General features: G+C 39.6%; 39 protein-coding genes, 2 tRNA genes, 3 rRNA genes and 6 pseudogenes. 32 read left to right on the top strand and 18 right to left on the bottom strand.

Annotated elements, in window-relative coordinates; genetic code table 11:
- The first annotated feature begins 823 nt into the window (after positions 1-823).
- Entirely contained in the window at positions 824-1,159 is a 336-nt protein-coding gene (locus F908_RS05865) for a hypothetical protein (RefSeq protein WP_155756597.1), read from the top strand.
- A gap of 73 nt (positions 1,160-1,232) precedes the next feature.
- On the opposite strand, the gene F908_RS05860 is transcribed toward F908_RS05865, so the two are convergent.
- A complete protein-coding gene (locus F908_RS05860) occupies positions 1,233-2,414 on the bottom strand; it encodes a PilT/PilU family type 4a pilus ATPase (RefSeq protein ID WP_005158869.1) in 1,182 nt (393 codons plus the stop codon).
- A gap of 441 nt (positions 2,415-2,855) precedes the next feature.
- Between F908_RS05860 and F908_RS05855 the strand changes: the two genes are divergently transcribed.
- Positions 2,856-3,554 (top strand): DsbC family protein, encoded by a 699-nt coding sequence (locus F908_RS05855; protein ID WP_005158861.1) that lies wholly within the window; start codon positions 2,856-2,858, stop codon positions 3,552-3,554.
- A 59-nt stretch (positions 3,555-3,613) separates the two neighbouring features.
- Here the strand turns inward: F908_RS05855 and F908_RS05850 are convergent, their stop codons facing one another.
- From F908_RS05850 to guaD, 3 genes are all read right to left on the bottom strand, one after another.
- Entirely contained in the window at positions 3,614-3,865 is a 252-nt protein-coding gene (locus tag F908_RS05850; RefSeq protein WP_004660536.1) for a GlsB/YeaQ/YmgE family stress response membrane protein, read from the bottom strand.
- A gap of 172 nt (positions 3,866-4,037) precedes the next feature.
- Positions 4,038-4,565 (bottom strand): hypoxanthine phosphoribosyltransferase, encoded by a 528-nt coding sequence (gene hpt, locus F908_RS05845; protein ID WP_005158858.1) that lies wholly within the window; start codon positions 4,563-4,565, stop codon positions 4,038-4,040.
- A 224-nt stretch (positions 4,566-4,789) separates the two neighbouring features.
- A complete protein-coding gene (gene guaD, locus F908_RS05840; protein WP_005158854.1) occupies positions 4,790-6,106 on the bottom strand; it encodes a guanine deaminase in 1,317 nt (438 codons plus the stop codon).
- A gap of 187 nt (positions 6,107-6,293) precedes the next feature.
- Between guaD and F908_RS05835 the strand changes: the two genes are divergently transcribed.
- Positions 6,294-6,767: a hypothetical protein gene (locus F908_RS05835; protein ID WP_005158853.1), complete on the top strand. Its 474-nt coding sequence runs from the start codon at positions 6,294-6,296 to the stop codon at positions 6,765-6,767.
- 233 nt (positions 6,768-7,000) lie between these two features.
- Here F908_RS05835 and F908_RS05830 read toward each other — a convergent pair whose 3' ends face one another.
- The 4 genes from F908_RS05830 to F908_RS05815 form a co-directional block, all read right to left on the bottom strand.
- Entirely contained in the window at positions 7,001-8,122 is a 1,122-nt protein-coding gene (locus F908_RS05830) for a glutathionylspermidine synthase family protein (protein ID WP_051064410.1), read from the bottom strand.
- A gap of 58 nt (positions 8,123-8,180) precedes the next feature.
- On the bottom strand, positions 8,181-8,570 hold the full coding sequence (locus F908_RS05825; RefSeq protein WP_005158849.1) for a hypothetical protein: 390 nt from the start codon (positions 8,568-8,570) through the stop codon (positions 8,181-8,183).
- Between the two features lie 192 nt (positions 8,571-8,762).
- Positions 8,763-9,719, bottom strand: a complete 957-nt coding sequence (locus F908_RS05820; protein ID WP_005158847.1) for a TerC family protein — start codon at positions 9,717-9,719, stop codon at positions 8,763-8,765.
- A gap of 288 nt (positions 9,720-10,007) precedes the next feature.
- A complete protein-coding gene (locus F908_RS05815; protein WP_005158846.1) occupies positions 10,008-10,940 on the bottom strand; it encodes a LysR family transcriptional regulator in 933 nt (310 codons plus the stop codon).
- Between the two features lie 106 nt (positions 10,941-11,046).
- On the opposite strand from F908_RS05815, the gene F908_RS05810 reads away from it, so the two are divergent.
- The 4 genes from F908_RS05810 to F908_RS05795 are packed head-to-tail and all read left to right on the top strand — an operon-like array spanning position 11,047 to position 14,869.
- Positions 11,047-12,276 carry an acyl-CoA dehydrogenase family protein gene (locus tag F908_RS05810; RefSeq protein WP_171063553.1) on the top strand — a complete coding sequence of 410 codons (1,230 nt, stop codon included), beginning with the start codon at positions 11,047-11,049 and terminating at the stop codon, positions 12,274-12,276.
- Between the two features lie 15 nt (positions 12,277-12,291).
- Positions 12,292-13,413 carry a phosphotransferase family protein gene (locus F908_RS05805; protein WP_005158839.1) on the top strand — a complete coding sequence of 374 codons (1,122 nt, stop codon included), beginning with the start codon at positions 12,292-12,294 and terminating at the stop codon, positions 13,411-13,413.
- Complete coding sequence (locus F908_RS05800; protein WP_005158837.1) at positions 13,410-14,108, top strand: histidine phosphatase family protein; 699 nt, start codon at positions 13,410-13,412, stop codon at positions 14,106-14,108. The genes F908_RS05805 and F908_RS05800 overlap by 4 nt, the downstream gene beginning before the upstream one ends.
- 17 nt (positions 14,109-14,125) lie before the next feature.
- Positions 14,126-14,869, top strand: a complete 744-nt coding sequence (locus F908_RS05795; protein WP_005158834.1) for an SDR family oxidoreductase — start codon at positions 14,126-14,128, stop codon at positions 14,867-14,869.
- Positions 14,870-15,129: 260 nt separating this feature from the next.
- Here F908_RS05795 and mpl read toward each other — a convergent pair whose 3' ends face one another.
- Positions 15,130-16,491, bottom strand: coding sequence for a UDP-N-acetylmuramate:L-alanyl-gamma-D-glutamyl-meso-diaminopimelate ligase (gene mpl, locus F908_RS05790; RefSeq protein ID WP_005158831.1), 1,362 nt, complete (start codon positions 16,489-16,491; stop codon positions 15,130-15,132).
- A gap of 265 nt (positions 16,492-16,756) precedes the next feature.
- On the opposite strand from mpl, the gene F908_RS05785 reads away from it, so the two are divergent.
- The 4 genes from F908_RS05785 to F908_RS05770 all read left to right on the top strand — a co-directional run bounded on the left by F908_RS05785 (position 16,757) and on the right by F908_RS05770 (position 20,766).
- Positions 16,757-17,056: a DMT family protein gene (locus tag F908_RS05785; protein ID WP_034602641.1), complete on the top strand. Its 300-nt coding sequence runs from the start codon at positions 16,757-16,759 to the stop codon at positions 17,054-17,056.
- Between the two features lie 136 nt (positions 17,057-17,192).
- Positions 17,193-17,705, top strand: coding sequence for a 5-(carboxyamino)imidazole ribonucleotide mutase (gene purE, locus F908_RS05780; protein WP_005158826.1), 513 nt, complete (start codon positions 17,193-17,195; stop codon positions 17,703-17,705).
- An 11-nt stretch (positions 17,706-17,716) separates the two neighbouring features.
- Positions 17,717-18,838 carry a 5-(carboxyamino)imidazole ribonucleotide synthase gene (locus tag F908_RS05775; protein WP_005158824.1) on the top strand — a complete coding sequence of 374 codons (1,122 nt, stop codon included), beginning with the start codon at positions 17,717-17,719 and terminating at the stop codon, positions 18,836-18,838.
- A gap of 635 nt (positions 18,839-19,473) precedes the next feature.
- The gene (locus F908_RS05770; RefSeq protein WP_005158822.1) at positions 19,474-20,766 is read left to right on the top strand and encodes a lytic murein transglycosylase; all 1,293 of its coding nucleotides are present in this window, start codon (positions 19,474-19,476) and stop codon (positions 20,764-20,766) included.
- A gap of 48 nt (positions 20,767-20,814) precedes the next feature.
- On the opposite strand, the gene F908_RS05765 is transcribed toward F908_RS05770, so the two are convergent.
- The 5 genes and pseudogenes from F908_RS05765 to F908_RS05745 all read right to left on the bottom strand — a co-directional run.
- A complete protein-coding gene (locus F908_RS05765; RefSeq protein ID WP_155756599.1) occupies positions 20,815-21,198 on the bottom strand; it encodes a hypothetical protein in 384 nt (127 codons plus the stop codon).
- A gap of 120 nt (positions 21,199-21,318) precedes the next feature.
- Positions 21,319-21,669, bottom strand: a pseudogene (locus F908_RS05760) (matrixin family metalloprotease); the annotation flags it as partial.
- Between the two features lie 21 nt (positions 21,670-21,690).
- Positions 21,691-22,050: pseudogene (locus tag F908_RS05755) on the bottom strand (matrixin family metalloprotease); the annotation flags it as partial.
- An 18-nt stretch (positions 22,051-22,068) separates the two neighbouring features.
- Entirely contained in the window at positions 22,069-23,097 is a 1,029-nt protein-coding gene (locus F908_RS05750; protein ID WP_081399852.1) for an IS701 family transposase, read from the bottom strand.
- 56 nt (positions 23,098-23,153) lie between these two features.
- Positions 23,154-23,705 (bottom strand): annotated as a pseudogene (locus tag F908_RS05745) (matrixin); the annotation flags it as partial.
- A 176-nt stretch (positions 23,706-23,881) separates the two neighbouring features.
- Between F908_RS05745 and F908_RS05740 the strand changes: the two are divergent.
- The gene (locus F908_RS05740; protein ID WP_005158809.1) at positions 23,882-24,760 is read left to right on the top strand and encodes an MBL fold metallo-hydrolase; all 879 of its coding nucleotides are present in this window, start codon (positions 23,882-23,884) and stop codon (positions 24,758-24,760) included.
- Positions 24,761-24,814: 54 nt separating this feature from the next.
- Here the strand turns inward: F908_RS05740 and dnaK are convergent, their stop codons facing one another.
- The 3 genes and pseudogenes from dnaK to F908_RS05725 all read right to left on the bottom strand — a co-directional run.
- Positions 24,815-26,758 carry a molecular chaperone DnaK gene (dnaK, locus tag F908_RS05735; protein WP_004949942.1) on the bottom strand — a complete coding sequence of 648 codons (1,944 nt, stop codon included), beginning with the start codon at positions 26,756-26,758 and terminating at the stop codon, positions 24,815-24,817.
- A gap of 151 nt (positions 26,759-26,909) precedes the next feature.
- Complete coding sequence (gene grpE, locus F908_RS05730; protein WP_005158808.1) at positions 26,910-27,455, bottom strand: nucleotide exchange factor GrpE; 546 nt, start codon at positions 27,453-27,455, stop codon at positions 26,910-26,912.
- Between the two features lie 159 nt (positions 27,456-27,614).
- Positions 27,615-27,869, bottom strand: a pseudogene (locus F908_RS05725) (LysR substrate-binding domain-containing protein); the annotation flags it as partial.
- Between the two features lie 317 nt (positions 27,870-28,186).
- Here F908_RS05725 and F908_RS05720 point away from each other — a divergent pair.
- From F908_RS05720 to hisC, 15 genes and pseudogenes are all read left to right on the top strand, one after another.
- On the top strand, positions 28,187-29,257 hold the full coding sequence (locus F908_RS05720; RefSeq protein ID WP_005158805.1) for an alpha/beta hydrolase: 1,071 nt from the start codon (positions 28,187-28,189) through the stop codon (positions 29,255-29,257).
- Between the two features lie 136 nt (positions 29,258-29,393).
- A complete protein-coding gene (locus tag F908_RS05715) occupies positions 29,394-29,948 on the top strand; it encodes a peptidylprolyl isomerase A (protein ID WP_005158803.1) in 555 nt (184 codons plus the stop codon).
- A gap of 601 nt (positions 29,949-30,549) precedes the next feature.
- Positions 30,550-32,086, top strand: a 16S ribosomal RNA gene (locus F908_RS05710).
- A gap of 59 nt (positions 32,087-32,145) precedes the next feature.
- A tRNA-Ile gene (locus F908_RS05705) sits at positions 32,146-32,222 on the top strand.
- Between the two features lie 70 nt (positions 32,223-32,292).
- Positions 32,293-32,368: transfer RNA gene (locus F908_RS05700), tRNA-Ala, on the top strand.
- Between the two features lie 405 nt (positions 32,369-32,773).
- Positions 32,774-35,665 (top strand): 23S ribosomal RNA (locus F908_RS05695).
- Between the two features lie 195 nt (positions 35,666-35,860).
- A 5S ribosomal RNA gene (gene rrf / locus F908_RS05690) occupies positions 35,861-35,975 on the top strand.
- Together the 16S, 23S and 5S rRNA genes with 2 tRNA genes alongside form the textbook arrangement of a ribosomal RNA operon.
- Positions 35,976-36,526: 551 nt before the next feature.
- Positions 36,527-37,975 (top strand): RNA polymerase factor sigma-54, encoded by a 1,449-nt coding sequence (locus F908_RS05685; protein ID WP_005158801.1) that lies wholly within the window; start codon positions 36,527-36,529, stop codon positions 37,973-37,975.
- A 166-nt stretch (positions 37,976-38,141) separates the two neighbouring features.
- Positions 38,142-38,483, top strand: coding sequence for a ribosome hibernation-promoting factor, HPF/YfiA family (gene hpf, locus F908_RS05680; protein WP_005158799.1), 342 nt, complete (start codon positions 38,142-38,144; stop codon positions 38,481-38,483).
- Between the two features lie 134 nt (positions 38,484-38,617).
- A complete protein-coding gene (gene ibaG, locus F908_RS05675; protein ID WP_004663844.1) occupies positions 38,618-38,869 on the top strand; it encodes a BolA family iron metabolism protein IbaG in 252 nt (83 codons plus the stop codon).
- 6 nt (positions 38,870-38,875) lie between these two features.
- Positions 38,876-40,135: a UDP-N-acetylglucosamine 1-carboxyvinyltransferase gene (gene murA, locus F908_RS05670; RefSeq protein WP_005158797.1), complete on the top strand. Its 1,260-nt coding sequence runs from the start codon at positions 38,876-38,878 to the stop codon at positions 40,133-40,135.
- On the top strand, positions 40,132-40,821 hold the full coding sequence (hisG, locus tag F908_RS05665) for an ATP phosphoribosyltransferase (RefSeq protein ID WP_005158795.1): 690 nt from the start codon (positions 40,132-40,134) through the stop codon (positions 40,819-40,821). The genes murA and hisG overlap by 4 nt, the downstream gene beginning before the upstream one ends.
- Positions 40,822-40,913: 92 nt before the next feature.
- Positions 40,914-41,042, top strand: a pseudogene (locus F908_RS15445) (DUF4272 domain-containing protein); the annotation flags it as partial.
- A gap of 131 nt (positions 41,043-41,173) precedes the next feature.
- Positions 41,174-42,463: a histidinol dehydrogenase gene (gene hisD / locus F908_RS05660; protein ID WP_005158794.1), complete on the top strand. Its 1,290-nt coding sequence runs from the start codon at positions 41,174-41,176 to the stop codon at positions 42,461-42,463.
- 64 nt (positions 42,464-42,527) lie between these two features.
- The gene (hisC, locus tag F908_RS05655; RefSeq protein ID WP_005158792.1) at positions 42,528-43,613 is read left to right on the top strand and encodes a histidinol-phosphate transaminase; all 1,086 of its coding nucleotides are present in this window, start codon (positions 42,528-42,530) and stop codon (positions 43,611-43,613) included.
- Positions 43,614-43,624: 11 nt separating this feature from the next.
- Here hisC and F908_RS05650 read toward each other — a convergent pair whose 3' ends face one another.
- A complete protein-coding gene (locus F908_RS05650) occupies positions 43,625-44,974 on the bottom strand; it encodes an anthranilate synthase component I family protein (protein WP_005158770.1) in 1,350 nt (449 codons plus the stop codon).
- Positions 44,975-45,492: 518 nt separating this feature from the next.
- Between F908_RS05650 and F908_RS05645 the strand changes: the two genes are divergently transcribed.
- The 5 genes and pseudogenes from F908_RS05645 to F908_RS16235 form a co-directional block, all read left to right on the top strand.
- The gene (locus F908_RS05645; protein WP_005158768.1) at positions 45,493-46,683 is read left to right on the top strand and encodes a putative pilus system protein FilA; all 1,191 of its coding nucleotides are present in this window, start codon (positions 45,493-45,495) and stop codon (positions 46,681-46,683) included.
- 353 nt (positions 46,684-47,036) lie between these two features.
- Entirely contained in the window at positions 47,037-47,870 is an 834-nt protein-coding gene (locus F908_RS05640; RefSeq protein ID WP_005158762.1) for a putative pilus system C39 family peptidase FilB, read from the top strand.
- Positions 47,871-47,915: 45 nt separating this feature from the next.
- Entirely contained in the window at positions 47,916-49,031 is a 1,116-nt protein-coding gene (locus tag F908_RS05635; protein WP_005158759.1) for a putative pilus system protein FilC, read from the top strand.
- Between the two features lie 12 nt (positions 49,032-49,043).
- Positions 49,044-50,708, top strand: a complete 1,665-nt coding sequence (locus tag F908_RS05630) for a putative pilus system OmpP1/FadL family transporter FilD (protein ID WP_171063550.1) — start codon at positions 49,044-49,046, stop codon at positions 50,706-50,708.
- A gap of 11 nt (positions 50,709-50,719) precedes the next feature.
- Positions 50,720-51,279 (top strand): annotated as a pseudogene (locus F908_RS16235) (flagellar protein FilE); the annotation flags it as partial.

Genomic DNA, 51,279 nt, shown 5'->3' with positions numbered 1-51,279 from the left:
AATTTGAGCGCATCTAAACAACCAAGCTACTTAATCAGCCACTTGGACGGCTAAGTTAATTTAGGATTACGTTATCGTTTCGGTAATCACCGAAACCCATGCAAGTGACTAGCTCAAAGATAGTTAGTGAGTATCTTTAAGCTACTCACAATGGATAAGATTCTAAATCTAATCCCACCTGAGCCACTAAATAGAGGAGCAGCTTTAAATACTCTATTCCGCTTCAATTAAATGATGGGAGCGAAAAAACACAGCAAACCGCTATACCGTCAGACAATAATCAATAAAACGCGCGCGCGCGCGAGGGAGAGAGTAAAACGTGGTTTTAATTCTTAAAATCCCAATAGAGTTATAGTGTGATTATTCGGGCGGTTTCTAAATAAAATAATTTTGAAATTTTCCCCTCCCCCCAGTGGTCAAGATAACCATACCTGAGCCGCCAATCATGACAGCGCAAAACAGCCTAGCGTTGACATAATTAGTCCCACATTAGTCTCAATAAAAATATGAGTTTTTTAAGTAATTGTTTTTATTTATTTTAATTGGTTAAATTACATTCTGTATTGGAAAGTAATTTTTTAAGAGTTTAAAATTTTATATAGGCATTAAGAATATCTTCTTAGTGCTTTTTTTGTAGAATTTATTGTGTATTTTATGCCAAATAAAGAATTAATTTTTTAGATTAATAAAAATTATTAATTCGTTTCATTATTTTGCTTATGCTTATATAGCTTTAATTTATCTTGTGAATATAAATTAATATATTTTAAAATTGGTAATGATAAAATGATTAAATTCTAAAATGAATATTAGGTTATATACCGTGAACTATTTTATTTTGACTGTGTTTTTTTGTATGTTTTCGACATTTATTTATGCGAAAACAGAGATTTATCAATGTAAAGAGAATGGATCTGTTATATTCCAATCCAAACCTTGCAAAGGTACAGGTCAGACTGTAGCTGATAAGGTTAAAGAACAACAACAAGCAAAAGAACGTAAACTTGCTGAAATTCAGGAAAAAGAAAAACTTTTACAAGAGAGATTAAAGCACCAGTCGAAAAAAGAAGTTGGTTTTAAAGCAACTATCATAAACTTTAAGAATAAAATGATTCGTTATTGGCATGCTTTAAAGAAGAAATTTTCAATTGATTCCTAAAATATTGAATATAAATCTTTAGATTTTAAAAAACAGCCTAAATAATTCCTATTATTTAGGCTGTTTTTTTTGTTTAAATGCCTTGCATTTCTTGCTCTTCAGAGTCTTCTTTCAGCATATTTAAAGAAGTTGCTGCACTAGCTGGAACTCCTTCTTGACGAGTACTTTTTAGCTTGATTTGTAAGCGTAACTCATTCAATGAGTCAGCATTACGTAACGCTTCATCATAACTAATTGCACCTTCGTTATATAAATCAAACAAGGCCTGATCAAAAGTTTGCATACCTAATTCACGAGACTTGGTCATAATTTCTTTAAGATTATGAAATTGACCTTTTAAGATATTTTCTGCAATTAATGGTGTATTCAGTAGAATCTCTACGGCTGCACGACGACCTTGACCATCTTGAGTACGGACCAAGCGTTGAGAAATAATCGCTTTCATATTAGATGAAAGATCCATCAGCAATTGATTACGGCGTTCATCTGGAAAGAAGTTCATGATCCGATCTAATGCTTGATTGGCGTTGTTGGCATGTAAAGTTCCTAAACATAAATGCCCAGTTTCAGCAAAAGCAATGGCATGTTCCATGGTTTCAGTATCACGGATTTCACCAATCAAAATCACATCAGGTGCCTGACGCAATGTATTTTTTAAGGCATGGTGCCAAGTATGGCAATCTACACCTACTTCTCGGTGGGTAATCATTGATTTTTTATGTTTATGAACATATTCGACTGGATCTTCGACCGTAATAATATGTCCTGCTGAGTTTTCATTACGATGGTCAATCATGGCTGCCAATGACGTAGATTTACCTGATCCCGTACTTCCAACTACCAATATTAGGCCACGTTTTTCCATCATGACATTTTTCAATGATTCTGGGAGTTTGAGCTTTTGGAAGGTGGGTATTTCTGACGTAATGGTTCGGATAACCATGCCGATTTGTAGTTGTTGCTTAAATACATTGACACGAAAGCGTGATACTTCTGGAATATTAATTGCGAAATTACATTCCCATTCATTTTCAAATTCTTGGCGTTGCTTTTCATTCATTAAGCTATATGCAAATAGCTTAGTTTTTTCTGGGGTTAAAGTTTGCTGACCTAAAGGACGCATTAAACCTTGGAGTTTAATACTCGGTGGAAAGTCTGCTGTAATGAATAAATCTGAGCCGCCATATTCAACCACTTTGGTCAACATATGAAACATAAACGTTTTGGCTTCTTCTAATAATTCCGCGTTATACATGGATGTACCTAAATTTTAAGACAAGACTAGATTGAGTCAGATGGTGTGAAGTTAAAACTAATCATGCAAAGGAAAACATATCCTTGTTTCTTTAAAATGAAGTTTCAAAAGTTCTGTAAGTCATTTCATGGCTTTTCATTCACGCTGAACGAGATTACAAAAGTTGCCTTGCTGATTGTGATTGGATTATTCCAAAAATAAACCCATCGATCTAGTTTGATTTTTATTTATTATATGAATATCAATACAATGTGAGAATTTTTGTCATTTTTTTACCAAAACGAGCTTTTTTATCTTTGATTTGAAACCACTTTAAAAAAAAGATGTTCCACGTGAAACATGACGATGATTGGTTGGCTTTTGGTTGTGACTGAGTAAGCTGTGCAATTTATGAGGATAAGCCTGATTAAAATAGCACTAATTTTGAGTTGAGTATGAGACATGTTGAAAAGAATCGCTTTATTTTCATTATTGAGTTGCACGTCTGCGATGATTTTTGCAAATGTAGAAACCTTAAAAAATAATTTAAATCAGCAATATCCCAATATTCATGTTAGCAATATTCAAGCAACAGAAATGACAGGACTATATAGTGCCAATTTAGACAATCAGATTATTTATTTGGATGAAAATGCCCAACATATGTTTATTGGTTCGATGGTTCGTTTAAAAGATCAAAAGAATCTGACCAAGGACTTGGTTCTAAAGCAAAATTCAATTGACTGGAAACAATTACCTTTAAAAGATGCAATAAAAACGGTAAAGGGCAATGGTAAACAGCAGCTCGCTATTTTTTCAGATCCGAATTGCCCCTATTGTAAGAAATTAGAAGCTGAACTGGATAAGCTCAATGATGTCACCATTTATACGTTTATCTACCCACTAAAAGCACAATCGATTGCGGTCTCAAAATCGATTTGGTGTGATCCTAACCAAGCTTATGCGTGGAAAAACTTATTGCAGAAGAATGTACAGCCTAAAGAAAAAACTTGTACTAATCCGATTGATCGCAATCTGGAATTAGGGAAAAAATTAGGTATAGAAGGAACGCCAACGCTGATATTCGGGAATGGTCTGAAAATGGTTGGTGGGCGGAGTGCTGAAGACATTCGGATGATTTGGAAAGAACTCGGTTTATAAATAAAAAATGCCCAATGCATTGTAATAAAATGATTTGGGCATTTTTAATTTATTTTGTTCTAACTTTTCTTGGTGACCAAGTTGTAGATGAACAAAATAATAATGGCACCAATGACCGATGCGATAAAGCCAGCCGCTGAGTTTTCACCATATAATCCAAGTAAGCGACCGCCATAGGTTGCTAATAATGAACCTGCAATCCCTAATAAGGTGGTAACAATAAATCCTGCTTTATCTTCACCAGGATGCAACGCACGGGCAATTAAACCTGCAAAAAAACCGACCACAATCGCTACAATGAGAGACCACATGACCTTTTCTCCTTGTTTTACCATAGTATTTGTTTGTTACTATCCTGCTCGATTTAGCCTAACTCTGTCTGTAGTGGATTACTGAGTTATGTCGTATTTTTGTGCAATCTTTATCGTGCTTTGATTAACAAGCTAGAATAAAAAAGGCGCTTTAAAGCGCCTTTATAATTGATCAAAGACCGATTTCACCGATAAAGGGTAAGTGACGATACTTTTGATCGAAATCTAAACCGTAACCGACAATAAAGCGATCTTCGACTTCAAAACCTAAGAATTTTACTTCTAAATCAATCTCACGGCGTGAAGGTTTGCTTACCAAAGTACAAAGTTCAATTGAGTTTGGATTACGTGTTTTGAGCATTTCAACCACTTTGCTTAAGGTATTCCCTGAATCAATAATATCCTCAACCACCAGCACATCTTTGCCGTGAATCTCACCATCCAGATCTTTCAGGATTTTGACATCACGGCTTGAAACTGTGCCACCGCCATAGCTTGAAACGGTCATAAAGTCGAGTTCATGCGGTTTTTCAATAGCACGGCACAAATCTGCCATAAAAATGACTGAACCACGCAGTAAACCAATCAATACCAGTTCCTTGTCACTTTGAGCATAGTGTGCATTGATTTTCTCACCGAGTTGTTTCACTTTGGCTTGAATCTCTTCACTGGAAATCATAATTCGCATTGCAATGGTCATCGGTAGATTCCTAAAAATTAAAAACGGGAAAATAAAAAAGGTGTTGACCTGCAACACCTCGAAATCTTGAGCTAATACGACAATTTTAAAACAAAATCAGATTTCATGCACCTTTTGATGGTGAAGAAAATGTTTCATTTTGAGCAGATGCACTGTCACGTTTCAATAGCACCGTACATCCAATAGCCAATAATAAAAATCCAAACCTTTGTTTGTTTAAAATTTTAGTTTTGACTATAGGCTTTTTGTCCATAGATATAGGTTGCCTCGACATTTCGATCATCCCCCATGGTAAATAATGCAAATAGACTATCTTCAAGTGATTTAGCACGAGACTGACGTAATTGTTGCAATGCTGTTGGCTTGAGATTTAACACCACAAAATCAGCTTCTTTACCCACATTGAAGTTACCTAGCTTGTCATCGAGATCTAAGGCTTTTGCACCGCCTAAGGTCGCATGATACAGCGATTCGTAAGCTGATAATTTGTCACCTTGCAACTGTTGTACTTTGTAAGCCTCATTGACTGTTTGTAATAAACTAAAAGAAGTCCCTGCCCCAATATCGGTTCCCAAACCGACTTTAACCTGTTGCTGCCATGTCTTTTTCAATGGGAATAAACCACTGCCTAAGAACAGATTTGAGGTTGGGCAGAACGCAATTGCAGAGTCAGTCTCATGCATACATTGCCATTCAGCATCTTCTAAATGAACGCAGTGAGCAAATACAGAACGCTGACCCGTTAAGCCATAATGATGATAGACATCTAAATAACCCTTTTGTGCTGGGAATAAATCTTTAACCCATGCAATTTCATCTTTATTTTCGCTTAGATGAGTATGTACATAAACATCAGGATGTTCAGCTTTGAGTTGTCCTGCTCTTTCAAGTTGTTCAGGTGTAGAGGTTGGAGCAAAGCGTGGTGTGATGGCATATAACGCACGACCTTGACCATGCCACTTCTCAATGAGTGCCTTAGAGTCGTCATAGCTGCTGTCTGCGCTATCACACAGGGCTTCAGGTGCATGACGATTCATCATGACTTTACCTGCAATGAGACGCATTTGATGCTGTTCTGCGGCTTCAAATAAAGCATCGACCGATTCAGGATGTACCGTACAAAAGACTAATGCTGTGGTGGTGCCATTTTTAAGCAGTTCATTCACAAAAAACTTGGCGATCTCGCTCGCATAAGCTTTGTCTTTAAACTGGATTTCAGTTGGGAACGTATAAGTGTTTAACCAGCTCAAAAGCTGTTCGCCGTAAGCACCGACCATTTCCGTTTGTGGAAAGTGAATATGCGTATCGATCATGCCTGGGATGATCAGTTGCTCTGGATAATGCTGAATTTCAATATTGATTGGTAGATGGTCTTGAGCGTCGTTCCACGTGCCAAACCAGCGAATTTTGCCTTGTTCCGTGATGAGGACACCATCTTCGAGATAACGGACTTGATCTGCAATTTGATTTGCTTGAGCAACAGTTTTTTGAATATCTAAGAAGCGACCACGAATAACAGTGATGGGAGTAGCCAAAGTCATAACAACCTACAATTTTACTTTTTTCGATTGATTGTACTCGATTTTGCTCGTTTTACTGGATTATTCGTCTAATTTAAGTATAGAAAGCCGAGCGAGGTATGAGTAATTGATTGGATCAATTCACTTTACTTTTCGGTGTAAATACGTAAATTGTCAGCAATAATTATACTTTTTGGAAAAAATAAAGATGTATTATTGGAATACCAAAGCTTTAGCGCATGAGTTGGCTGAAGATACTCTAAGTAAACAACATTATAAAAACTATTATCTCGCAGCGGCATTGGTGGTGAGTGCGGTGTACTATTACGGTATGTATTCGCCTTATTCTGATATTCGAGTGATTGGGATTGAAGCTGCATTGACCCTATTGATTATGCTGATTGGGATTCAACGGACTTATCAAGCCAATGGTGCTGATCAAGGTGTCCATTTCTTAAATCGGGTCACGGCGTTGTCCTTTCCTATTCTGATGCAAAATACGGTGTTTGGAATTGTTTTTGGGCTAGTTTTATTGGGAATTTATCAATATTTTGGTTTAGCGCAAACCGCATTTGAAATGTGGTACGAATGGTGTGTTTCGGCTTTTACCATTTTTCTGCAAATTTTATTTTTTACTCGTTTGGTGTCTTATATGAAACGGGTTGCAGCGCATAGAATTTAAGTCTGTATTTTATGATGATATAGCGTATGAGTGATTAGGATGAATATTGAATTACGCTTTACTTTTGATGGATCAAAAGTAGAAAAATCCTTTCTTTAGCTGATGGTACCTGCCTGATACCACAGCTAAACCAGCGACAGCCATGCGGCTGGGGAAGATAGAATATTATGAGATTTACCTTCAAAAAACAAAAAATGTAGATGATTTCTCTACATATAAATATTGTCCTTTCTCTATTCCACAAAATAATGCGCGGCAAAATGGGCATCATTGCCAATAATGTCGTAGCAGTCCTCACGAATCGACATGCCTGCACACTGATGTCCCACCATCCATAAACCCAGCGTGGGTAACTGACCAGCAAACAATGGAGTCTCTACCCATTTTTGTACCACATAGCCATATTTATCATAGTCATCAAAATAGAAACTACCAGAAGCAGCCCCTTGATCTTGACCATCTTGCAACACTCGAATATTCGCCCCTTCCCTTGCTAAGATCGGTTTTTTCACCCATTTGCCAGAGAATTTTTGCTGGGGCTCAAAATGATGGGTCTCAACTAAAAGTGGGTGATTTGGATAGCGTTTCCAAAGCTCCACTAAAATCGCTTTATTAGAGAGCAGCATTTTCCAACATGGTTCGATCCAATTCGATTGCGGACTCAGATATTGAGAGAATGATTCTTCCCAAATCCATTCCCAAGGATATAACTTGAATAGGTTTTGAATCGGTCGATTATTTAGATCAACAAAACATTGTCCATTCCAGCCAATATTTTCCATTGAGAGTTCAGAGACCTGTAGATGTGCTTGAAAAGCGGTATCCATTAAATATTCTAGATTGCCCCAATCCTCTCGCCCTGCCTCCTGACAGGCTGCGAAATGCACGTGACTTCCTCGCGGTAGAATGGTTCGCCAACGCTTAATCAAGTCCTCGTGAATACTGTTAAACTGATCTCGATTCGAAATCCCAGATACTTGTTCGATCCATAGCCATTGTGCTACTGATGCCTCTAACAGTCCTGTGGGAGTATCAGCATTGTATTCCAGCATTTTGATATTGCGCCCATCATAGGCAAAGTCAAAGCGTCCATAAAGCATCGGCGCATTTTGTCGCCAAGACTGCTCGATTTGTGCAATTGCAGCAACTGGAATCTGAAAATAATTAGGATAATTACCGCGTTGAATCAAATCACTTGTCACAGCTAAACACATTTGATGCAGTTCATTAGCTGCATCTTCAAGCTGCTCAATTTGCTTCAGTGTAAATTCGTAGGCAATTCCTTCTGACCAGTAAATTGAGCCATCCAGTGAGGGTAAATTAAAGTAGTCAAAACCAATCTTTTGGTGCTCCAGTTGCCAGTCTGTGCGGGGGTTAAGATTTTTCTTTTCATCTTGAGTTTCAGTCTTTTAATTAGCCGCCAAATGATGAGCTGCCACGACCGAAACCGCCACGAATAGGTGATGATACAGAAGAGCGTTTTGCAGTGGTTGAAATTGAAGGTTGTCCCACACTGAGATTGGTATGTGGTCTCAAGGTGTTGCCTTTAAAAGAGACTTCACGATTATGTTGATAATATTGTGGTCCTAAATAACGCCCAGAACCAAAACCACCATAATAGCGAACGCCAGCAGTAGAACTTCCGCTTCCTGAGCCATTTTCTTCTTCACAAGTTTCAGTATTCCAGTCTGTTGCACAATCATATTGATTGTTATAAACATCTTGTACTAGCGGTCCATCATTGTGGCTACATGCAGTGAGTAGCAATGGCACCACCACAAGATTAATTTTTTTAGAACGCATGAGACCCCACTCATTTTAATTTGCTTGATCGACATAAATATGTGAGCAAGTCTTGTTTATTATGTTTCTGATTAGGAAAGATAAAAGCTTTAAGCCGCCATATGATATTGATCTGTTTTTTTAATGTACAGTCTATTTTTATGATTTAACTGTTCAGGCACCTGAATTTATCAAATGCCTGAATTCAACTGATTAAGATTGCAACTGCTTTTTATTATGACGTAATGATAGATAAGCAGTGATACTGAGTACCAGTACGATAAAGCCCAATGAAATCCAGATTGGCATATGGAATACATCCAGCAATAACATCTTCGCACCAATAAACAATAAGATAATGCCTAAACCATAAGGCAAATAATGTAATTTAGATGCAGCGCCAGCAAGTAAGAAGAACATTGCACGTAAACCCAAAATCGCCATTAAGTTCGCTGTTAATACAATGAACGGGTCACTGGTTACAGCGAAAATCGCAGGAATTGAGTCGACCGCAAAGATAACGTCGGAACCTTCAACCAAAATCAGAACTAAAAATAATGGTGTTGCCCACAACAAACCATCACGGCGAACAAAGAATTTTTCACCCTCAAGCTGTGGCGTGATACGCATATGTTTGCGTAACCATTTTAAGGTTTTGATATCTTCGATATTGGTTTCTTCGTCTTGTCCTTTTAGGAATTTAAAACCTGTATAAACAAGGAACGCACCGAAAATATAAAGTACCCAAGAAAATTCTTGTACGAACCAAGCCCCAATAAAGATAAAAATGGTTCTTAAGACAATTGCGCCGAGTACGCCGTACAGCAGGATTTTACGTTGCAATGCAGGTGGAATTGCAAAAGCTGCGAAGATCATCAGCCAAACGAAGACATTATCAATTGCTAGTGATTTTTCCAGTAGATAACCTGCGAAGTATTCCATGGTTTTTTGATTCGCAAGGGTGAGTCCTACTGTTTGCTGTAGATAGAGCCACAAGCCCCCACCAAATAGCACTGCTACAGTGACCCAAGCAATACTCCAGTAAGCGGCTTGCTTGATTGGAACATCTTGGTTTTGTTTTTGTTTAAAGCCTAAAAAATCGACCAAAAGCATGACTGTGACAAGGCCGAAGAATACGACATACAGCCATAGATTACCGATAGTTTCCATCACAACTCCATATCTAGCAACTGGGCATAAAAAAACCTTGACCAGTTGCCAGATGAATAAATACATCTGTTTCAACATGATCAAGGTCTTGCCTACATCACAAATCGATTGCGATGCTCAGAGTCCGACTTTTTGCAAAGTGTAATGACGAAGCTCTGACACCTAAGTATTTTAACTACACTACCTAGGTTTGGAGGAGGCTACTCCCCTTGTCAAACGAATTCTGTATGGATGGTGACATCCAAATGTGTGTATAGAATTACACATTTTTAGCAAATGTGCAAATCTTCAGCAAATTAGGTCAGGATTAAAAATTTTCAAAATCTCTGTGCGTAAAAATTGATGTCGAGGATTGTGTTTTACGTGCTCATGCCAATACATACCCATATTGATTTTGGGTAATTCAATCGGAAGAGCATGAATCTGTAAATCTTTTGAATAGTGTAGATGTTTCAGAATACTTTGAGGGATAGTCAGTATTGCATTTGGGTGCTGCGCTAAGACCTGTAAAGCTGTCGAATAGTGCTGACAGCGTAGAAAAATTTGCCGAGACAATTGGTGCCGATTAAGATAAATATCTTCCAATAATAACCCCGTACGCCGTGATGACACACCAATATGCGGTGATGATAAATAGAGCGATAAATTCATTTTAGTTTGCTGTGTGCAGACCACAAAATAATCTTCAATCAGGTTTTCAAACTGTAAATGAGCTTGATACGGTTGTACTAAGTCAATCACAAAATCGATTTGTTGTGCTGACAAATCAGCCAACATATTTTTACGATCAAGTTTAGAACTAAAAAACTGGATATTGAGATTTTGCTTGGCAAAGTGATTGACCAATTGAGGAAAAATAATGGGTTCGATTTCATCATGAATCGCGATTTTTATACTTTGTAGCATGCTCGGCCTAAAATCTTGCTGAGGCATAGCGATTTTTTGAATACTCAATAAAGCCATTTGAATCGGCTGATAAATCTGCTCAGCATAAGGCGTAGGCAGCATTTTTTGCCCACTACGCACAAACAGCTCATCTTTAAGTTGTACACGTAAACGTTGTAAAGCATGACTGACAGCAGATTGGCTGATACACAACAATTGGGCAGCTTTAGAAATGCTCTTTTGTTCAAAAATCGCAATAAACAGCGGATATAAATTAATATCAATACGATGAAAGTGAGCCACTTCCAATGGGCTAGTATTATGAATTTGATTCATAGTTTTGAATAAAATAAAATCATTTCATTCATAATAAATTTTCGCTTATGGTGATGTAAAGCAGCGAATCAAGCTTCGCCAAATTTTTACTTTGAGGGAAATGATGATGTTTGGATTGTCTGAACGCGCACAGGATTTTATTGCACGAACCAAAGCCTTTATCCAACAAGAAATTGAACCGATCGAAAAGGTATTTTGGGATGACGTCCATCATCGCAATGTGGATGGTGACTGGACCAAGTGGCAGTGGCCTGAACAATTACAACAATTGAAAGATAAGGCTAAAGCGGCTGGCTTATGGAATATGTTTTTGCCCGATGCGGAATTGGGTGCTGGTTTATCGGTTCAGGAATATGCGCATATTGCCGAACTGACTGGACGTAGCTTACTTGCACCCACCGTATTTAACTGTAATGCACCTGATAGCGGCAATATGGAAGTGTTATGGCGCTATGGTAGCGAGGCACAAAAACAGCAATGGTTGCAACCTTTGCTTGCAGGAGAAATCCGTTCAGTGTTCTGTATGACTGAACCCGCCGTGGCTTCCAGTGATGCCACTAATATGCAAGCCACGGCAGTGATTGATGGTGATGAAATCGTCCTGAATGGGCGTAAATGGTGGTCATCGGGCTTGGGTGATCCCAATGCCAAAGTGATTATCTTCATGGCTTATACCCCTGACGAGAGCAAAGACCGTCATCATCAACATTCGATGGTCTTAGTACCGATTGAAACGCAAGGCGTGACGATTGAAAGAATGTTGCCTGTGTTTGGTGATTACGATGCGCCACATGGACATGGGCAAGTTAGTTTTGACAATGTGCGTGTGCCAGTGAGCAACTTTATTGGCGGCGCTGGGCAAGGTTTTGAAATCGCTCAAGGGCGTTTAGGGCCAGGGCGTATTCACCATTGTATGCGTTGTATTGGCGCAGCTGAAAAAGCCTTAGAGTTGATGATTGATCGTGGCATGTCCCGTAAAGCCTTTGGCAAAGAATTATTAAAGTTGGGTGGGAATTTAGAACGTGTGGCAGAAGCCCGCGTGCAAATCGACCAAGCCCGTTTATTAACGCTGTATGCGGCTTACAAGATGGACACTTTAGGTAATATGGCGGCACTCACCGAAATTTCTGCAATCAAAGTGGTTGCACCAACCGTATTGCAAAATGTGGTGGATATGGCGATTCAGATTCATGGCGGCGAAGGTGTGTCACGTGATACACCACTGACTGCATTCTTTAATCAAGCACGCAGTTTACGTTTAGCTGATGGACCAGACGAAGTACATAAGGGCATGATTGCTAAACTAGAACTCAAAAAACGTGGCTATGGTCGTTGATAAGGATATAAGAAAATGGCAGTGATTGATGTGGGTGGTCAGGTTCGGCATGGCGAAGAACTGGATATTTCCGCAGTGGAAACGTGGTTAAAAGACCAAGGTATAAATCTACAAGGACAGGCACAAGTCACCCAATATTCGGGTGGTGCATCGAATTGGACTTATCGCCTGCAATATGACAATGCAGATCTAATTTTACGCCGTCCACCGAAAGGCACCAAAGCCAAATCAGCACATGATATGGAACGTGAATACAATGTGCAGAAGCATCTTGCGCCGTTCTACCCTGTCCTGCCTGAAATGATGGCACTGTGTCAGGACGAGAGCGTAATTGGCTGTGACTTCTATGTGATGAAACGGATCGAGGGCATTATTCCACGCGCCAATTTACCGAAAGAATTACAGTTAGATGAGCAACAGGTACAGCAATTGTGCCTGAATGTTCTAGATAAATTGATCGAGCTGCATCAAGTGCCGTATCAAGGTACAGAATTGGAACAACTGGGCAAAGGTGAAGGTTATTGTCGCCGTCAAGTCGAAGGTTGGGATGCACGTTATAGCAAAGCACTCACACCGAATGTTCCTGATTTTGCTTTTGTGCGTGAGTGGTTGTTGGAACATATTCCTGCCGATGCTAAAACTTGCGTAATTCATAATGACTGGCGTTTTGATAATGTCATTTTAGATCCACAACAACCTACAAAAGTGATTGGTGTGCTGGATTGGGAAATGGCAACACTCGGTGATCCATTGATGGATTTGGGCAGCGCCCTTGCCTACTGGATTCAAGAGGATGATGATGCGCTGATGAAATCAAGCCGCCGTCAACCGACCAATTTAAAAGGTATGCTGACACGTCAACAGGTGGTGGATTACTATCTGGAAAAAACAGGTTTGCAACCAACGAATTGGGCCTTTTATGAAGTGTTTGGTTTGTTCCGTTTAGCCGTGATTGCGCAACAGATTTATTATCGTTATTACCATCAGCAAACTGATAATCCCGCCTTTAAGGATTTTTGGATTTTGATTCATGCCTTACATATTCGGGCCTTAAAACTGATTGCGCAAAACAATACTGAAGCACGTCCATTGATTCCTGAATATGCTGCAAAACTACAGGATATTTTAAAACAATGAGCACGATTTATTTGGTGCGGCATGGGCAAGCGTCGTTTGGTGCAGCGAGCTACGATCAGCTTTCAGCTAAAGGTGAACAACAGGCACAGGTTGTGGGTGATTTTTTTAAACAAACCCTAAAACAAACGCCTTTAGTGGTTGCAGGTTCAATGCAACGTCATCAGCAGACGGCGCAACTCGCTTTATCGCAAAGTTTCCATGATGCATCCATTCAAACCGAATCGGCGTGGAATGAGTTTGATCATCAGCATGTCTTTGCTCAATATGAACCGCGTTTTAATCAGCCTGAATTGCTCAAACAAGATGTCGATTTGCTTGCCAATCCACGTGCTTATCTCGCTAAAATTTTTGATGGTGCGATTGATCGTTGGATTGGAGCGCAATATGACCATGAATATCATGAAACATGGTTAGGCTTTCAATCACGTGTTGAGCAAGCACTGCAATCGCTTTGCGAAAGTATTGATATGACAAAGCATCGTCAAGCCGTCGTATTTAGTTCAGGCGGCGTGATTTCTGTGGCGGTAGGTAAAGTATTGGGGTTGAATGCAAAGCAGATCTTTGCGCTAAATTGGTCGATTGCCAATGCCAGTATTACCACACTACGTTGGACAGATGGACGTTTGCAATTACTGAGCTTTAATGAGCATCATTATTTAAAAACACGTGATGCTGAACTTTTAACATGGATTTAAAAATATAGGTGGCAGGCATGGCAAAGACCATTTTAATTACAGGGGCAAGCTCGGGTTTGGGCGCAGGCATGGCGCGTGAATTTGCGGCTAAAGGTTACAATTTGGCATTGTGTGCACGACGTTTAGAGCGTTTAGAAACACTAAAGCAAGAATTACAAAGCCAGTATTCAATTCAAGTGGGTATCAAGGTATTGGATGTCACCCATTACGATGATGTGTTTACGGTATTTAAAGCGTTTCAGCAAGATTTTGGGACAATTGACCGAATTATTGTCAATGCAGGTGTGGGCGAAGGTCGTCGTATTGGTAAGGGGCATTTTGATGTAAACCGCGCTACGGCTGAAACCAATTTTATTTCGGCATTGGCGCAATGTGAAGCAGCAGTAGAAATCTTTAGAGCGCAAAATAAAGGGCATTTGGTGGTAATTTCTTCGATGAGTGCAATGCGTGGTTTACCGAAGCATTTATCGACTTATGCCGCCAGTAAGGCAGCGGTGGCACATTTGGCTGAAGGGATTCGTGCTGAGTTACTGCATACCCCAATTAAGGTCTCGACGATTTTCCCTGGTTATATTCGAACTGAGTTGAATGAAGGTGCGAAGAAGTTACCATTTGAGGTGGATGAGAAAACGGGTTGTAAGGCTTTGGTTAAAGCAATTGAGAAAGCGCCTGTGAAGGCGTATGTGCCACAATGGCCGTGGTTGCCAATGGGGATTGCAATGAAGATTTTGCCGTTGAAATTGGTAAATAAATTGAGTTAATTGCCATTAAAATGAATCGGAGATATCTCGATTTGGCAAATTTGCACAGCCTCATATAGGCTGAATAGTCGAGTTGTTTGGGTATAGGCGTTTCCTTACTTTTCATGGGTGAGGAGTTTACTCCGCAAGGTAACAAAAATCCTTTGTTGAGCAGAGAGTACGTCCATGTAACCCCTGCTCAACGGGCGGCATCCATGCCGCCTGTCACGGTATTAAATACCGTGACAAGATTGAATTATGAAAGTGTGCTATAGGCTAGATTATGACAAAGCCGTAATCAACTTTTGGTGTAATCCACCAAAACCACCATTCGACATAATCACCACAGCATCGCCCTCACCTGCTTCATTCACCACACGGGTAATGATCTCATCCAGCGAATGGCTGACTTCGGCCTTGTTTGGCGAAGCGGCAATCACAGGTTGTAAATCCCAGTCCAAGCCTTCTGGTTGATACCAGATCACTTCATCGGCTAAACGTGCAGAATGTGCCAACCCATCTTTATGGCTACCCATACGCATGGTGTTAGAGCGTGGCTCAATGATCGCCCACAGTTTACGCTCACCTAAACGCTTACGTGCGCCGTCCAGCGTGGTTTCAATTGCGGTTGGATGATGGGCAAAGTCATCATAGACTTCGATGCCACGCACCGTTCCTAACAGCTCCATACGGCGTTTAACGCCACCGAAGTTGGATAAGGCTTCACACGCCTGTTCAATCGTTACACCGACATGCTGAGCTGCGGCAATCGTTGCTAAAGCATTGGCAACACTGTGTTGCCCTGTCATGTTCCATTTCACTTCACCAATCACTTGACCGTGTTCAAGCACGTTAAAATGACTGCCATCAGCACTGATCAGCTCCGCAGATAAAGCAGCTTGGTCATTTGGTTCAAGACTGGTACGAACCACAGGCGTCCAGCAGCCCTGTTCTAGCACTTCATCAATATTGGTTTCAGTAATCGGCGCAATAATACGACCTTCACTTGGAATGGTACGCACTAAATGGTGAAACTGTTTTTGAATGGCAGCGAGGTCATCAAAGATGTCGGCATGATCAAATTCAAGGTTATTTAAAATCGCAGTTTTTGGATGATAGTGAACGAACTTAGAACGCTTATCGAAGAAGGCAGAATCATACTCATCGGCTTCTACACAGAAATATTTTCCACCACCTAAACGTGCGCTTTCGCTAAAACCCAGTGGTACGCCACCAATCAAAAAGCCAGGGTTTAAACCTGCTTGATCAAGCACCCAAGCCAGCATGGTCGTGGTTGTGGTTTTGCCATGTGTCCCTGCGACACCGAGTACATGTTTGCCTTGCAAGACATGGTCTGCCAAAAACTGTGGGCCAGAAATATAAGGCAGGCCTTCATTTAACATGTATTCAATCGCATCAATACCACGTTTCATGGCATTGCCGACGATCACAAGATCAGGATGCGGTTGTAAATGGCTACGGTCATAGCCCTGCATCAATTCAATACCTGCATTTTCCAGTTGAGTCGACATGGGTGGATAAACATTGGCATCTGAACCTGTGACTTTATGTCCTAAATCTCGTGCCAATAGAGCCAAAGACCCCATAAATGTGCCACAAATACCCAAAATATGCAGATGCATAATGCGCCTTCTCCACTGCTTTACATACAGCACTAATCTCGTGTGTATGATTGTCGTTATCAATAAAAATCAATCGCAACGATAGCAAGGCTGACATTGAAAAGATAGTCAAAATTCGTTGTTGTTATTAACTTAAAATTGAGTGATTTTAACGTTATTCTGATGTATTCAAATGCAAATGATTCAGCCCTTATTTTTATAAAAGGACATCCGATTGAGCCCTACACTTTTAGCATTATGTTTGTTGATCATTTCTAACTGTTTTATGACGATGGCGTGGTATGGGCATCTGAAAATTTTACACAATGCGCCGCTTTGGCAAGCGATTTTGTTTAGTTGGTTGATTGCTCTATTGGAATATAGTTTTATGATTCCTGCAACTAAACTATTAAATCAACAGGGTTGGAGTTTAGGGGAAATGAAGATCACCCAAGAGGTGGTTACACTCGTGGTATTTGTTCCCTTTATGGTTTTTCTGTTTAAACAACCATTCAAGTTGGATTATGTCTGGGCTATGCTTTGTTTGATGGGATGTGTTTATTTTGTTTTTCGTAATCAAACTTAATTTTTCAAGAAAGTCGTTAATGCGTTCTGTGGTTGGGGATGTTTGAAAAAACCGCTATAATATTTGCCAATTTATTCCTTCGTGCTTGGCGTAAGTCGAGATACTTCTCTATTTTTATCATGTTTTGGAAAAGCCAATGAATGCGGTCGCAACAGATAGCCAACCTTTAGTCGGAATTATCATGGGTTCTCAATCAGATTGGGCAACACTTGAACATACCGCTAATATGCTCAAACAATTGGGTGTTCCTTTTGAAGCTGAGGTGGTTTCTGCGCACCGTACCCCAAATCGTTTATTTGAATATGCTGAAACAGCACGTGATCGTGGTATTCAGGTGATTATTGCAGGTGCGGGTGGCGCTGCACATTTACCGGGGATGTGTGCTGCTAAAACTGATTTGCCTGTGCTTGGTGTGCCTGTTAAATCTTCAATTTTAAATGGCGTTGACTCATTGCTTTCGATTGTACAAATGCCAGCGGGTATTGCGGTAGGTACTTTGGCTATTGGTCAGGCTGGTGCAACCAATGCGGCAATTCTTGCAGCGCAAATTCTAGGTTTAACCCGCCCAGATATTGCTAAAAATGTGGCTGATTTCCGCACAGCTCAAACCGAAAAAGTATCGAACAATAACATTCCTGGTCAAGTATAACGGGGCCAATCATGAATAAAACCATCGGTATTTTTGGTGGTGGACAGCTTGGGCGCATGATGGCGCAAGCAGCTTTACCACTCAATATTCAATGTAGCTTTTTCGAAGCCGAAACAGACTGCCCAGCAGCTATTTTAGGTCCTGTATTTTCAAGTAAAAATCCAGAAGCACTACAAGATTTCATCGCAAGTGCCGATGTATTCAGTCTTGAATTTGAAAATACGCCTGTTGCTGATGTAGATGTTTTGACCCAAACCAAAACACTGCACCCTCCTCGCCTTGCTTTGGCGACGGCACAAAATCGCTTGGCAGAAAAAAGTTTGTTTGACGAACTCGGTATTCCAGTTGCACCGTATCGTGCTGTGGATAGCTTAGAGAGCTTAAAGCAAGCCGTGGCTGAACTGGGATTACCTATCGTATTAAAAACCGTAACAGGTGGCTACGATGGTAAAGGTCAGTTCGTATTACGTTCTGAAGATCAAATTGATACAGCTTGGGCTGAATTAGGGCCTGCCAAAAGCTTGATTGCAGAAAGTTTTGTGAAATTTAGCCGTGAAGTATCCATTATTGCGGTACGTGGTCAAGATGGTGATGTCAAAACATGGGCACTCGCCGAAAACCATCATCACAATGGTATCCTCTCTCACTCAATCGTTCCTGCACCGAATAGTGTTGATTTACAGCCAGTTGCACAAGACTATATTACTCGGTTGTTGAATCATCTTAATTATGTGGGTGTACTTACACTTGAATTATTCGTGACTGAACAAGGGCTTTATGCCAATGAAATGGCGTGTCGTGTTCATAATTCAGGACATTGGTCGATTGAAGGTGCGATGTGCTCGCAGTTTGAAAATCATATCCGTGCAGTAGCAGGCTTGCCGCTAGGAGCAACCGATGTTGTGCGTCCAACAGTGATGATCAATATCATTGGTCAACACCCGAAATCAGAAGATGTTTTAGCGCTGAAAGGTGCGCATTTACATCTTTATAATAAGTCTGAGCGTGCTGGTCGTAAGCTTGGTCATATTACTTTGATGCCGAACAATAGTGATGAATTGACCGTGTTATGCCGCCAATTAGCTCAGATTTTACCTATTCCATTGGCATTAACAGCGGATATGAACCTCTAAACTTATCCACAATAGCCAAAAAAGCGATCTTCGGGTCGCTTTTTTATCGTCTATTATTTTAAATTTAAAGTTTTAAATTCAAAAAATGTGCGATACCATTTTTGGAGTGCTGTGGATAACTTTAAGCTGGGCTTTTGAATTTAAAATAGTGTGAAAAATTTGAATTTAAATTATGCTGGGTTGTTGAGTGTTGTGGTTTAAATTCAAAAATATGCATTTTTTAAATTTAAAACCAAAGGTGTTGCTGTGTTTTGAATTTAAATTCTGAGGCTGTGGGTATCTGCTTTTGATTTTAATTTTATGAAATGTAAGGAATAGTGTGTGGGTTTGAGCTGTTTTAGTAAATTGGAATGAATTTAAATGAAGTATCTATTTTTGAATTCAAAAAACATGGTCGATATGAAGTTATTTTTTAAATTCAAAAATACAGATAGTGATTGATGCTTGTTTTGAATTTAAATGAAGGGTGTGGGTAACTTTTAAATTTAAAACGATGGTGGAGTTATGAATTTAAAAATTAGGCTTTAAATTTAAAAGACAATAAATGAATTCAAAGTTACGTTTCCAAACGGAACATAGTGCGGCTGCGTGTTAAGGTGAACAGGAAATTTAAATTTAAAAACTTTGGTTAAGACATGAAACATCATTTTTCTCTATTTATAGGCACTGCCTTATTTGCTTTACTTAATCAAGCGCATGCAGAACTCATTATTAATGGTGCAACGGTGTCAGCGACAACGACAGCACCATCCAACAGTACCTATTCACCAAATACAAATTTCCAGTCGTGTATTGCGAACTTGCGTTCTCAGGCCATCGCATCTGGGGTATCTGGTGCGATTTATGATCGTTATACACAAAACCTAAAGCCTGATTATTCAGTCATTGATAAATTAAATTACCAGCCTGAATTTTCTACTGCAATTTGGGACTATTTATCAGGTTTGGTTGATGATGAGCGTGTCCAAGTGGGCAAACAAAAACTTGCTCAACATCGTGCTGTTTTAAATCGAGTTGAACAGGCTTATGGTGTACCAGCAGAAACTGTAGTGGCGGTGTGGGGTGTGGAAAGTAACTACGGCGATATTTCAGGTAAATATCCATTATTGCAGGCTTTGGGAACGCTCAGTTGCGAGGGTCGCCGCCAAAGTTATTTCCGTAGTGAATTTTTTGCGACGATGCGTGTTTTACAGCGTGGTGATTTAACACAAGATCAACTCTATGGCTCATGGGCAGGGGCTTTTGGTCATACCCAGTTTATGCCATCGACCTACGAGCGCTTAGCAGTAGATTTTGATGGTGATGGTCGCCGTGATCTGGTTTCAAGTACCACAGATGCTTTGGCTTCGACGGCCAATTTCCTAAAACGGGCAGGGTGGCAAACAGGTATGCCATGGGGCTTTGAAGTGACAATTCCACAAGGTATGTCAGTTGCAGGTGAAAGCCGCCGTAATAAAAGGTCGCTGAATAGCTGGGTTGCACAGGGTGTGACTCGTGCGGATGGTACAGCTTTAATTCAAGGTAATTTATCGGGTAGTACGCCTGCTGGATTGATTTCACCTGCGGGCGCAAATGGTCCAATATTTTTGGTCTTTAAAAACTTTGATGCAATTTATAGCTATAACGCTGCTGAAAGTTATGGTTTAGCGATCGCTCATTTATCTGATCGTTTACGAGGTGGTACAGCATTTTTAACGTCTTGGCCAACGGATGATGCAGGGACTTCTCGAGCAGAGCGTCGCGAAATTCAGCAGTTTTTGGTCAAGCGAGGTTATGATATTGGTGTGGTGGATGGACTGATTGGAGACAAAAGTCGTCAAGCCATTCGCCAAGAGCAAACGCGCTTAGGCTTGAATCCTACAGGCCGTGCGGGACAACAGATTTTACGTGCATTTAGGCAAGAGCAAGCAAAACAAATGATGCAATAAATATATTTAAATAAAATAAGGTCTGCTTAAACACAGACCTTATTTTATTTAGGGCCCAGCATCTAATTTTATGGCTTCTAAAATATCAAAAATTACCGCAGTGACATCTTGGCTTAAATCACGATCATTAAAAATCTCGTAAGCAGTAATGGTCACATCTGTATCGCTAGGTAGTTGTTTTTGTTCTTCTTCAATCAGGTGTTCAATTGGCAAGAGCGTTTGTTTAACTTCGAGATGTAGAACTTCATTATAAGCAAGATTCTCATCTTCAAACTCTAATTCATGTTCATTGAAATAGGGGATCAAAATAGAATGAAGATACGGACTAAGATCCTGAATATCTAAGATTTCAATATCACGAGTCTGTTCAATCGTACTGATGTGGTCATTCACTTCAATGAGGATATGATAATAACTCATGCTGATCTCCATTAAGACTAAGATGATGTTTTGACACCACAATAACATGAATAAATCAAAAGAATCGACTCATTGTTACGATCTTTTTAAAAACATCAGCTTATAGATTTCTCATATCCTTATAACAGAGACTTAACGAGAAAAGCCGAGTAGTTCCAGATCGACATCTGCGAGTTGAAAGTTCTTCGCATCTTGTTCTTTGATTCTTGGATACATCAGTGATTTTGGATCTTTGGTATGCTTTAAACCTAGTGCATGTCCAAACTCATGTGCCAGAGTGAGGCGTAAATCATCCAGTGATGAAAATTCATAAATAAAAATCTGTTTACCATTGAAATGCCCTTTGTGAAACAAACGTGGCTGAAATGTTTGATTAAATTGATGAGCTGATGCTACAAGTTGCTTATTATTTTGATTGAGTTTTTGAATATCTCGATTAAGTTGCTGAGTTTTTTGATTATGAACTTGAATCTCTTGTTGTAGGGCGAATTCAGCCATAAAAGGCTATCTTGTTAATAATAAATCACGGTCAGCCTGAGTGAGACGGAAATGGTCCATCTCTTGATCTTTCATAATAGGGTACATTAACGCTTGAGGGCTGTTTGCATGTTGTAAACCAAGGGCGTGTCCTAGTTCATGTGCTAGTGTTAATCGTAAATCGTTATCTGATTCAAACTCATAGATTAAAATTTGTTTTCCATTAAATAAGCCTTTATGAAATAAATGTGGTTGAAAGCGTTGTTTGTATTGTTTGACTGAAGCATCTAGTTGTTGATCCAGTGAATTAAGTTCATCTATTTTTTGATTTAATTGAGTAATTCTTTGATTGTATTGATTCACTTCTTGTTGCACTAACTCAATATTACTAGGACTTACGCACTATTATTTATAGATTCTCTGTGGTAGGAGATGATTTTTATCGAGAATAAAGTCATCAATGAAGTCTTTGATGATTGGTCTAAATAATTTCTTCTGCCAACGATATACATTTTCAAAGATCCGCTCAAACTGGTTCTTTTGTATCTCGACGTAGGCCATCAAGGCTGCAAAAATATGATTCAAAATCAGTTTAGATCGTCTTACTTGAAACTTTTCAATATGACAAACCTGTTTAATCACTCGGTGATATTGCTCTATTTTCCAATGACTTGAATGTAATTCATGAAAACCCTCAAAGGACAATAAATCATCTTCATCTTGATGCACAATATAAAACCTCTGCTGTTCTTTTAACTGAGTCTTAAATAATTGTACAAAGCCAAAATCTTTGAGCCAGACCACTTGACCCTGATGAAAATCTGGCAATAAACGCAGTTGAAACCATTGTCCTTTTTCTGGGGAAACCTTACGGTTACAGTCGATACCAAACATAAATCGAATACCATATTTTCTTATGGTTTTTAGATTTCCAGTCGATGAATACCAACTATCACCTGTAATAAATTGAATCTTTGCACCCCAACTAAGTACTTCACTTAACATATCCATAAAGTAATCATTCTTGGTTTTACCCTCAGATTTGTCATAAATTCGGAAATTAATTGGAATATTTTGACCATTCTGATCTGTCGCATACAGGGTAATGAGATTAATCCCCTTGACGGATCGGTGGTGTTTGCCTGACCAAAAATAGCTAACCAAGTCCATATGTTGACTATATGGTTTATCTAAAACAGTATCATCAATACTGACTATAAGTTTATTATTATCAATATGTTGAATTGCTTCTTGATATAGGTCGTGAGGTGTGTAGTCTTCACGCTCCAGAAAGCGATTTACACTATCATGCGAGATATTATAAGTCTCGGCAAGTTGTGTGCAGCTAATAGAGTTCGGTTCTGTCATGAGAAAGCCCATATAAATGGGTAATGTACAAGTTGCTGTAGAAGCATGTTTAGTTCGTCTGATCACAGATACTTTATAAACTATTTTAATACTTTTTTGAATCCGTCAATGCGTAAGTCCTAATTACTTTGTAGCTCTTGTTGTTTTTGCTGAAAATATGTCGAATTCCCAGATGAAGATTGGTTGTGTTGAGCAGAAAGCTGCTCTTGATTATATTGCTGAATTTGTTGATTGAGTTGTTGTTGTTTTAAATCTAAAAATTGCTTACTCCGCATAATTTCTTGTTCAATTTGGTCTAATTGCTGTTTTTTATCTTTCCATACCTGTTGATTCGCTTCGAGTTGAGTTATATGTTCTCTGCGTTGTTCACTTTCTTGTTGGCGTTCATCGTAAATGAGGTGAATCGCGAGCTTTGCATTCGGATCATGGATAAAATAATCCTTTCCCGTACCATCTTTCCAGATCTGCGTGGCTTGCTGGCTAATGGCCTCGACCTGCTCAACACTGAGTTTAAAACGAGGATCTACCTCAGCGATTCGATAACGCAGGCGAGTATCTATTGGATGAGTGATACGGTCAGCTAATGAATTGAATTTTAGTTGAGGATGTTTCTGAGTTTGATAACTTAACCCTAATAAGAAAATAATTAACCCTGAAAAAATTAAAAAGCGCATGATTGTATTTTCTATTCTTCTGAAAATGAAATGAATCAGTTTAAGAGAGACTTTTGATCTAAATAAATTGAACTATAACAAGAATAAGAGATATCTGGAAAATATATCAACATGTATCACATTCTGCTTTAATGCATATTCTGAAGGAATAAATAAAATAAACATTAAGGCACAATATGCTGAAATATTTACTGAAAGCGCCTGATACTGCATGGACAGCAGATTCTCCTGCTGAGGCAAACGTTAAAAATTTAAAAATCAAATATTTGGGGACGGCGGGATTCATTCTTTCTGATCAGCATCGTACAGTTGTGCTTGATCCTTTTATCAGTCGTCCAAACTTAACCCAAACGTTTACTCAGCCTTTATTGAGTGATCCTGAATTAGTCAGACAACATATACCAAATGCAGATGATGTATTGATTGGGCATGCTCATTACGATCATATTTTAGATGCACCTGAGGTTTGTAAGCAAACAGGAGCACGTTTAATTGGATCCAAAGCGACTTTAATGTATGGACGTTCAGCAGGGTTGTCTGAACAGCAGATGCTTGAAACAAAAGGGCGGGAAACCATTGACTGTGGAAAATGGCAAGTTGTGGGTTTGCCATCCATTCATGGCAAAGCCTTGTTTGGTCGCGTGCCTTTACCAGGGGATATGACCACACCTCCGCCTTATCCGCCGAAATTTCATCATTTACGCCATGGTCAGGTCTTCAACTGGTGGGTTCATACGGGCAAACTCAGTGTGGTGCATATTGATTCAGCTGACTTTATCGAGCAGGAATTGCAGGGGCGAGAGGCTGATATTGTGTGTCTATGTGCGATTGGACGTAAATATCGCCCCAACTATGTTAAGGATGTAGTGCGGCTACTCAAGCCAAAATATATTATTCCGTGTCATTGGGATACCATGGTGACAGCGATTGATAAAACGCCAGAATTATTACCTGGTGTAAATATTCCCGAATTTATTGATGAAATTAAGGCCTGTGGCGTGATTCCCTTGTTTATGCCGATTTTGGGTGAGTTGTATTTTGATCAAAATAAATAAAATAGAAAGTATAAAAAACCGCGCTTTCGCGCGGTCTTTTGTTAAAGAGATAAATTATTTTTTATCATCTTTCACTTCTGTGAACTCAGCATCTACAACGCCATCGTCGGCTTTTTGTTGTTGACCCGCATCACCACCTTGGAATGCATTTGGATCAAAACCTTCTGCGCCGCCAGCACCTTGTGCTTGTTCATAAGCACGTTGAGTGATCGGCATCAAGATGTTTTGTAAAGCTTCAGTTTTCGCTTTGATGTCTTCAACATCATTTTCTTTGGTTGCTGCTTCAAGCTCAGAAACCGCAGTCGCGATTGCAGTTTTTTCATCTTCAGTGACTTTGTCACCAAGATCTTTCACTGCTTTGTTCGAGCTAGACACTAAAGCATCCGCTTCGTTGCGTGCTTTTGCTAACTCTTCAAACTTACGGTCTTCTTCAGCATTCGCTTCAGCATCTTTAATCATTGCTTCGATTTCAGCATCAGACAAACCTGAGTTTGCTTTAATCTGGATTGATTGCTCTTTACCAGTGCTCTTATCTTTAGCTGATACTTTTAAGATACCGTCAGCGTTGATGTCGAACGATACTTCAATTTGCGGTACGCCACGTGGAGCAGGTGGGATATCGCCTAATTGGAAGTTACCCAACAATTTGTTTTGTTGAGCCATTTTACGTTCACCTTGGTAAACAGAAATATCTACAGCAGGCTGGTTGTCAGCAGCAGTAGAGAACACTTGTGATTTCTTCGCAGGAATCGTCGTGTTCTTCTCAATGATTGGTGTTAATACACCGCCCATTGTTTCGATACCTAAAGTTAATGGTGTTACGTCTAATAAAAGAACGTCAGTTTTGTCGCCAGACAATACTGCACCTTGAATCGCCGCACCAATCGCAACTGCTTCGTCAGGGTTCACGTCTTTACGTGGCTCTTTACCAAAGAATTCTTGTACTTTTTGTTGTACAAGTGGCATACGAGACTGACCACCAACTAAAATTACGTCAGAGATGTCTGAAGTCGAAAGACCAGCATCTTTAAGCGCGATTTTGCAAGGCTCGATTGTACGAGCAACTAAATCAGCAACTAAACCTTCAAGTTTTGCACGCGTTACATTGATCACCAAGTGTTTAGGACCAGTTGCATCAGCAGTGATGTATGGAAGGTTGATTTCAGTTGCATTTGATGAAGAAAGCTCGATTTTTGCTTTTTCAGCAGCTTCTTTCAAACGTTGTAACGCAAGTGGATCATTTTTCAAGTTCACACTTTGTTCTTTCTTAAATTCTTCAACCAAGAATTCAATTAAAGCGTTATCGAAGTCTTCACCACCAAGGAAAGTATCACCGTTAGTCGATAACACTTCAATTTGTTGATCGCCATCAAGGTCTGCGATTTCAATGATTGATACGTCAAAAGTACCACCACCTAAGTCGTAAACTGCAACTTTACGGTCGCCTTCTTTCTTGTCCATACCGAACGCAAGAGCCGCAGCAGTTGGTTCGTTAATGATACGTTTAACATCAAGACCTGCAATTTTACCCGCATCTTTGGTTGCTTGACGCTGTGCATCGTTAAAGTAAGCAGGAACAGTAATAACTGCTTCTGTTACTGTTTCACCTAAATAATCTTCTGCAGTTTTTTTCATCTTTTTCAAGATTTCAGCAGAGATTTGTTGAGGAGCTAATTTTTTATCGTTTACTTCAACCCAAGCATCACCATTGTCAGCTTTGATGATTTTGTAAGGCACAAGACCGATATCTTTTTGTACCGCTTGGTCTTCATAACGACGACCGATTAAACGCTTAATCGCGAATAATGTATTTTTCGGGTTGGTTACAGCCTGACGCTTAGCACTTTGACCCACTAAGATCTCGCCATCTTTATAAGCGATGATCGATGGAGTTGTACGTGCGCCTTCAGCGTTTTCGATTACTTTTACTTTATCGCCTTCAAGTACAGCAACACATGAGTTGGTAGTACCTAAGTCAATACCAATAATTTTTGCCATTTGGTGTGTTCCTCTAAAATTCTGTTGTAATGTTTTGCTTGTTATTCGATATGAGAGTCAATCGGTTTTTTTCAAGCATTTTTATGAAAAAAAATCAAAAAACTCTCAAATTATTGTGTTTTGAGCAAAATTTTAAATGCTCAATGTCAATCTATTGACCAACCATCACCATTGCTGGGCGGAGTAGGCGACCATTTAAGGTGTAACCTTTTTGCAATACGGTGCCGATTTGGTTCGCTTGAGCGTTTGGATCGATACCGACTGCTTGATGAAGGTCTGCGTTGAAACCATTTTGTGTATCTGCTTCAACCACACCAAATTTTTCCAGTGTGGTCAGTAGCGATTTCAAAGTCAGTTTTACACCTTCAAGTAAAGGTGTTTGTTCATCACCAGCGGCTTGAATCGCACGTTCAAGATTGTCGACTGAATCCAACAACTCTTTAGCAAATTTCTCAAGAACGGTATCTTTGTGTTTTTCAGATTCACGCTGGATACGTTCAACACTCTTTTGTGCTTCGTACACGGCATTTGCGGTACGGGCTTTTTCAAGTTTCAAGCTTTCTTCGAGTTTGGTGATTTGCGCTTGTAAATCTTCAACGCTAAGCTCGTTTGCTTGCTCTACACCTTCAGCTTGAGTTTGTTCAGTTTGTTGCTCATTTTGAATGTCTTGAGCTTGCTCATTTTGCTCATTAGCCATTGATGATCTCCGTTGAAAAAAGTTCTTAAACATGTACAGTCCTTTTGGCGTGAATGCTCATAGGGTTAAACCCGAACTGCCACATATTGGTCATTCATAGATAGGGATGAAGTATGGGCAAGGCGACAAAATTCAAGCGTTCAGGTTGATTTAAATCTTTTAATTTTGCTGATTTAAGTAAAAATTTAAGTTTTCGATGACAAAAGCAATAAATTCTTGTGTGATTTTCGGTAAATGTTGCCTTGATGCATAGACTAACCACAAGGTTAGGTCAGGTGCAGAAAAATCTGTAAATACCTGTTGCAAACGTTGTTGTGCAATATCCTGACGCACCAATAGCGTTGGTAACATGGCAATGCCTTCTGCTTTGAGACACATTTGATACAGCGCAATCACATTATTACTTTTAAACGTATTGATAAAGCATACCATTGCGTAGCAGGATCAAACCAAATGGCAATATTTCCGCGATGAAAAGCCTTTACAGATAGGTTTGTGCAACAAAGCCATTAGAAATATTAAAAAATCAGAAAATACCTCTTTTACCTGTGCTTGAGCTTGGCTATTGGCATGAAAGGCAAGCAGTGATTAGCAAAATGGTTAATGACTTTTTAAGATAAGCCATTTAGGTTACAGCATGATTTTGAATTCTTTATCTTGATCTAGGACTTTATAACAGCATATAGTCGATATGAACAAGAACTATGGACAGGGCGAAAAAGGGGAAGAACGTGTCAGCATTACCTCAAAAAATTCAAACGATTTTAGATAAAGGACAAGGTCCTGCTGCACGAGCGCTAGATAAGCTGCCTAAGATTGTACAAGAATCATTGGCGAAAGTTTTAGGCTACCCATATCAATATCCAGATTTGGATGCTTTTACAAAATGCTTAATAGCAGTTCAAATTAAACAAGGGCGTGTTGGTTTTATTGGAGATGATCCGATCGAATCTCGCCGTCAATTTGATACACAAATGTTAGCGATTTTAAATAAATCGACTTCTATACAATCGATAGAAGATATACGTCTGCCTTTACAGAGTGGCACTGTTTTCGCAAGGCATTATCATCCTGCACCTAATAAAAAATTACCGATGATCGTGTTCTATCACGGTGGTGGTTTCGTCGTTGGTGGTTTAGATACGCATGATGAAGCCTGTCGACTCATTGCGAAGTACGCAAAAGTACAAGTTCTGAGTATCGATTATCCGCTTGCACCAGAAGCATCTCCGCAGTTACTCATTAAATCTTGTGATGATGCATTAGCATGGGTGTATCAAAATCGTCGTCAGCTAAAAATTTATAAAAATCGTATCGCTGTTGCTGGAGATAGTGCAGGAGGAAATATTAGTACTGTAGTTGCACAGCATGCGGTTGGTAAATCATATGCACCACAAGCTCAGTTGTTGTTTTATCCTGTTGTAGATTTTAAAAGTAAACATCCTTCTTTTTATGCCTATGGTCAGGGTCTGGTGTTAACCAGTAAAGATGTAGATTACGTCACTAAATATTATTCAACACAGCATCAAGTTGCGTTAGATGATCCATTAATCTCACCTACGTATGGAAGTCTTAAAAAACTAGCTCCAGCATTTGTGGTAACAGCAGGGCATGATTTATTACATGATGAAGGTGAGATTTATAGCCATAAACTAAGACAAAGTGGTGTTAAAGTGTATTATGTAGATTATCCAGATCAAACGCATGGATTTATTAATCTCACACCGATTTCGAGTAAAGCTAAACGCAATACAATCGAAATCGCTAAAAACTTCAGAAAGTTTTGGGATAAACACAATTAAATTAATCAGCCTATGTTTCACGTGGAACATAGGTTTTTTTATTAGTAAATAACAAATAGAAATAGCAAAAATAAATTTGTAAAACTAATATTGAGAAGTACAACAAATCACTCGTTAAAATCAGAGAAAAGCAATCATGAAAAAGTTGTTGATGACAACCAGTCTATTATTAGTAAGCAGCCATTTATTTGCCAACACAATGGTTGATATGAAAACCAGTATGGGAAATATTGAAATTGAACTTTTTAACGATAAAGCACCTGTATCAGCAAAAAATTTTGAAAGCTATGTAAAAAGTAACTTTTATGCTGGAACTATTTTTCATCGAGTCATCCCAGGATTTATGATTCAAGGCGGGGGGATGGATGCCAATATGATTGAGAAGGTAACTAAAGCACCTATTAGTAATGAAGCAAGCAATGGCTTGAAAAATACGCGCGGTACATTGGCAATGGCTCGTACTAGTGATCCTAACTCTGCTACGAGTCAATTTTTTATTAACGTTGCTGACAACACTTTCCTAAATCGGTCACAAATGGATGCTGGTTATGCTGTATTTGGTAAGGTAACGAAAGGAATGAATATTGTTGATAAAATTGTTAGTGTTCCTACAGGTAACTATGGAATGCATCAAAATGTCCCTAAACAGCCGATTAAAATCATTAGTGTTCAGATAAAGAACAAGAAGTAAAAATTAAAGCAGAAATATTTTTAAATATTTCTGCTTTAATTCAATTTGATCATCAAAATTAGGTGAAATTACATCCATATTTTTAATTAAGTCATTAAATTACAGTTATTTATGTTGGTTAAATTCACTTTTAAGATAATTAATAAATTTTAAATTATATAAATCAGTAAATTAGGTAGGTTGAAGTTTAAAAAAAAAACAACCGAATTTTAAATTTTCTAAAAGTGCTTGCGTGTGTTTTGAAATGGTGTAGAATGCACATCCATCGGCGGTGATGCAGATAAAAACTTGTTGATAAACAAGGATTTGGCTAGATAGGTTAGGTTCTTGGGTTGATTAGTGAGTTTTAAAAATATCGAAATTACCTGTTGACTTTAATTTAGATTAGAGTAACATAGCCGACCTAGCTTGGTGATGACGAATCATCGAGAAGATCATTAAGAGAATAGAAGAACAACTTGTGTGGATTTTTACTGATTGATCAATCGAAAATATTTCATTGATTGAATGGTAGAAATTTCTCGAAGTTTATTTGAGCGAATTTTTAGTCAGAAAATTGATGAGCCAGATTTAGTACTTTTAGTAAAGTACAAATGATTTTAAACTGAAGAGTTTGATCATGGCTCAGATTGAACGCTGGCGGCAGGCTTAACACATGCAAGTCGAGCGGGGTGAGGTGCTTCGGTACTGATCCTAGCGGCGGACGGGTGAGTAATGCTTAGGAATCTGCCTATTAGTGGGGGACAACATTCCGAAAGGAATGCTAATACCGCATACGTCCTACGGGAGAAAGCAGGGGATCTTCGGACCTTGCGCTAATAGATGAGCCTAAGTCGGATTAGCTAGTTGGTGGGGTAAAGGCCTACCAAGGCGACGATCTGTAGCGGGTCTGAGAGGATGATCCGCCACACTGGGACTGAGACACGGCCCAGACTCCTACGGGAGGCAGCAGTGGGGAATATTGGACAATGGGCGGAAGCCTGATCCAGCCATGCCGCGTGTGTGAAGAAGGCCTTTTGGTTGTAAAGCACTTTAAGCGAGGAGGAGGCTACCTAGATTAATACTCTGGGATAGTGGACGTTACTCGCAGAATAAGCACCGGCTAACTCTGTGCCAGCAGCCGCGGTAATACAGAGGGTGCGAGCGTTAATCGGATTTACTGGGCGTAAAGCGTGCGTAGGCGGCTGATTAAGTCGGATGTGAAATCCCTGAGCTTAACTTAGGAATTGCATTCGATACTGGTCAGCTAGAGTATGGGAGAGGATGGTAGAATTCCAGGTGTAGCGGTGAAATGCGTAGAGATCTGGAGGAATACCGATGGCGAAGGCAGCCATCTGGCCTAATACTGACGCTGAGGTACGAAAGCATGGGGAGCAAACAGGATTAGATACCCTGGTAGTCCATGCCGTAAACGATGTCTACTAGCCGTTGGGGCCTTTGAGGCTTTAGTGGCGCAGCTAACGCGATAAGTAGACCGCCTGGGGAGTACGGTCGCAAGACTAAAACTCAAATGAATTGACGGGGGCCCGCACAAGCGGTGGAGCATGTGGTTTAATTCGATGCAACGCGAAGAACCTTACCTGGCCTTGACATACTAGAAACTTTCCAGAGATGGATTGGTGCCTTCGGGAATCTAGATACAGGTGCTGCATGGCTGTCGTCAGCTCGTGTCGTGAGATGTTGGGTTAAGTCCCGCAACGAGCGCAACCCTTTTCCTTACTTGCCAGCATTTCGGATGGGAACTTTAAGGATACTGCCAGTGACAAACTGGAGGAAGGCGGGGACGACGTCAAGTCATCATGGCCCTTACGGCCAGGGCTACACACGTGCTACAATGGTCGGTACAAAGGGTTGCTACCTAGCGATAGGATGCTAATCTCAAAAAGCCGATCGTAGTCCGGATTGGAGTCTGCAACTCGACTCCATGAAGTCGGAATCGCTAGTAATCGCGGATCAGAATGCCGCGGTGAATACGTTCCCGGGCCTTGTACACACCGCCCGTCACACCATGGGAGTTTGTTGCACCAGAAGTAGGTAGTCTAACCGCAAGGAGGACGCTTACCACGGTGTGGCCGATGACTGGGGTGAAGTCGTAACAAGGTAGCCGTAGGGGAACCTGCGGCTGGATCACCTCCTTAACGAAAGATTGACGATCGGTAAGAATCCACAACAAGTTGTTCTTCGAAGATGTATCTGAGGGTCTGTAGCTCAGTTGGTTAGAGCACACGCTTGATAAGCGTGGGGTCACAAGTTCAAGTCTTGTCAGACCCACCACTACTGACGAAGTGATGAATAATCACAAGCTGCTAGATAAAAAGATATGTCGTTCATTATGATTAAAGCTGGGGACTTAGCTTAGTTGGTAGAGCGCCTGCTTTGCACGCAGGAGGTCAGGAGTTCGACTCTCCTAGTCTCCACCACGAATTAAATGAAATATTTAATTCAAAGCTAAAGTAAATTATAGAAATTAATAAATGTCCAAATAAATCAAAAGAGATTTTGATTTGAGTTTATTAACTTCTGTGATTTATCACAGTTTACTACTCGCTGACGAGGCGGTAGTTAATCATTAACAGATTAGAATTTGAGTCTGAAATAAATTGTTCACTCATTCAATAACAAAGCAAGAGGAAGTAATTCTTTGAGCTGAGTTGTTAGAAATGAGAACTAGCAAAAACACTGAATCAAGCGTTTTGGTATATGAATTTAGATTGAAGCTGTACGGTGATTAAGTTCACGAAACAACAAGCTGTATGAGTAAATGAGAAATCATGAGCTCTGTTGCTACACCCACTTGTAGGTGTAACGACTGTTTGGGGTTGTATAGTCAAGTAATTAAGTGCATGTGGTGGATGCCTTGGCAGTCAGAGGCGATGAAAGACGTAATAGCCTGCGATAAGCTCCGGGGAGGCGGCAAATATCCTTTGATCCGGAGATTTCTGAATGGGGGAACCCACCCGCTATAAGGCGGGTATCATAAGCTGAATACATAGGCTTATGAAGCGAACGAGGGGAAGTGAAACATCTCAGTACCCTTAGGAAAAGAAATCAATTGAGATTCCCTTAGTAGCGGCGAGCGAACGGGGATCAGCCCATTAAGTTGTGTGTGTTCTAGTGGAACGCTCTGGGAAGTGCGAACGTAGAGGGTGATATTCCCGTACACGAAAGGGCACACATAATGATGACGAGTAGGGCGAGGCACGTGAAACCTTGTCTGAATATGGGGGGACCATCCTCCAAGGCTAAATACTCCTGACTGACCGATAGTGAACCAGTACCGTGAGGGAAAGGCGAAAAGAACCCCTGTGAGGGGAGTGAAATAGATCCTGAAACCGCATGCATACAAGCAGTGGGAGCCGACTTGTTCGGTGACTGCGTACCTTTTGTATAATGGGTCAGCGACTTACATTCAGTAGCAAGGTTAACCGTATAGGGGAGCCGTAGAGAAATCGAGTCTTAATAGGGCGTTTAGTTGCTGGGTGTAGACCCGAAACCAGGCGATCTATCCATGAGCAGGTTGAAGGTTGGGTAACACTAACTGGAGGACCGAACCCACTGTCGTTGAAAAGCCAGGGGATGACTTGTGGATAGGGGTGAAAGGCTAATCAAGCCTGGTGATAGCTGGTTCTCCCCGAAAGCTATTTAGGTAGCGCCTCGGACGAATACCATTGGGGGTAGAGCACTGTTTCGGCTAGGGGGTCATCCCGACTTACCAAACCGATGCAAACTCCGAATACCAATGAGTACTATCCGGGAGACAGACTGCGGGTGCTAACGTCCGTAGTCAAGAGGAAAACAATCCAGACCGCCAGCTAAGGCCCCAAAATCATAGTTAAGTGGGAAACGATGTGGGAAGGCATAGACAGCTAGGAGGTTGGCTTAGAAGCAGCCACCCTTTAAAGAAAGCGTAATAGCTCACTAGTCGAGTCGGCCTGCGCGGAAGATGTAACGGGGCTAAAACTATGTGCCGAAGCTGCGGATGTATATTTTATTTACGTGGTAGGGGAGCGTTCTGTAAGCCGATGAAGGTGTATTGAGAAGTATGCTGGAGGTATCAGAAGTGCGAATGCTGACGTGAGTAACGACAAAACGGGTGAAAAACCCGTTCGCTGAAAGACCAAGGGTTCCAGTCCAACGTTAATCGGGGCTGGGTGAGTCGACCCCTAAGGCGAGGCCGAGAGGCGTAGTCGATGGGAAATTGGTTAATATTCCAATACTTCTGTGTAATGCGATGAGAGGACGGAGAAGGTTAAGTCAGCCTGGCGTTGGTTGTCCAGGTGGAAGGTTGTAGGCATGTATCTTAGGCAAATCCGGGGTACTCTATGCTGAGAACTGATAGCAAGCTGTACTTGTACAGTGAAGTGGCTGATACCATGCTTCCAGGAAAAGTCTCTAAGCTTCAGTTACACAGGAATCGTACCCGAAACCGACACAGGTGGTCAGGTCGAGTAGACCAAAGCGCTTGAGAGAACTCTGCTGAAGGAACTAGGCAAAATGGTACCGTAACTTCGGGAGAAGGTACGCTGCTGACGGTGATGGGACTTGCTCCCTGAGCTATTGGCAGCCACAGAAACCAGGCCGCTGCAACTGTTTATTAAAAACATAGCACTCTGCAAACACGAAAGTGGACGTATAGGGTGTGATGCCTGCCCGGTGCTGGAAGGTTAATTGATGGGGTTAGCGTAAGCGAAGCTCTTGATCGAAGCCCCAGTAAACGGCGGCCGTAACTATAACGGTCCTAAGGTAGCGAAATTCCTTGTCGGGTAAGTTCCGACCTGCACGAATGGCATAATGATGGCGGCGCTGTCTCCAGCAGAGGCTCAGTGAAATCGAAATCGCTGTGAAGATGCAGTGTACCCGCGGCTAGACGGAAAGACCCCGTGAACCTTTACTGCAGCTTGACATTGAACTTTGACCTTACTTGTGTAGGATAGGTGGGAGGCTTTGAAGTTGGAACGCTAGTTCCAATGGAGCCGTCCTTGAAATACCACCCTGGTAATGTTGAGGTTCTAACTCTGCCCCGTAATCCGGGGCGAGGACCATGTCTGGTGGGTAGTTTGACTGGGGCGGTCTCCTCCTAAAGAGTAACGGAGGAGTACGAAGGTGCGCTCAGCGTGGTCGGAAATCACGCGTAGAGTATAAAGGCAAAAGCGCGCTTAACTGCGAGACCCACAAGTCGAGCAGGTACGAAAGTAGGTCTTAGTGATCCGGTGGTTCTGTATGGAAGGGCCATCGCTCAACGGATAAAAGGTACTCTGGGGATAACAGGCTGATACCGCCCAAGAGTTCATATCGACGGCGGTGTTTGGCACCTCGATGTCGGCTCATCTCATCCTGGGGCTGAAGCAGGTCCCAAGGGTATGGCTGTTCGCCATTTAAAGAGGTACGCGAGCTGGGTTTAGAACGTCGTGAGACAGTTCGGTCCCTATCTACCGTGGGCGCTGGAAATTTGAGAGGATCTGCTCCTAGTACGAGAGGACCAGAGTGGACGAACCTCTGGTGTACCGGTTGTGACGCCAGTCGCATCGCCGGGTAGCTATGTTCGGAAGGGATAACCGCTGAAAGCATCTAAGCGGGAAGCCTACCTCAAGATAAGATTTCCCTAGGAATTTATTCCTCTAAAGAGCCGTTCGAGACTAGGACGTTGATAGGTTGGGTGTGGAAGCACGGTGACGTGTGAAGCTGACCAATACTAATTGCTCGTGAGGCTTGACTATACAACACCCAAACAGTTGTTGTATTCAAGATAAATTCAATACATAACTTGATTTAGTGTGAAAACTAGTTAAAATGCTGAACACAAAGTTAGACTCAATATCTAATCCGTTAATAACTCTTTGGTTCGTAAGTAAGGCAGACATGAAGTGAAAACACAACATGATCAGTAAGACCCCAAAACACCACAACAGTTTGCTGGCGACAATAGCAAGAGTGAACCACCTGATCCCTTCCCGAACTCAGAAGTGAAACCTCTTAGCGCTGATGGTAGTGTGGCCTTTGCCATGTGAGAGTAAGTCATCGCCAGCTTTTAAATCTAAACACCCCTAACCTAACGGTTAGGGGTGTTTTTTATGCTATTGCTTCTATCTATTTGTGTTTCTTAATATTGAATAGCATTAAAAAAATACAGGGAAACAAAATCAAGAACCCAGTTTTGTTCGTGAATGGATATTGGATGATCCTGACGGTGGGCTATATGTAGCTTTTATTGCATCAGATAAAAAGGTCTGGACTACTTCTAGTCGTTATGCGCATTCATCTGCTTCAAGGAGTACGACTTGGTCTAGTTTTCTAGCAGAGGATTTAATTAAGCTTGTGCGAAGAACGATGGGACAGAACGTGCTTGAAGAAATGCTTGAGTGTCTTAAGCAGCAAAACATAAAATAATACTACGCTATTTGAATGTTTGTTAAATGAGAGGGATACAATCCCCATTTACAATAAATATTTGCACCTTTGTTATTTTTGAGCAGATTAATCAGTAGAAAAGAGCTTTGCTTATAGGCGTAAACATTGCTTTATGTTATAAATATTTTTATGGGCATGTTTTTTGCTTATTTAAAAAGGGAAGTCTTAGTATGAAATTATCTGTAGGGTTGAAAGTTGCGAATAGTTTATCGTTAACCCCTCAATTACAGCAGGCAATTCGCTTACTACAACTTTCTAGTTTGGAGTTGGAGCAAGAAATACAAATTCAATTAGATAGTAATCCGTTACTGGAAAAAATTGAAGAAAATAATACAACAGAAAGTTTATCTACTTCAGAGATCAGTGAGTCAGGAGATTTAACAACTGAACTTAATGCAGATCATTTACCAAATGACTTGCCTGTTGATACCGAATGGGATGATATTTATACACATCAATCAACTGCATTGGCGTCGCCAGAATATGAGGAACGAGAGGATAATCGTCAAGTTCAATTGAGTCTAAAAGAACATATCTTAGAGCAAGTGAATTTATTGCATTTTTCTACAGTAGATAAATTAATTGCCTATTGCATCGTTGATTCTTTAGATGATAAAGGGTTTTTAGATGCTGAATTAGATGATATTTTGCTTGCAGTTACTCGTTTATTACAGGAAATGGAGAGTGCTGATGAAGTTGAAGAAGATGAAATTATTGTTGTTTTAAAACATATTCAACGTTTAGATCCAATTGGAGTGGGTTCTCGAAATTTAGCAGAATGTTTAAAGATCCAATTAGAAGGCATAGATCAAAAAAAATCATACTTAGCTGAAGCAAAGTGTTTACTGAAGTATTATGAATTATTAATAGCAAATGATTTAAATAAACTATTAAAACAAACAGGTTTGTCTAAAGAGCAGTTGAAAGGTGCTGTTGATTTATTAAAAACATTAAAACCGTATCCAGGTTTAGAATTTAACCAACAAGAATCTGAATATCAAGTTCCTGATGTTGTGGTTTCCAAGAAAGATCAGCATTGGCAAGTGCAGCTTAATCCAGATGTTATGCCTAAATTAAGGATTAATTCTTTTTATTCAAATATGATTCGTCGTGCTGATCAGAGTGATGATAATGTTTATTTACGTAATCAAATGCTTGAGGCGAAAAATTTTATTAAAAGTATAGATGAACGGCATAAAACATTACTCAAAGTTTCAACTTGTATTGTGGAACATCAGCGAGCTTTTCTTGAACAAGGACCTGAGGCGATGAAGCCTTTAGTTCTCCGTGATGTTGCAGAGGAAGTTGAATTGCATGAGTCTACTGTCTCACGTGTAACAACCAATAAATATATGCTTACACCACGTGGTTTATTTGAATTGAAATACTTTTTTTCAAGCCATGTTGGAACAACGACAGGTGGTGAAGCATCTTCAACTGCGATTCGGGCAATGATTAAAAAATTAGTTTCGAATGAAAATCCGCGTAAGCCTTTGTCTGATAATGCAATTGCGGAAATGTTGAAAGATGAGGGGATTGAAGTAGCTCGACGTACAGTCGCAAAATATCGTGAATCGTTACATATTCCATCATCTTCAGAAAGAAAAGTCTTGATCTAAATTTCAAGGTGTGACTATTCTAGGGATTCATTATTACGGAATAATGAATCTTTTTAATAATCACTAAAGGAATCGCTAAAATGATTTAATGAATGTTGAATCTTAATATGCATTAAATTTGCTTAGGCGATTCTTTGTATCCTTAGAAAAGGTGAGGGATAGAATTATGCAAATAACGATTCGTGGACACCATTTAACTATTACGCCTGCTATTGAAGAAAATATAAAAATGAAATTTAGTCAAATGACTAAGCATCTAGATCAAGTGAATAGTATGCAAATCAAATTGGCTAAAGATCATCAAATTGATAGACGTTCTCATAAAGGGAGCTCAAATCATATTGCTGAGGCGATTATTCGCTTACCGGGGATTGAACTGTTTGCGCAGGCGACAGCAGATGATATGTATACTTCGATTAATAAATTAACAGAAAAACTAAAAAGACAGCTTGCAAAACATAGAAAAATACAGTGTTCTTATCAACATGAGCTGGCAATTTTAACTTAAGTTTTTTATCAAAAGAGGCTATTGTAACTAGCCTCTTTTTTTATCGATAAAAAAAGAAAAGGCTTACTGAATTATCTGAAAAAGTTATAGTAAAATGTATGGTTTGACGCCATGGTTGTATAAGAGGTCTAGTAATGAATAGTGAGCAGCTCACGCAAATTTTAAAAGAAGCTTTCCCTGAAGCAGAAGTAGCAGTGAGTGGCCAAGCTGGGAAATTCGACCTTCGAATTGTTGATGATCAGTTTGATGGCAAACGTACGATTACTCGTCAACAAGCCGTATATGCACCATTAAACTCTTATATCGCAAGTGGTGAAGTGCACGCAGTTACGATTCGTGCAATGACAAAAGACGAATGGCGTAAAGCAAGCCTTTTCGGAGCTTAAATATTAATGGATAAATTTTTAATTACGGGCGGTGTTAAGCTCGAGGGCGAAGTACGTATTTCTGGTGCTAAAAATGCGGCTCTGCCTTTACTTGCTGCAATGATTCTTGCAGATTCTCCGATTACTTTAACGAATGTACCTCATTTAAAAGATGTGAATACCTTAGTGAAGCTGATTGCTGGCTTAGGCGTTACAATGAGTTATGAAGGGGATACGGTTCGTGCGGATGCGTCAACATTAGATAATCAGTTTGCACCTTATGAACTTGTGAAAACTATGCGTGCATCAATTTTGGTACTCGGTCCACTATTGGCTCGCTATGGAAATGCTAAAGTTTCATTACCTGGTGGTTGTGCGATTGGTTCACGTCCTGTTGATCAGCATTTAAAAGCATTGGAAGCTTTAGGTGCGCAGATTGAAGTTGAAAATGGTTATGTTCATGCTTCTGTTGATGGTCGCTTAAAAGGTGGCGAAGTTATTTTTGATATGGTCACTGTTGGTGGCACTGAAAATATCTTGATGGCTGCTGTATTGGCTGATGGTGTGACGACAATTCGTAATGCTGCTCGTGAACCTGAAATTACTGACCTTGCACAAATGCTCATTAAAATGGGTGCTAAGATTGAAGGTCTCGACACAGATACATTAGTTGTAACTGGCGTTGAAAGTTTACATGGCTGTGAATATGCGGTTGTTGCTGATCGAATTGAAACTGGTTCATATTTAGCTGCTGCTGCAATTACAGGTGGTCGAGTTAAAACCACGCATACGGACCCAGCATTGTTAGAAGCAGTATTGGATAAGTTTGAAGAAATGGGTGCAGAAGTGACCCGTGGTGATAATTGGATTGAACTAGATATGCAAGGTAAACGTCCTAAAGCTGTGAGCTTTAGAACTTTACCTCATCCCGAATTTCCAACTGATATGCAAGCGCAGCTTATGGCGGTCAATGTGATTGGTCGTGGTTTTGCAACGATTTCAGAAACAATTTTTGAAAATCGTTTTATGCATGTTCCTGAATTGTCACGTATGGGCGCAAATATTCAAGTGGAAGGGCATGATGCAGTCGTAACTGGCGTAGATAAATTGCAAGCTGCTCCTGTAATGGCGACTGATTTACGTGCATCATTTTCTCTTGTTCTCGCTGCATTAGTCGCAGAAGGTGAGACTTTAGTTGATCGTATCTATCATATCGATCGTGGCTATGAACAAGTTGAAGAAAAGTTACAAAGTTTAGGTGCTCAGATTAAGCGAGTAAAAGGATGAATGACTTAAGAAACGATGATCCAAATTTTGATGTAATGGGTAATTTTGATCATGGTTTAACCTTAGCGCTCAGTAAAGGACGTATCCTAAAAGAGACATTACCTTTACTTGAGAATGCGGGTATTAATTTATTAGAAGATACTGATAAATCACGTAAATTAATTTTCCCAACCACACATAAAAAAGTACGTATTTTGATTCTTCGTGCTTCTGATGTACCGACGTATGTTGAGAACGGTGCAGCAGATTTTGGTGTAGCGGGTAAAGATGTGCTGATGGAACATGGCGCCCAACATGTTTATGAGTTACTTGATCTAAAAATTGCAAATTGTAAATTGATGACTGCTGGTAAAGTTGGCATGGAACGTCCGAAAGGCCGTTTAAAAATTGCAACCAAATACGTGAATCTTACTCGTCAATACTATGCAAGTTTAGGTGAACAAGTTGATGTGATCAAACTTTATGGATCGATGGAGCTTGCACCTTTGGTTGGGTTGGGTGATTACATCGTCGATGTGGTCGATACAGGTAATACTTTACGTGCCAATGGTTTAGAGCCATTAGAAGAAATTTGCAAAGTTTCTTCTCGTTTAATTGTCAATAAAGCGAGCTTTAAACGTAAACAAGCCGTGTTAAATCCAATTTTGACGCAACTTGAAGAAGCTGTGAAATTACGTTCAGTATGATTTTGTATGATGATTCAAAAAAACCGTTCTTTTGAACGGTTTTTTTATCGCTTAATTTTCTAATTAAGGGAAAGAATGTCTTACTTTCAAATGATGCTCGTTTAAAACAACAAGATGCGCCTGAAAATTTAAATGCTTCAGTTGTTGTGGAACGTCATGGTGCTTTGAATTGGCTAATACAGCATGATGGAGATTGGGATAATCCAAACTTAAATACATAAAATTTAAAATATTTAAACCTAAAAATGATTTTTTCTATTAAAGCAGGTGGAAATGCTGATGTTATCTTGCCCACAAGCGTGTTGAAAAAGAGTAAACTTAGCCTTCTCTTATTCGCCTTGTGGGTAAATTGATGCGACGTTTATCGACTCAGGATCAAAATTTTAAACAGGCATTTGCTGAACTTTTAGCATTTGAAACTGTGAATGATCCTCAATTAGTACAAACTGTAGACCAAATCATTGCTGATGTTCGTCAGTATGGTGATGATCATGTACTTAAATTAACACAACAGTTCGATCGACATCCAGCGCATCAATTCTCGGATTTGGAACTGACCCAAGCTCAACTTAAAACTGCATTTGAAGGCTTAAGCACAGAAATTCGTGAAGCCTTAGAATTGGCTGCAAAACGTATTCGTTCTTTCCATCAGGCACAAAAGCAGGAAGGTTGGACTTATGTTGATGATCTGGGTAATACCTTAGGTCAGAAAGTCACGCCACTTGATCGCGTCGGGATTTATGTTCCTGGTGGATTAGCATCTTATCCATCATCTGTACTTATGAATGCTTTACCAGCACATGTAGCAGGGGTTCCTGAAATTATCATGGTGGTTCCAGCGCCGAATGGTGAATTGAATCCATTGGTTTTAGCAGCTGCATATTTAGCAGGGGTAAGTCGTGTATTTACTATTGGCGGTGCTCAAGCCGTTGCAGCGTTAGCTTATGGAACGCAAACCATTCCAGCTGTCGATAAAATTACAGGACCGGGGAACCGTTTTGTAGCAGCAGCCAAACGTGCAGTCTTTGGTCAGGTGGGTATTGATATGATCGCGGGGCCTTCGGAAATTTTGGTGTATGCCGAAGGGGAAAATAATGCTGAATGGTTGGCTATGGATGTATTGTCTCAAGCTGAGCATGATACGGTTGCACAAGCCATTTTTATTACGCCAGATGAAGCACTTTTAAATGCTGTCGAAACAGCCATTGAAAAGCATTTAAGTGAATTGCCAAAAGCAGAAATTGCTCGAACTTCGATTCAAAATCGTGGTGCGTTGGTACTAGTAAAGGATCGTGCGGAAGCGATTAAACTGATTAATCAGGTTGCTCCAGAGCATTTAGAATTATGTCTTGATGATGCTGAATTAATGAGCCAAGAGATTCGTCATGCAGGTGCGATCTTTATGGGGCGTTATACGCCTGAAGCGATCGGTGATTATTGTGCAGGTCCAAATCATGTTTTACCGACTTCGGGTACAGCGCGTTTTTCTTCACCGCTCGGCGTTTATGATTTCCAAAAGCGTTCAAGTTTAATTATGTGCTCGCAAGAGGGCGTTAAAACTTTGGCTAAAACAGCAGATGTGTTGGCAGTTGAAGAAAATCTTGATGCCCATGCACGCTCGGCACGCTATCGTTATCAATAACCGATTCGAAGAATAGATAGGGGCTGATAGAAGCCCCTTTTTTGAGATATATGAGAGTAGAACAATGACGTTTACAACTGAACAAATGCGTTTTTGGAGTCCAGAAGTTCGTGAACTTGAGCCATATGTACCAGGTGAGCAGCCTAAGATTCAGAACTTACTAAAACTTAATACCAATGAAAACCCATATCCACCATCACCTAAAGTTGTGGAAGCTGTTCAAGCAGTTTTAACTCACCAAGCCGATGCTTTGCGCTTGTATCCAGATCCAGATGCGACCGCTTTAAAGCAGGCAATTGCTAAACAGCAGCATGTTGATGTTGCTCAAGTCTTTGTCGGTAATGGTTCGGATGAAGTTTTAGCGCATATTTTTAAGGCTTTTTTTATTCAGAAAGAGCCAATTCTCTACCCAGATATTACCTATAGTTTTTATCCTGTTTATAGCCAGTTTTTTGGAACTCAGACCAAGCAGATTCCATTGAATGAAAAATTCGAAATTGATGTGTCGGATTATGAACAGGAAAATGGCGGTATTATCATTACTAATCCAAATGCGCCAACCAGCATTGCATTAGGATTAGCACAGATTGAGCAAGTACTTAAAACAAATCCTGATCGAGTCGTGGTGATTGATGAAGCCTATGTCGATTTTGGTGCAGAGTCAGCGGTACAATTGGTCAATCGTTACGAAAATTTAGTCGTTTGCCAAACGACATCTAAGTCTCGTTCATTGGCGGGATTACGTGTCGGCTTTGCGATTGCACAAGCGCATTTGATTGCAGCACTTGAAGCTGTAAAGAATAGCTTTAATTCATACCCAATCGATCGTTTTGCGATTGCCGCAGCGGTAGCCTCATTTGAAGATCAAGCTTATTTTGAAGCGCAATGTGCCAAAGTGATTGAGAGTCGAGAAAAATTAGTTGGTGATCTCGTGGCTTTAGGTTTTGATGTATTGCCATCGAAAGCCAATTTTATCTTTGTCACGCATCCTCAATACGATGCTGCTCAACTGGCTCAACAATTACGTGAGCATGGTATTATTGTGCGTTATTTCAATAAACCAAGAATTAATCAATTTTTACGTATCACAATTGGTACCGATGAACAAAACCAGCGTCTAGTCGATACACTTAAAAATCAAATTTTATGATTATATAAAATTTAGTTCTCAGATTTTTGCCATGTATTGAGCAAATCAAGCATGGCAGAAATTTTATCAAAGCATTCTTGGTACTCGGCTTCAGCATCAGAAGCAACCGTAATGCCGCCACCTGCCCACATCGATAATTGATCCTGATATTTTTGAATACTGCGGATTAAGATATTCCAGCAACCTGTTCCATCAAAATTAAAATAACCCAAACTTCCACAATATGCGCCACGTGGAGCACCTTCTAATTCATTAATAATTTGCATAGCGCGAATTTTGGGTGCCCCTGTAATTGAACCACCCGGAAGGGCGGACAATAACATCTGCATGGGGTTTACTTCTTTTTTTAAGGTTGCAGTGATTTCACTGACCATATGATGGACTTGGTTGAAGCTTTCAATTTCGAAAAGTTTTGTCGTTTCTACAGATCCTGTTTCTGCATAAACACTTAAATCATTCCGAAGTAAATCAACAATCATCACATTTTCGGCCTGATCTTTTTCAGAGCGGCTGAGCTGATCTTTAGATTGTTGGTCTTGCTCGGCATCATCAAAACGAGGCATTGTACCTTTAATTGGTCGTGTTTTAATTTTTCGATTGGTTTGAAACTCGACAAACAATTCTGGAGAACAGCTGAGTAACTCAAAATCATGTATCTTGAGATAGGCAGCATAAGGTGCATGGGTGAGCGCCCATAAATCCTGTGCTCGATCTAATAATGAGCCTTCTGTTTTTGCAATAAACTCTTGAGTTAAATTAATCTGGTAGCATTCACCAGCTTTGATATATTCCTGCACTTGATTAAATGCATGTAGGTATTGTTGCTTAGACCAGCGCGGATAGCATTTTTCTAATAATGAGAAAGGTGTTTTTTGAATATTGATTGATTGATTGATTAGATTTAGGACATTTTGATAAATACTTTCAGCTTCATTTTCATCACTATAAAAATACCAAGCATCATCCTGGAACTTTAAAAAAGTCGAATATAGACCTAAGAAAAAACTGGGTTGATTTCGTGAAACCATGTTTATAAATTGATTTGCACTATAGTCATAACTAAAAAAGCCAATATATCCACCACCAAAAGTAGTTTTCATTGAACTTTGTGAATGGGATTGAAAATTTAAAAAATCGCTAATAGGTAAGGTTGCTTGTACATTCTTATATTTATTAAATTGAGTTTTACAAAATTTTTTGAGTTTTGACTGTTCTAATACTAAAAATTCTTGAGGCAAAAAACCAATTGTCGGAGTGTGATTGTCATATAAATAAACTAAACCAGTGAGTTCATTCAGTTGTATAAGAAGGTCAAATGCAGAGGTGAGTTGCGTGTCAAGTTTTTGCTGAAAATGAGACATATAACAAAAATACATTCATATACATTTGGAAAATATAATTGTACTACAATCATCTAAACTCTACTGATATTTATCCTGTAGATAAAAGTTGAAAAATATTTCTGAAATGTATTGTGATTCTGTCTACTGAAATTGTAGAACAAGTTGCAATTTTCATGAATTGGTTTAAGAAAGCGCAATTGTTTACATTTTGCAGTGATTTGGGCGGATGATAAAAGGTTTAAATAGGATATTTGACTATGATTTTCTAAAAATGCTGATTAAAAAACTATAGTGCTTTCCATATGTTAGAGCATATAAATTAAAGTGGTGCACGAAAAAAGTATTATGCCGTTTGTCGGGTTATTTATAAAAAACGATTAACAGTAGTTGAACATAAAATAACAAACCTGTAATTTAGTACTTGCTAAACGAACTACTCAAGGATTGGAAGTTCAAGTTGTCATTAAGAAAAAAACGACCGTGGACAGTTTAGAGTAGTGAAAGTCAAAAAATAAATGCTCTTGGGAGAGTGCTCAATGAAAATGTTTACTAAACTAGCTTTAGTTTCTTCAATGGCAATTAGCGCAAACGCTATGGCTATGCAGTCAATGGATGATGCTGCACTAAGCGCTGCAACAGGTCAAGACGGTATCAATATTGGTATTGGTATTTCAAAAATTGAAATTGATAAAGTTTTAATCCACGATAATAATGGTTTGGATTCATTATTAAATGGCGGTAGCGCTGGTACTGTCTTTGCTGACCAAGCAGCGGTAGACGCTTATAACTCAGCTAACGGCACGACTCTTACTCTTGCTGATATTAACCCTACTACAGTAGTTGCAGGTAGCTTGGGTGGTACAGGAAATGCAGGTGCAATCGTTATTAAAGGAAATGGTACAGGTAAAACTGCAACAAAGGGTATCGTAATCGAAGCGCCTGTAAATGCTGCGGGTAATGCTTACGATACTAGTCGTAAACTCGCTTCTGGTCTTTTGGCTGAACTTGTAATCGATACAGATGCAGGTAATGGTACTGATAATGGTGGTAACTCTGCATTCCTTAACGTAGCTGCTAAAGTATCTGGTTTAGATATCTATATCGGTGAAATTGGTGTGTCTGCTTCAAATGCTTCAGTTGTGGGTGATGTTCGACGCGGCAATAATTCTGCTAACTATAATGCAATCTTATCAGGTTTAACTTTAAAAACTGGTAAAATGGATGCAAATATTCAGCTAGGTGCTGCTCCACAAGGTGCAATGATTGTATTGAATACTACAATGTCAGGTGGTCTTGAAATTTCAAACCTTGGTATTTTAGATAATTCAACCAAAGGGAAAACTGTTGCAATCGTAAGTGGTACTCCAGTTAATACAACAGCTGCTGGTGAAATCAATCTAGGTAGTATCAAAATTAAAGATGCTAATTCTGGTACGACTGGTGGCTTAACTATGAACGCAAAAGTAAATGTATTTGGTAAGAGCTTGGTAAATAACGGCTTCTTACGCATTACAACAGGTTCTGGTACAACTTACGGTCAAGCTTTGAAAGCTGGTGATAGCCAAGATATGTACATCTCTACTGTTAAGTTAGGTAGTAAAGATGCTGGTTCAATTGGTGATGTTGAAATCCAAGGCATGACAACTTACTATAACAATGGTGCTGGTTTCAGCGCTACCAATGCGAACGAACGCGCTGGTGCTATGATCACAATCTCTGGTCACTAATTTAGTTGCCAAGCAAAAAAAGCGCATTATGCGCTTTTTTTGTTTTTACACTAAGGCTTTTTTACTGATAGGGGGGATTTAATTAATATAAAATTCAGATGAAAATGTTATGCAATAGGAAGTAAAAAAGAATTAAATAAAGAATATTGTTTCTATATTGTAATGTTTATCATATTAAACTATAAAAATGAGTCTAAAGTATAAAAAAAGACAACATTTCGTCAAAAAAAACTAAAAAAAAGCTGTTTTTTTTTATAAAAAAAGGTATCTTCAACAAACAAGGATGGGGTGTTTACGAACACTAACAATAAAACGAATAAGGCAAGTTGTGCCATGGTTAGAAAAAGAGACTTATGTTAGAGATCGCTTTAGGCTCAGCATTGATGTATTACTTTACAACGCAAGCCTTCGAAATAGAAAAAAAGCCAGAGGGGACTGTGTATTACACAGAAACGTTAGATTCTCGTAACCCTTCATTTACTCGCAACCATCGTGAGACGGTCACAATTAAACCCGCTATAGAAGACCAGTTTCGGGGGATTGTTCGTCAGGCCTATGACTACAGTTGTGGATCAGCCGCATTAACGACACTTCTAAACGGTTATGGTGGTTTGCGTCTGACCGAACAGCAAACCATGAGTGGTTTATTGCAATATGGGGAATATCAGCGAATTATTGAACGCCGTAGTTTTTCATTACTGGACATGAAACGTTTTGTCTCTGCATTGGGGATAAATAGTGGTGGTTATCGTGGAGAGTTCTCTGACTTAACTTCATTGAAGCAGCCAGCAATTGTTCCTATTACCTATGCTGGCTTTAAACATTTTGTTGTGTATAAAGCATATAAGAATGGGCGAGTGTATGTTGCAGATCCATCATTAGGCAATATTAGTTTTGATGAAATTCGCTTTAAACAAATTTGGGATAATAATACGCTTTTTATCGTTGATATTCCTGAGCAATACCGTAAAAACCTATTAGCGCTGCAAGACTCGGATATGCGCCATGTAGAAGATGCAACTGTTAATAAATACGCGCTTGCGGAAATTCAGTTTCCGACACAAAAGTTTGAACGTATGGCTGATAAGGCATCAACGATGCGTAAAGTATTAGATGCAGATCCGACCTCTGCTACTTACAATCAACCAATTACGACTTTTATGCGCTTATATTACAAGCGGAAGTAATTTAGAAATCATTAAAATTAATGTATTAATAGGATGTAACGCAAAATGAAAAGTCCATGGATGAACATCAGTGTGTTGGCATTAAGTATGAGTGCAGTAACAACAACACTTTATGCTGAAGAACAGAAATCAACGGAAGTTCAGACCGAACAAACAACGCAAGTAGATCAAGCTACAGATGCAGTGAAAGATGAGTCCAATGTAAAAGCTGGTGATAGTCAAGCAACACAAGCAGCAAATGCGTTACAAAAGCAAGAAGGTGATGCGACTAAAGAAACAAATTTACAAGAAGTATTTACATCTAACGAACGTCAATATTCATTGATAAAAAAAGGTGTTATTTCTTCTTATTATGACATTGATTACACATACTATCGAGATAGTAGACTAGATCTTGCTACGGGCGATAGTACAAGTGCTTTACAACGCTTACGTGTTGAAGAAGATGCAAACCATACACTTACAAATACATTTACTACCCAATATGGTTTACTTGATAACTTGACCTTATCAGCATCTATTCCTCTCATAGCAAAAAAAGATTTATTGCAACAAAAGACTGCTGCGGGTTTGGGTGATGTTTCTTTTGGTGCTCGTTGGGAGCCATTTCCATTAAAGCAAGGTCGTCTCCCATTAGTACTTTTTGGTAGTTTATCAACGAAAACTGGTGATAGTCCTTATGAAATTGGTATTGATGAATTATCTACAGGTAAAGGATATTACTCGGTCGGTTTTGGAGCAAGTACGCGTAAATATATTGACCCTGTTGTGCTTTTTAGCTCAGTATCGGCGAGCTATGGTCTGAAAGAATCTGGACTTAACCAATTACGCGGAAGCAGAGTGTTGGATAGTTTCGATCCAGGTTTAAGTGGTGGGTTTTCATTCGGATTTGCATATTCGTTTAACTACGACGTATCACTCACAATGTCCTATCAGCAAAGTTTTAACACTGGGGCAAAATTTTACTTCAAGAATGATGAAAGCTATCAATCGGCCGATCAAAGTAGTGCCATGTTGTCATTTGCGTTGGGCGTAAGGGTATCACCAGAGACAATTGTAAATGGCACCGTTGCTATTGGGTTAACGGAAGATGCGCCAGATGTGTCCTTGGGCTTGTCATTCCCACTCGATATTATAGGTTTCGGCAAAAAAGTTCGTTAAGGAGATGTAATGGTGAAATACCTAAAATTATGTCCTTTAACGGCAGCAATTTTTTTAGCTAGCTTATCTAATATTGCTAACGCACAATTAGGACAGGACTTATCTGTAGATTTACGTTCATTATCCTTAGGAAATGCAGTTACTGCTGATCCACCAGGGATTAGTGCGGTACATTTTAATCCAGCAGCATTAGCTAAGATTGATGGGTTGCAAACTGATGTGCAAGGTATTTTAGCTAACTTTGCTATTCAACGTGAGTATTCAGCTCCTGCTGGTTATAATGTTTTTGGTTATTCCGATGATCCATTGGTCTGTAATGATGGACCAGAGGTTAGAACTGGAATATGTACCGATTTTAAAGGAACAGTTCACGGGGACGTTGAATACGCAAGTATTTATGTACCGATTCTTAAAAAAATCGTAGATTTAGGACCTAATGCTCCATTAGCTGCACCAACTGCAGCGATTGCTTATAAGCCACCTGGTTCCAAAGTAACCTATGCGACAGCTATGTACGCACCATTAGTTGCAGGTTTTGGCGCAGAAGATGGTAATCCAAGTAATTATATGGGCCAACAAGTTGCATTAGAGCGTATTACCTATTTATCGCCCTCTTTTGGCTATCAAGTGAATGATCATTTATCAGTTGGTGCATCATTTGGTATGTCTTACCAAGCGATCGCACTTAAAACGGATTTACGCTTTCCAAATGAAATGATTGGTGTATTGCGAATGGTAGATGAAGTGGTATGTACTCCATTTAAGGATAATGGGGATATTATCACCGATTTACTATTATTTGGTATTTGTAACGCCAAAGAAGGTATGAACCCGTTTAGTAAAGTGGGGGCAATGGATGTATCTTTAGAGCAATCATTAAGTCCAAGTTATAATTTGGGCGTATTATGGGAGCCAACCGATGATTTTAGTTTTGGTATGGTTTATCAAAGTGAAGCTAAAATGCGATTGCGAGGTAAATATTTAATTAATAATGCGACAGCTCCGCAACAACTCATAGCTGGTTTAAATTCGTCAGCGACTGGTCAAATTCTTGCGGCAATTCTTGGCTTCCCTGGGTATATTCCTAATGTGGAATCTGGTTTAGTAGCTATGGATTTTAAATATCCACAACATTTTAAAGCGGGTATAAAATATAAAATATTTCCCGACTTGCAAATGAACTTTGATCTTGGTTGGACCGACTTCGCTGCATGGGATAAGTTTAAGTTTGAATTTGATCGACAAATATCATTATTAAAGGTTGCTAAACTTTTGTCTGCTGAAGTGACGGATCGTTCTTTAGCCTTACCTTTAAAGTTCCAATCATCTTGGCGTTGGGGAATTGGTTTTGAATATTCTGCAACTGATCGATTGAAGTTACGCATGGGGTATGAGCCTCGCACGAGTTCGATTCCGGATGACAAGCGCAATACGATGGTACCTATTAATAATGCTCAATTATTTGGTTTAGGTGCTGGTTATCGATTTGATCAAGATACAGATTTGGATCTTTCAATTGGCTTCTTACGAAGTCGTGATGATATTCCTGCAGATACTAGTAGTCTTGCAAATAAAACAGGGGTTGATAATATTTTATTAAACCCGTATGCAGGCCTGGATATTAAAACCAATACTAAGGTAACTTTGCTTGGTATCAGCTATAGAACAAAATGGTAATGTTAACGACTATGATAATAAAACAATCTAAGCTTGCAATATCTGTAATTTTTACTGTTATTGCAAGTACTTCGGTTGTATATGCAGATGGTTTTTATACAATTATTGGCCCTGATGGAAGACCAATGATTATTCCTAAAAAACCAACAGAAAATGAGAATAGAACAGATGAGGTTATACGTTCTAATGATGTTGATTCTCCAGCAGCATCAGAAAAAAATCTACCTGTTAGAAATAATGTTAAATTAAATTTACCAACAATATCAATGTCTAAGCAAGATGCTGTTAAGAATGCAGTTAAAATGCAATCATCTTCAGAATCAAAATTAGCTTCTGACGCAGAAGTAGTCCATCAACCAAAATCTCAAAATTTTATAAATACTTCAAAAGAAATAATTGATGCAAATACGAATAAAAAGATAACACCAAAATTAAATGTTGCTAGTAAAAGTCTAACTACTATTGAGGCAGAATCATCTGCTTCATCTGCTTCATCTGCTTCATCTGCTTCATCTGCTTCATCTGCTTCATCTGCTTCATCTGCTTCATCTGCTTCATCTGCTTCATCTGC

This window comes from Acinetobacter sp. NIPH 284 (assembly GCF_000369425.1).
Taxonomy (GTDB): domain Bacteria; phylum Pseudomonadota; class Gammaproteobacteria; order Pseudomonadales; family Moraxellaceae; genus Acinetobacter.
The sequence above is the reverse complement of the archived record's forward strand: the minus strand, read 5'-3'. Positions and strand labels throughout refer to the sequence as shown.

What these genes read in the sequence shown, in the direction of transcription:
- F908_RS05860 (WP_005158869.1), bottom strand. Translation starts at nt 2,414, where the DNA reads ATGTATAACGCGGAATTATTAGAAGAAGCCAAAACGTTTATGTTTCAT.
- F908_RS05855 (WP_005158861.1), top strand. Translation starts at nt 2,856, where the DNA reads ATGTTGAAAAGAATCGCTTTATTTTCATTATTGAGTTGCACGTCTGCG.
- F908_RS05850 (WP_004660536.1), bottom strand. Translation starts at nt 3,865, where the DNA reads ATGTGGTCTCTCATTGTAGCGATTGTGGTCGGTTTTTTTGCAGGTTTA.
- hpt (WP_005158858.1), bottom strand. Translation starts at nt 4,565, where the DNA reads ATGACCATTGCAATGCGAATTATGATTTCCAGTGAAGAGATTCAAGCC.
- guaD (WP_005158854.1), bottom strand. Translation starts at nt 6,106, where the DNA reads ATGACTTTGGCTACTCCCATCACTGTTATTCGTGGTCGCTTCTTAGAT.
- F908_RS05835 (WP_005158853.1), top strand. Translation starts at nt 6,294, where the DNA reads ATGTATTATTGGAATACCAAAGCTTTAGCGCATGAGTTGGCTGAAGAT.
- F908_RS05825 (WP_005158849.1), bottom strand. Translation starts at nt 8,570, where the DNA reads ATGCGTTCTAAAAAAATTAATCTTGTGGTGGTGCCATTGCTACTCACT.
- F908_RS05820 (WP_005158847.1), bottom strand. Translation starts at nt 9,719, where the DNA reads ATGGAAACTATCGGTAATCTATGGCTGTATGTCGTATTCTTCGGCCTT.
- F908_RS05815 (WP_005158846.1), bottom strand. Translation starts at nt 10,940, where the DNA reads ATGAATCAAATTCATAATACTAGCCCATTGGAAGTGGCTCACTTTCAT.
- F908_RS05810 (WP_171063553.1), top strand. Translation starts at nt 11,047, where the DNA reads ATGTTTGGATTGTCTGAACGCGCACAGGATTTTATTGCACGAACCAAA.
- F908_RS05805 (WP_005158839.1), top strand. Translation starts at nt 12,292, where the DNA reads ATGGCAGTGATTGATGTGGGTGGTCAGGTTCGGCATGGCGAAGAACTG.
- F908_RS05800 (WP_005158837.1), top strand. Translation starts at nt 13,410, where the DNA reads ATGAGCACGATTTATTTGGTGCGGCATGGGCAAGCGTCGTTTGGTGCA.
- F908_RS05795 (WP_005158834.1), top strand. Translation starts at nt 14,126, where the DNA reads ATGGCAAAGACCATTTTAATTACAGGGGCAAGCTCGGGTTTGGGCGCA.
- mpl (WP_005158831.1), bottom strand. Translation starts at nt 16,491, where the DNA reads ATGCATCTGCATATTTTGGGTATTTGTGGCACATTTATGGGGTCTTTG.
- F908_RS05785 (WP_034602641.1), top strand. Translation starts at nt 16,757, where the DNA reads ATGACGATGGCGTGGTATGGGCATCTGAAAATTTTACACAATGCGCCG.
- purE (WP_005158826.1), top strand. Translation starts at nt 17,193, where the DNA reads ATGAATGCGGTCGCAACAGATAGCCAACCTTTAGTCGGAATTATCATG.
- F908_RS05775 (WP_005158824.1), top strand. Translation starts at nt 17,717, where the DNA reads ATGAATAAAACCATCGGTATTTTTGGTGGTGGACAGCTTGGGCGCATG.
- F908_RS05770 (WP_005158822.1), top strand. Translation starts at nt 19,474, where the DNA reads ATGAAACATCATTTTTCTCTATTTATAGGCACTGCCTTATTTGCTTTA.
- F908_RS05765 (WP_155756599.1), bottom strand. Translation starts at nt 21,198, where the DNA reads ATGGAGATCAGCATGAGTTATTATCATATCCTCATTGAAGTGAATGAC.
- F908_RS05740 (WP_005158809.1), top strand. Translation starts at nt 23,882, where the DNA reads ATGCTGAAATATTTACTGAAAGCGCCTGATACTGCATGGACAGCAGAT.
- dnaK (WP_004949942.1), bottom strand. Translation starts at nt 26,758, where the DNA reads ATGGCAAAAATTATTGGTATTGACTTAGGTACTACCAACTCATGTGTT.
- grpE (WP_005158808.1), bottom strand. Translation starts at nt 27,455, where the DNA reads ATGGCTAATGAGCAAAATGAGCAAGCTCAAGACATTCAAAATGAGCAA.
- F908_RS05715 (WP_005158803.1), top strand. Translation starts at nt 29,394, where the DNA reads ATGAAAAAGTTGTTGATGACAACCAGTCTATTATTAGTAAGCAGCCAT.
- F908_RS05685 (WP_005158801.1), top strand. Translation starts at nt 36,527, where the DNA reads ATGAAATTATCTGTAGGGTTGAAAGTTGCGAATAGTTTATCGTTAACC.
- hpf (WP_005158799.1), top strand. Translation starts at nt 38,142, where the DNA reads ATGCAAATAACGATTCGTGGACACCATTTAACTATTACGCCTGCTATT.
- ibaG (WP_004663844.1), top strand. Translation starts at nt 38,618, where the DNA reads ATGAATAGTGAGCAGCTCACGCAAATTTTAAAAGAAGCTTTCCCTGAA.
- murA (WP_005158797.1), top strand. Translation starts at nt 38,876, where the DNA reads ATGGATAAATTTTTAATTACGGGCGGTGTTAAGCTCGAGGGCGAAGTA.
- hisG (WP_005158795.1), top strand. Translation starts at nt 40,132, where the DNA reads ATGAATGACTTAAGAAACGATGATCCAAATTTTGATGTAATGGGTAAT.
- hisD (WP_005158794.1), top strand. Translation starts at nt 41,174, where the DNA reads ATGCGACGTTTATCGACTCAGGATCAAAATTTTAAACAGGCATTTGCT.
- hisC (WP_005158792.1), top strand. Translation starts at nt 42,528, where the DNA reads ATGACGTTTACAACTGAACAAATGCGTTTTTGGAGTCCAGAAGTTCGT.
- F908_RS05650 (WP_005158770.1), bottom strand. Translation starts at nt 44,974, where the DNA reads ATGTCTCATTTTCAGCAAAAACTTGACACGCAACTCACCTCTGCATTT.
- F908_RS05645 (WP_005158768.1), top strand. Translation starts at nt 45,493, where the DNA reads ATGAAAATGTTTACTAAACTAGCTTTAGTTTCTTCAATGGCAATTAGC.
- F908_RS05640 (WP_005158762.1), top strand. Translation starts at nt 47,037, where the DNA reads ATGTTAGAGATCGCTTTAGGCTCAGCATTGATGTATTACTTTACAACG.
- F908_RS05635 (WP_005158759.1), top strand. Translation starts at nt 47,916, where the DNA reads ATGAAAAGTCCATGGATGAACATCAGTGTGTTGGCATTAAGTATGAGT.